This is a genomic window from Gottfriedia acidiceleris (assembly GCF_023115465.1).
In the GTDB taxonomy this organism is placed as follows: domain Bacteria; phylum Bacillota; class Bacilli; order Bacillales; family Bacillaceae_G; genus Gottfriedia; species Gottfriedia acidiceleris_B.
In genome coordinates, this window is the sequence record NZ_CP096034.1 from 4209112 (window position 1) to 4266782 (window position 57671).

34 protein-coding genes, 1 other RNA gene and 1 pseudogene (1 of these 36 running past the window's edge) are annotated in these 57671 nt (G+C 34.4%); 6 read left to right on the forward strand and 30 right to left on the reverse strand.

What is annotated here, in order from left to right; all coding sequences use genetic code 11:
* From MY490_RS19920 to MY490_RS19955, 9 genes are all read right to left on the reverse strand, one after another.
* Positions 1-754: the 5' portion of a flavin monoamine oxidase family protein gene (locus MY490_RS19920; protein ID WP_248267204.1), read on the reverse strand. Its footprint begins 728 nt before the window's first position; the window shows 754 of its 1482 coding nt (coding positions 1-754); its start codon is at positions 752-754; its stop codon lies beyond the left edge, outside the window.
* 299 nt (positions 755-1053) lie between these two features.
* Positions 1054-2031 (reverse strand): ring-cleaving dioxygenase, encoded by a 978-nt coding sequence (locus tag MY490_RS19925; protein ID WP_248267205.1) that lies wholly within the window; start codon positions 2029-2031, stop codon positions 1054-1056.
* 227 nt (positions 2032-2258) lie between these two features.
* The gene (cydC, locus tag MY490_RS19930) at positions 2259-3983 is read right to left on the reverse strand and encodes a thiol reductant ABC exporter subunit CydC (RefSeq protein WP_248267206.1); all 1725 of its coding nucleotides are present in this window, start codon (positions 3981-3983) and stop codon (positions 2259-2261) included.
* An 11-nt stretch (positions 3984-3994) separates the two neighbouring features.
* Positions 3995-5698 (reverse strand): thiol reductant ABC exporter subunit CydD, encoded by a 1704-nt coding sequence (gene cydD, locus MY490_RS19935; protein WP_248267207.1) that lies wholly within the window; start codon positions 5696-5698, stop codon positions 3995-3997.
* Entirely contained in the window at positions 5698-6711 is a 1014-nt protein-coding gene (cydB, locus tag MY490_RS19940) for a cytochrome d ubiquinol oxidase subunit II (RefSeq protein WP_248267208.1), read from the reverse strand. Before cydB ends, cydD begins: the two co-directional genes overlap by 1 nt.
* Positions 6708-8102 (reverse strand): cytochrome ubiquinol oxidase subunit I, encoded by a 1395-nt coding sequence (locus tag MY490_RS19945; RefSeq protein WP_248267209.1) that lies wholly within the window; start codon positions 8100-8102, stop codon positions 6708-6710. Before MY490_RS19945 ends, cydB begins: the two co-directional genes overlap by 4 nt.
* A gap of 526 nt (positions 8103-8628) precedes the next feature.
* Positions 8629-8919 carry a chromate transporter gene (locus MY490_RS22385; RefSeq protein WP_432707023.1) on the reverse strand — a complete coding sequence of 97 codons (291 nt, stop codon included), beginning with the start codon at positions 8917-8919 and terminating at the stop codon, positions 8629-8631.
* A gap of 66 nt (positions 8920-8985) precedes the next feature.
* Positions 8986-11166, reverse strand: a complete 2181-nt coding sequence (locus MY490_RS19950; protein WP_248267210.1) for a YhgE/Pip domain-containing protein — start codon at positions 11164-11166, stop codon at positions 8986-8988.
* A gap of 139 nt (positions 11167-11305) precedes the next feature.
* Positions 11306-11896, reverse strand: coding sequence for a TetR/AcrR family transcriptional regulator (locus tag MY490_RS19955; protein ID WP_248267211.1), 591 nt, complete (start codon positions 11894-11896; stop codon positions 11306-11308).
* A 288-nt stretch (positions 11897-12184) separates the two neighbouring features.
* Between MY490_RS19955 and MY490_RS19960 the strand changes: the two genes are divergently transcribed.
* Entirely contained in the window at positions 12185-13612 is a 1428-nt protein-coding gene (locus MY490_RS19960) for an alanine/glycine:cation symporter family protein (protein ID WP_248267212.1), read from the forward strand.
* Positions 13613-13739: 127 nt separating this feature from the next.
* Here MY490_RS19960 and MY490_RS22390 read toward each other — a convergent pair whose 3' ends face one another.
* The 3 genes and pseudogenes from MY490_RS22390 to MY490_RS19970 form a co-directional block, all read right to left on the reverse strand.
* Positions 13740-14051 (reverse strand): VanZ family protein, encoded by a 312-nt coding sequence (locus MY490_RS22390; RefSeq protein WP_432707096.1) that lies wholly within the window; start codon positions 14049-14051, stop codon positions 13740-13742.
* A gap of 284 nt (positions 14052-14335) precedes the next feature.
* Positions 14336-14482, reverse strand: a pseudogene (locus tag MY490_RS19965) (SDR family oxidoreductase); the annotation flags it as partial.
* A gap of 104 nt (positions 14483-14586) precedes the next feature.
* Positions 14587-16029 (reverse strand): DHA2 family efflux MFS transporter permease subunit, encoded by a 1443-nt coding sequence (locus tag MY490_RS19970; protein ID WP_432707097.1) that lies wholly within the window; start codon positions 16027-16029, stop codon positions 14587-14589.
* A gap of 273 nt (positions 16030-16302) precedes the next feature.
* Between MY490_RS19970 and MY490_RS19975 the strand changes: the two genes are divergently transcribed.
* Together MY490_RS19975 and MY490_RS19980 are read left to right on the forward strand one after the other, a co-directional pair.
* Positions 16303-16893, forward strand: a complete 591-nt coding sequence (locus tag MY490_RS19975) for a TetR/AcrR family transcriptional regulator (protein WP_248267214.1) — start codon at positions 16303-16305, stop codon at positions 16891-16893.
* 334 nt (positions 16894-17227) lie between these two features.
* Positions 17228-18448, forward strand: a complete 1221-nt coding sequence (locus tag MY490_RS19980) for a helix-turn-helix domain-containing protein (protein ID WP_248267215.1) — start codon at positions 17228-17230, stop codon at positions 18446-18448.
* A gap of 184 nt (positions 18449-18632) precedes the next feature.
* Here the strand turns inward: MY490_RS19980 and MY490_RS19985 are convergent, their stop codons facing one another.
* The 6 genes from MY490_RS19985 to MY490_RS20020 all read right to left on the reverse strand — a co-directional run bounded on the left by MY490_RS19985 (position 18633) and on the right by MY490_RS20020 (position 40010).
* Positions 18633-26138, reverse strand: a complete 7506-nt coding sequence (locus tag MY490_RS19985; RefSeq protein WP_248267216.1) for an Ig-like domain-containing protein — start codon at positions 26136-26138, stop codon at positions 18633-18635.
* Positions 26139-26738: 600 nt separating this feature from the next.
* Positions 26739-35003, reverse strand: a complete 8265-nt coding sequence (locus MY490_RS19990) for an InlB B-repeat-containing protein (protein WP_282439821.1) — start codon at positions 35001-35003, stop codon at positions 26739-26741.
* A gap of 627 nt (positions 35004-35630) precedes the next feature.
* Positions 35631-35988: a transfer-messenger RNA gene (gene ssrA, locus MY490_RS20005) on the reverse strand.
* A gap of 214 nt (positions 35989-36202) precedes the next feature.
* A complete protein-coding gene (smpB, locus tag MY490_RS20010) occupies positions 36203-36670 on the reverse strand; it encodes an SsrA-binding protein SmpB (RefSeq protein WP_056469927.1) in 468 nt (155 codons plus the stop codon).
* Positions 36671-36761: 91 nt separating this feature from the next.
* Positions 36762-39203, reverse strand: coding sequence for a ribonuclease R (rnr, locus tag MY490_RS20015; protein WP_248267217.1), 2442 nt, complete (start codon positions 39201-39203; stop codon positions 36762-36764).
* Positions 39204-39269: 66 nt separating this feature from the next.
* Positions 39270-40010, reverse strand: coding sequence for an alpha/beta hydrolase (locus MY490_RS20020; protein WP_248267218.1), 741 nt, complete (start codon positions 40008-40010; stop codon positions 39270-39272).
* Between the two features lie 276 nt (positions 40011-40286).
* Here MY490_RS20020 and MY490_RS20025 point away from each other — a divergent pair, with 276 nt between their 5' ends.
* Entirely contained in the window at positions 40287-40778 is a 492-nt protein-coding gene (locus MY490_RS20025; RefSeq protein ID WP_248267219.1) for a DinB family protein, read from the forward strand.
* 138 nt (positions 40779-40916) lie between these two features.
* On the opposite strand, the gene secG is transcribed toward MY490_RS20025, so the two are convergent.
* The 3 genes from secG to MY490_RS20040 form a co-directional block, all read right to left on the reverse strand.
* The gene (gene secG, locus MY490_RS20030) at positions 40917-41150 is read right to left on the reverse strand and encodes a preprotein translocase subunit SecG (RefSeq protein ID WP_025569105.1); all 234 of its coding nucleotides are present in this window, start codon (positions 41148-41150) and stop codon (positions 40917-40919) included.
* Positions 41151-41233: 83 nt separating this feature from the next.
* Positions 41234-42163 (reverse strand): alpha/beta fold hydrolase, encoded by a 930-nt coding sequence (locus tag MY490_RS20035; RefSeq protein ID WP_248267220.1) that lies wholly within the window; start codon positions 42161-42163, stop codon positions 41234-41236.
* Positions 42156-42377: a hypothetical protein gene (locus MY490_RS20040; protein ID WP_248267221.1), complete on the reverse strand. Its 222-nt coding sequence runs from the start codon at positions 42375-42377 to the stop codon at positions 42156-42158. Before MY490_RS20040 ends, MY490_RS20035 begins: the two co-directional genes overlap by 8 nt.
* 206 nt (positions 42378-42583) lie before the next feature.
* Between MY490_RS20040 and MY490_RS20045 the strand changes: the two genes are divergently transcribed.
* Positions 42584-43147 (forward strand): DUF2238 domain-containing protein, encoded by a 564-nt coding sequence (locus tag MY490_RS20045; RefSeq protein ID WP_248267222.1) that lies wholly within the window; start codon positions 42584-42586, stop codon positions 43145-43147.
* 98 nt (positions 43148-43245) lie between these two features.
* Here the strand turns inward: MY490_RS20045 and MY490_RS20050 are convergent, their stop codons facing one another.
* The 9 genes from MY490_RS20050 to rpoN form a co-directional block, all read right to left on the reverse strand.
* Complete coding sequence (locus MY490_RS20050; protein ID WP_248267223.1) at positions 43246-44496, reverse strand: MFS transporter; 1251 nt, start codon at positions 44494-44496, stop codon at positions 43246-43248.
* 874 nt (positions 44497-45370) lie between these two features.
* Positions 45371-46666, reverse strand: a complete 1296-nt coding sequence (eno, locus tag MY490_RS20055; RefSeq protein WP_248267224.1) for a phosphopyruvate hydratase — start codon at positions 46664-46666, stop codon at positions 45371-45373.
* Positions 46667-46730: 64 nt separating this feature from the next.
* Complete coding sequence (gene gpmI, locus MY490_RS20060; RefSeq protein ID WP_248267225.1) at positions 46731-48263, reverse strand: 2,3-bisphosphoglycerate-independent phosphoglycerate mutase; 1533 nt, start codon at positions 48261-48263, stop codon at positions 46731-46733.
* Positions 48263-49018 (reverse strand): triose-phosphate isomerase, encoded by a 756-nt coding sequence (tpiA, locus tag MY490_RS20065; RefSeq protein ID WP_248267226.1) that lies wholly within the window; start codon positions 49016-49018, stop codon positions 48263-48265. The genes gpmI and tpiA overlap by 1 nt, the downstream gene beginning before the upstream one ends.
* A gap of 77 nt (positions 49019-49095) precedes the next feature.
* Positions 49096-50277: a phosphoglycerate kinase gene (locus MY490_RS20070; protein ID WP_248267227.1), complete on the reverse strand. Its 1182-nt coding sequence runs from the start codon at positions 50275-50277 to the stop codon at positions 49096-49098.
* 240 nt (positions 50278-50517) lie between these two features.
* Positions 50518-51525 (reverse strand): type I glyceraldehyde-3-phosphate dehydrogenase, encoded by a 1008-nt coding sequence (gap, locus tag MY490_RS20075; RefSeq protein ID WP_248267228.1) that lies wholly within the window; start codon positions 51523-51525, stop codon positions 50518-50520.
* A gap of 41 nt (positions 51526-51566) precedes the next feature.
* Entirely contained in the window at positions 51567-52595 is a 1029-nt protein-coding gene (locus MY490_RS20080) for a sugar-binding transcriptional regulator (protein ID WP_248267229.1), read from the reverse strand.
* A 195-nt stretch (positions 52596-52790) separates the two neighbouring features.
* Entirely contained in the window at positions 52791-53024 is a 234-nt protein-coding gene (locus MY490_RS20085; RefSeq protein ID WP_248269440.1) for a glutaredoxin family protein, read from the reverse strand.
* 19 nt (positions 53025-53043) lie between these two features.
* On the reverse strand, positions 53044-54345 hold the full coding sequence (gene rpoN / locus MY490_RS20090) for an RNA polymerase factor sigma-54 (protein WP_248267230.1): 1302 nt from the start codon (positions 54343-54345) through the stop codon (positions 53044-53046).
* A gap of 148 nt (positions 54346-54493) precedes the next feature.
* Between rpoN and MY490_RS20095 the strand changes: the two genes are divergently transcribed.
* A complete protein-coding gene (locus tag MY490_RS20095) occupies positions 54494-57214 on the forward strand; it encodes a sigma-54-dependent transcriptional regulator (RefSeq protein ID WP_248267231.1) in 2721 nt (906 codons plus the stop codon).
* Positions 57215-57671 lie beyond the last annotated feature (457 nt).

The window sequence follows — 57671 nt, forward strand, 5'->3', positions numbered from 1 at the left end:
TTAAAAACTTTCTAGGTAGTTGATCATTTCCACCCGTAATCTCGTAAAACTTAATTTCCTTTGAAAATAATACAATGAACTCTCTTAAAATAGCAGTAAAGGCAAGTTCAGGAAATCCTTCCATCCCTTGAAGTACTTTTACTTTTTCCACAGCACCAAGTGATAAAGGAGTTCCAATTGGGTTATACCTTAAAAATGAATCCATTGAATGATGATCATAATTTTCAATAATGGTTTTCCAATTTTCATCAGGGTTTTGTTTAATAAAATCCATTGCGGACTTTAGCGACCTTTCAATTAACTGGTCAACATTTACCCCTTTTTCATTGGCCGCTACTCGATAACCTAAAATATCTGGATTTTGTTCATATTGCTTCTGCGTTGTTTTTATCCCGTTAACGTAGATAATATCCTCTGACTTCCCATTTACAAATTCATTTACTTTTAAGTTAAATTTATTTATATATTCCAGTACAAGTTTGTGATCAGAAGCAATACGCATTGCACCCAATTCCAAGTATTGATCATTAATAAAAGGTGCTCTTTTCGTAAAAATTCGTCCACCTACTCGACCATTTGCTTCTAAAATCGTCACTTCATGTCCTGCTTCCTTTAATAAGGAACTTGCCACTAATCCTGAAATTCCCGCTCCTACTATAACAATCTTTTTCGGATTATTTGTCTTCTCTAGTCCATTTTGTATATAAGTAACCATTTCATCCTTCGATAAACGCCTACCAGATGTACTATACATATTCCCTCTCCTAAAAAATTATTTTAGTTCATAAGATTTTTATTCAGTGAAATATTTCATTAGAATAACAAATCGGTTTATGCATTAATTTTTTTGGAAATTTTTAACAGCTAGATGATAAGATAGTTAATAAAACTCACTAAGTTAATCAGTATGTGCTATATTTCCCCTCACTCCCAAGAAAATTTTGGAGATTTGCCACACCAGTTTTGATGTATGTCTGTATTCATGCTTCCAGTTAGAGTAGAAATAATAAAACAACACCCACATAAATTGTGAGTGTTGTCTTTTATTAAGTCCTATTCTTTAATAAATTCCTTCGTACTTCTCACCGTATCAATCTGACGAACCATTCGTTCAATTTCATCACGTTTTGGTTCTAAGAATGGAGGTAAAGATAGCTTTTCCCCAAGTGTCTCATAAGGTTCGTCTCCCATAAATCCAGGGCCGTCTGTTGCAAATTCGAATAAGATTTGTGGAGCAACTCTTGCATATAATGATTCAAAGAAGTGACGATCTACATAGCCAGAGTTTGGTAAACGGAACGAGTCAAGACGTTTAATCCACTCTTTTAATACAGATGTATCTTCTACACGGAAAGCTACATGGTGAACAGTACCGAAGCCTTGGAATGCTTGTGGCAAAATTTCATTATGCTCCGCAATAATTTGAGCTCCGTTTCCTCCTTCACCAACTTCGAATAAATGGAATGAACCTTCTTTATCAATCTCTTTAAATAAAAGTACTTTTTCAATTACTTCTTTAAAGAATTCGAAATTAGCTACTCGGATAAAAATTGGTCCTAGTCCTGTAATGGCGTATTCTAATGGAATTGGTCCTTTTTGCCATGGTGTACCTGAAGCAATCCCTTTATTCTGTTCATCTGAAATTAATTGATATTGTTGGTCATCGAAATCAACAAATGATAAAGTTTTCTTTCCAAACTGTGTTTTAATTCCTGAGTGTTTTACTTCTAATCGGTCAAAACGCTTCACCCAATAATCTAATGCTGCATCAGTTGGTACTCGGAAGGATGTTTTTGAAATTTCATTTGTACCATGTACTCCTTTTGGAATTCCGGGGAAATCGAAAAATGTCATGTCCGTTCCAGCACTTCCCTTATCGTCTGCAAAGAATAAATGGTATGTTTGAATATCATCTTGATTGACCGTTTTCTTTACTAAACGCATTCCTAAAACATAAGTAAAAAATTCATAGTTTTTTTCTGCACTGCTAGTTATTGCTGTAACATGATGGATCCCTTTTAAGCCGTTCATACTAATTCCTCCATATAAATTATTTATTTATATAAGCTTTTTTATTTTGTGATTCTATTGCTGAAGAATACTGAAAAAATTAATTAATATTTATTTTGAATTCAAGATATCTCGAATTCGAGATAAATATATCATGTAAATCATTTTCCGTCAAACTGTATTTATTAATCTAAAAAAGACTCTGGTAAATTAGCCAGAGTCTCTTGATTAGCATCTATTCACTTACTCTAAAATGGTCGATCTAGTTCAAAAAGGTTGCGATATCGGTCCTCAGTTTTGAAAAGCTCTTCATGTGAGCCTTTCATAGCAATTTTCCCTTTGTCTAAGAAAAGAATATGATCTGCCATTTCAGCACCGATTAAATGATGTGTGATCCATAATACTGTCTTTCCTTCTAATACTTTAAAAATTGTATGAAGTAGTTTTCGTTCTGTTATTGAATCTAATCCTACAGTTGGCTCATCTAAAATAACAATTGGTGTATTTTGAAGAAGGATTCTGGCCAAGGCAATTCTTTGACGTTCCCCACCAGAGAACCTTACGCCTGTTTCTTGCATAGGTGTATGATAGCCTTCTGGAAGTGATGATATATAATCATGCAGTTCAACCATTTTCGTGACTTCGATTACCTCTTCGTCACTTGCTGCTGGATTTCCTAATCGAATATTATTTATAACTGTAGTATCAAATAAATATGGGTTTTGATTAAGTACAGATACAACTTTCGAAATTTGGTCTCCTAAGGTTATACTTTCAATCTCATTTATTTTAACGCTCCCTACAATAGGACTCTCTACTCCTTCAATTAGTTTAAGGATAGTTGATTTTCCTGAACCACTTGGGCCTAATAAAGCAGTTTTTTTGTTTTCCTCAATTGTAAACGAAACATTATTTAAAATCGTTTCGTTTTCCGAGTAATAAAAAGAAACATTTTTAAACTCGATTTTTCGATAATCTTTAATAACTCCTTCAATAGTAGGTGATTCCTGATCACGACTCACTTCTTTAATCTCTTCTAAACGATTAATTGAATCAGTATATAAAGGGACACTTCCAAGAGAATTTGATAGTGGAATAAAAGCTTCTGTTAAAGGAAATAAAACTAAAACAAATGCGGCGATAAAAGTTCTTGGAATTTCTCCAGTTAAACTTTCATTCCCAGCCCAATATAGCATCATCAAAACTAAAACCGCTACAATACATTGAGCTACTAGATCGCGACGTCTTCTAAATCTTTTTTCTTTGTTTTGGATGTTTCTTAACGATTCATCCATTTCTCTATAATTTTTAATATAGCTATTTTGTTTTCCACTAAAAAGCCAATCACTAATACCCATTACTGCATCAGTTAAATTTTCATATAAATGACTCTTTTCCTTTTTTATTTGGTAAGTTCGCGCTTTTTCAACTAATAATGAAAAATACGGTAGAACACCAACTAAAACAAAGGAAATGACTGCTGTTAATATTGCAAATGGAACTGAAAAGAATCCAAGTGCTACCACAGATATAAAATAGATAAACAATGAAGAAATTCCAGGGAAAATAGTTTTTAAATAAATATCCTGTAAATATTCAATGTCATTTGCTAAAAGACCTAAAATATCTCCTGTTTTAAACTTCGAATTAATCTTAAGTGCATACGGTTCAAGAATACTAAATAATCTTGTTCTCATTCTTGATAAGATTTTTAAAATTGTATTGTGCCCGACTAATCTTTCAACATACTTAGAAGCCGACCTTAAAATACCAAAAGTACGTACAGCAACGATTGGTACATAAATCATTAAAATATTTTCAGGTCTAGTTGCAGCTTTAGAGATTAAATAGCCGGAAGTGTACATAAGAGATGTCGCTGCAAATATAGTCAGTGAACTTAAGAAAATCACAACTATAAATAAACGACGATTTTCTTTTATATATGGTAAAATCCATCCATTTTTATTTAACATATATTTACCTTCTAACTATGAATTAATCGATAATAATGACCTTTTTTCATTAATAGTTCTTCATGGGTACCAACTTCAATGATGTTCCCGTCATTCATCACAATAATTTGATCCATTTCTTTCATCCAATGTAAGCGATGTGTAGCCAAAAACACTAATTTACCAGAGAATAACTGAAGCATTGTTTGTTTTAATTCAAACTCAGTTTCAATATCAAGATGACTAGTAGGTTCGTCTAACAAAAGAATCGGACGATTTTCTAGATAAGCTCTAGCAAGCGCAACGCGTTGGCTTTGCCCACCACTTAAAGCTCTTCCACCTTCACCAATTTTTTCTTCTAAACCCTTTGGTAATTCTTCTATTAAAGAAGTTAACCCAGCTTGAACAGCTGCGCTTTTAATTTCTTCTGTAGTAGCATTAGGTCTATAGAAGCTTATATTATCGTTTAATGATTTTGAGAAAATATATGGACTTTGTGGAATGTAGATTAACTGTTTCTGCCAATCTTCTATTTGCAGATGGGATACCTCTTCACCAGAAATTTGAATAGTCCCATTTGCTGGCTCTAAAAATCCACCTATTAAATCAATAAGCGTTGATTTACCAGAACCACTTTCTCCAACAATCCCAATTTTTTGAAACCCTTTTATATTTAAATTTATATTTGATAAAATCGTTTGACCATCTTTTTCGGGTTTTACTGATATATCTTTTAAATTCATTTCGCTAGCATGATTCCAATCTGATATAGGAGCAAGTTCTTGAACCTTAAATTCTTGCTCATCTAAAATATCTTGCATTGCTTTCCCAGCTTCTTGACCGTTTAAAGTTGCATGATAATCAGCTCCAACTTCACGAACCGGTAAAAAGTATTCAGGAGCTAAAATTAAAATTGTTAATGCTGGGCCTAATAAAATTACTCCGTCAATCAAACGAAGTCCTAAAAAGACTGCAACTGTAGCGATTGACAGCATTGTGAATAAATCTAGTGCAAATGATGATAAAAAAGCTACTTTTAATGTACCCATCGTTGCTTCTCTGTATCTTTCACTTACACTTTCTATCTTTTTAATATGTTTTCTACTTAATCCTAGAAATTTTAATGTTTCCAGACCACGTAAAGAATCAGTAAAATGGTTCGATAAAATACGGTAAACCTTCCATTGTTTATTTGATTTCTTTTTAGCTGCCAAACCGAGTAATATCATAAAAATAATAATGATTGGAAATGTTACGATTAGTATAAGTGCAGAAACTTTATCAACAAAGAAAATATAAATTACGATTACTGGTGAGACAATCGCTAAGTTAATCATTTTCAGTGGAACGATTTCTAGGTAATTTCTTAATTGTGTAGTTCCTTCCATAATAAGCGTTACGATATTACCTGTTCCTGATTTTCTTGCAAATCTAGGTCCAAGTTTAAAAAGCTTTTCTAAAACTTTCATTTTCATTTCGGTTGAAGCGATGTCTGCAAACTGCTCTGAACATTTTTGCTTTATAGTCGAAATAATATATCGACAAACAAATGCGGTGATGAAGAAAATAGTAGCGTATAAAATATCGCTACTATATTTTCCATTAAACAATTTGACAATAGCTTGTGAAAGCATATATGCCTGAATAATAATTGCCGTTACTTGTATAATTGTTAAAAAAGATAGGATTATTAATAAACGATTAATCCCTTTAAATTTAATAAGATCTTTTCCCATTAATAAGTCAAATCCTTCTCATCCACTCTTTTTCTAAACACATAATAACTCCAAATTTGGTAACCTAGTACGAATGGTAATAATGTACATGCAACAATTGTCATTACCTTTAATGAATATGGACCTGATGATGCATTATAAACAGTTAAGTCATACGTATTTTTGATTGAACTAATCATGACTCTTGGGAATAGAGAAGTAAACAGTGTCCCGACTGTTAATACAATACCAAGACCCGACATAGCAAATGACCAACCATCTCGTTTTTTAAAGATGAATATTGTAGCAAGAATATAAGATACTACGATTAATAAAATTAGTGGAACTGTTATATATGCTTTTACTTTAAACATATCCGTTTCAAAATATGCCATACCAGTAAAGGCAACTAAGAATAGGAATACCGGTATGATTACCATACGTGCTAGAGAACGTGCACGGTTTCTTAATTCTCCAACTGTTTTTAATGTTAAAAACATTAATCCGTGTAAGAGGCATAATAATGTCACCGTTACTCCGCCAACTACTGTAAATAAATTTACGTAATCTGTAAAACCAGCAGATATATTCATATTTTGATCGATGGGCATACCTCTAAGGATACTCGAGAATAATACACCGAATAAAAATGGTGGTAATAAACTACCGAAGAAAATGACCCAATCCCAAGCTTTTGCCCATTTAGAACTTTCAACTTTCCCTCTGAATTCAAAAGCAACACCACGTCCGATTAATGCCATTAATACAAATACAAACGGAATATAGTATCCACTAAACATCGTTGCATACCAATTTGGGAATGCTGCAAAAATTGCTCCGCCTGCCGTTAATAACCACACTTCATTTGCGTCCCAAAACGGTCCAATTGTGTTTATTAAAATTCTTCTTTCAGTATCATTTTTAGCTAGTAGCTTTGTAGATATACCTACACCAAAATCGAAGCCTTCTAAGAAGAAGAACCCTATAAATAAAACTGCTACGAGTAAAAACCATAATTCATTTAACTCAATCATATATTGATTGCCTCCCTTTCAAACGGATCGACAGTAGGAACTTTTTCAGTTTCAACATGGTGTGTTCCTTTTTTAATTTCTTTCACAAACAAGTAAACTAAAACAACTGCTAATATGGCATACATCGTTGTAAACGTTGTGATTGAAAAAATGAGTGATCCTTTTGAAACATTCGGTGATACGGATGCAGCAGTAGTCATTAAACCGAATACAGTCCATGGTTGGCGACCTATTTCCGTCATAACCCATCCAGCTGTATTTGCAATAAACGGTAAAGAAATTAGTAAAATTGATGCCTTTAAGAATAGATTTTTTGATTCTAATTTCTTACGATAGCTAAAATATAAACCTAGCATCGCCATTAAAATCATGACCATTCCTGCTCCTGCCATTATTCTAAAGCTCCAGAAAGTTGTATTAACTGGTGGAATATAATTTCCAGGACCATATAATTTCTCGTACTGCTTTTGTAATGTATTCATACCAGGTACTTTACCTTCAAACTTCTCATAAGCCAGATAACTTAATAAATATGGTACTTCTACCTCGTATTTATTTTCTTTCTTTTTCGAATCAATCAGACCAAAGACCATCCAGCTTGCAGGGTCTCCGCTGTCTTTCCATAGACCTTCACTTGCAGCCATTTTCATCGGCTGAGTTTTCATTAAATGCTTCGCTTGAGAATGTCCGCTAAATGCAACACCAATTCCTGCAATTAGCGCGAACACCATTGCAAGATTAAATGCTTTTTTAAATAATTCTATTTCCTGTTTTTTTAAGATTTTATATGCACTTACACCAGCAACAAATAACGCGCCAGTTGCTAATGCTCCAGCGATTGTGTGAGGAAACTCAACTTTAAGTTGTGGATTTGTAATAATCGCTAAAAAGTCGGTCATTTCTGCGCGACCATTTTTAATCGCAAAGCCAACTGGCTCCTGCATAAAAGAATTGGCTGCTAAAATCCAAAATGCAGACATTAACGTTCCGAATGCAACTAACCAAATACACATTAAATGAATTTTTTTATTAAGTCTTTCCCAACCAAATATCCATATGCCTAAAAATGTAGATTCCATAAAAAATGCTAAAAGTGCCTCAATTGCAAGTGGTGCTCCAAATACATCACCTACGAAACGAGAGTATTCAGACCAGTTCATACCAAATTGAAACTCTTGAATAATACCTGTCACAACACCAACCGCAAAATTAATTAAAAATAAGTGCCCAAAGAATTTTGTTAACTTTTTATATTCTTCTTTATTTCGAAGCACATACAATGTTTCCATAATTGCTACCATAAATACTAAACCTATTGAAAGTGGTACAAATAAAAAATGGAAAATTGTTGTAGAACCAAATTGTATTCTTGCAAGCTCTAACACACTCACAGTACATCCCCCTTAGGATCAAAATCATTTCAAAAAAATTTTCATTAAGCTCGAGCGAAATTTTGAACATTTTTTCACAAATAAATCATTAAGTAAATTTTAGAGAACCACTCTATAGTACTCTTGTTACTTCTAGTTTACTTTTCCAAAGGGGTTTTTGCCTTAATCTTTTTTGTCTAAATCGTGTCTATAAATTGTCTATTTTGTGACATAGTTCACATTCACTGATAAAGTTACTTTTTAATTCTAAAGAAAGCTCGTTGATTGGTGAGCCTTTACACGAAGACAGAGGCGTAGTTGCACTCATATTTAATATTTCGTCGAGTTTTCTCCTCCGCTGGCAATTTATACTTAACGTGTAAAATAGTCGTCCCTTTTTTTCCTTAGCTTTGAGCTTATTAACTAAAAAAACATTACTGAAAGCAACCATATAATGGCATTGCTTCAATAATGTTCCGAAAAAGCTAAAAAAAGTTGTTCATTATTTAAGATAGAAATACTGGACCATAAACAAGGGCCCCTCCGATTACGTATAACGTTCAAGTAATAATAAGGAAAGTACACTAATTATAATTGTTTGCGTTAGGCCTACCCCCATTATATGAATCGTTAAAAAAGTCAAAGGCCATAATGCCAAGAAAACGGCGATTAAAGGTCTAACTAGTGACGTCATCTTTTTGACTTTTGGTGAATTCTTATGCTCCATTAATATGCTTAATAAAGCAATCATCAAGATTAGAGAGGGTGTAATTGTTGCAAATAATCCTACAAAGGAACCAAAAAAGCCGCCCTCAACATTTCCAATATATCCGGCCATCTTTGTAGTAACTAAGTAAAAAAGAATTGAAATCTTTTTTTATAAGACTCCAATCCTTTTATTATTTTAAGCCTCGATTTCACTTAATTGTTTTTTCTTGGATAATTTAACTCGAACTGCAAAAGTTACATTTGTTAAGATAATGAATAACGCTGCAAATCCACATAAATAGTAGACTTGATCCCAAACAAACCCTTTGCTAACAGAACTAGAGATTAATTCTCTGAATCCTTTTATTGCATAAGTCATAGGTAAATATGGATGAATGGTTTGGAAAAATGTTGGCGTTAATGAAATTGGGAAAGTACCTGAAGTTCCACCAATTTGTAATAACATCATAACAAACACTAAATATTGACCTATATTTCCTAATGTAACAGTTAAGAATTGTATTAATGAATAGAAGGTCAAGCTAGTGATAATGGTAAACACTACGAATAACCACACGTTTTTAACATCAAGACCCATACCGTAAATTAAAACCATATCTGCTACGATTGATTGCATGATCCCCACGAAAATAAGAACACTATATTTACTAAAGAACCAAGCTAAACCAGTAGTCGGAGCAATAGAGTTCTTTCTCATTGGATAAACTGAAGTGAACATTAACCCACCTGCAAAAAGTCCAATAGATAATATATAAGGTGTTAATCCTACACCATATTCTTTTACATTATTTAATTTATGAGAAACTAGCTCTGTAGGTTCTGCAAAGAATTTATCAGTTGCATCACTAGTTTTAACTTTATTAACTTCATCTCCTCCATCTTTTAGGGATTTATGAAGTTCAGTTGTTCCTTTTGTTAAATCAGTTGCTCCTTTCAATAAGTCTCCAGACCCACTATATAACTTATTCGTTCCATCAGATAGTTGTTTAGAACCATTATTTAATTGATTGATCCCTTGGACTAATTGGTCCCCACCTGTATTTAATTTACCTAGGCCAAATGAAAGTAATGAACTTCCTTCACTTAATTCCTTTGTACCATTGTATAAAGCATTACTTCCTTGAGCTAATTGATTTGCTCCATTAGACGCTTCTTGCAATTTACTATTAAATAAACTTAAATTTGCATTTAATTCTTTTTGTCCAGCAAGTAGATTATTTGAACCTTCATATAATTGACCTTGTGCTGCAGCAATTTGATCAACACCATTTTTAATTTGATTACTTCCTTTTGATAGTTGATCTAAGCTATTTGAAATTGCTTGTAATTTCTGTAATTCTTCTTTACTTAATGAACCCTCTTTCAATCCATTAACGATTGATTTAAGAGCATCATTAGTAGTACTTAGATTCTGATTAAATCCTGCTTCATTTTTTTGCAGTTGGCTTGAGCCAGCATAAGATTGTTTTAGTCCTGCATTCAATTGGTTACTTCCAGCTTCTAGCTTAGAAGAACCAGCTTCGATTTTATTGCCACCATCTACTAGTTGCGATAGTCCATTATTTAAATCACTAGAACCTGCTTTTAATGTACCAGTTCCTTCTAGAAGAGCGTTTAAACCAGTATTTAATTTATTTGCACCATCACTTGATTGTTTAATACCATCCGATAATTGTGTCGCTCCACTTTTCAGTTTCGTACTACCATTTTCAAATGTGATCATGCTGTCATTTAATTTTTTTAAATTTTTATTTAAAACATCTGTTCCATCTGTTATTTTTGCTGCACCATCATTGATTTTACCGGCACCATCAGATGCTTTTGTCATACCTTCACCAATATCCTTGAAATTATCAAATACTGTTTTAGCATATTGTTCTGTAATTTCTTTTGAGATATTAGCATTTACTTCTTTCATTGCATTTGTACCAATTTGTGCGCCTACATAGTTTTTACCCGCATTCGTGTAATAATTTAATTTCATTTTCTGCGGTTTTTCGTCTAATAACGTAGCTGCATTTTTGGAGAAGTTAGAAGGTAATTCGATGACTAAATAATATTTTTCATCGTTTAATCCTTCCATTGCCTGTTTTTTATTTGTAACTTTCCATTTGAATGATTTATTATCTTTCAATCCGTCTACAAAATCTTTCCCTACATTAAGCTTTTTATCATTAAACTCAGTTCCCTTGTCATTGTTAACAATTGCGACAGATAGTTTTTCTGTTTTATTATAAGGATTCCAATAAGCTGATAAGAAAATTAATGAGTAAAGCATTGGTACAAGACCAATTGCAATGATTGTAGCAATCGTCATTGGTTTCTTTAAAATATTTTTCCATTCTTGTTTAAACACATTCTCACTCCCCTTGTTAGACCAATTGACCAAATGTGTATTATGGTCAATCCATTGCATTTAAATAGTTTAATACTCCCTTTTATAAAAAAATAAAAGGTAATACTAAACCATTCTCCCGTTAAACTCATTTTCATGTTTATTCTGGACTTTTATTTCCTATTAATCCAAATAAAATTAATTGCACCATTTTATTTATAGCGTCATCTGTAATATGCATTGGATCATTATCCAGAACACTCTTTTGTAGATTAAGAATTGATATAATCGTCGTAATCATACTTAAACTTAGTATAGGAATTTCTAAATGGAAATTTGTTTCTTTTGCAAGCATTCTTGATTCTATTTCTTCTTCAATTGGTGTTTTACGATAGATCTGTTGGAAGAAAATTTCTGATAACTCAGGGTGTCGTAAAGTTTCACTGATCAAGATTTCAATTTGATTTCGATTCTTTTCTACCCATCTAATCCTTTTCTCAACATATAACCTAAGCAATTCTTCAATTGAAAGCTTACTAAAATCCTCTTCCATCCAAACGTCTTGAATATCTGGTTTTACACATGTAATTAATACATCCAGCTTGCTTTTAAAATACTTATAAATCGTTGCTTCGGAAATTTTACTTTCTTTTGCAATTTGATTAATTGTCGTGCCATCATAACCATTTTTCGCAAATAAATGTTTAGACTTTTCTAGTATTAGATGTTTTGTTCTTTCTCCTTTATTCACTTTTTACCTCCTTAAAAACCTTTGTTAAAAAGGAATTAAATTTTAGGTATTAGCATGCTACAAAAAAAGTAAGTGTTTATTCACTTTTCTAGTATATTCATCGAATTCGTATTCGTCAACAAAAAGTAAGTGAACACTTACTTTTTTAATCTTTTTTTAATATTTCCTTTTTTATACGACAAATATTAAAAAAATGTTGCCTTAATCGGCAGTATAATTTATTATTACACTTTGTAGTCAAAATTATCGAATAATTTTGCGAATATTCTTACAAAGGAGAGGGATTTCATGACAGAATTGATTACAGTACTCAACGACTATCTATGGGCTAAATTAATTGTTATTTTATTAGTTGCAATCGGCCTATTTTTAACAGTCTATTTAGGATTTATTCAGTTTAAATTCTTACCTGAAATGATTCGATTATTAAGTGATGGTCGAAACAGAGACAAAAGCAAAAAGACTGTTTCTTCATTACAAGCGTTTATGATCGGAATGGCTGCTCGAATTGGTACGGGGAATATTGCCGGTGTTGCAACAGCAGTAGCATTAGGTGGACCAGGTGCAGTATTTTGGATGTGGTTAATGGCATTAATTGGTTCAGCATCAGCGTTTGTAGAAAGTACTTTGGCTCAGCTTTATAAAGTGAAAGATGGTTCTTCATGGCGTGGTGGACCTGCTTATTATATGGAAAAAGCTTTAGGTAATCGAAAGCTTGGTATTATTTTTAGTATTTTAATTACTTTATCTTTTGGTCTTATTTTTAACGCCGTACAAGCAAACACGATTGCTGCTTCGATTAATAATGAATTTGGCGTTAATACAAAAACAACTGCAATTGTACTTGCTATTATTACGGCATTAATTATTTTTGGTGGCGTACATTCAGTTGCAAAATTCTCAACTGTTTTAGTACCAATTAAAGCTGGTGTCTACATTATTTTAGCTTTATGGGTAATGTTTTCAAATTTCGATATTTTACCAGATGTATTTGGTGCAATTTTCTCTGAAGGAATTTTTTCGTTTAAACAAATGTTTGGCGGTGTCATGGGTGCTGCAGTTCTTCATGGAATTCGTCGTGGATTATTCTCAAACGAAGCTGGTATGGGTTCAGCTCCAAACGCAGCTGCAACAGCTGACGTTACTCACCCTATAAAACAAGGTTTAATCCAAGCATTAGGTGTAATTGTCGATACATTTATCATCTGTTCATCTACAGCTATGATCGTATTAGTTTCAGGCGTTTATAAAACATCTGAACTATCAGGTATTCCTTTAACACAGGAATCTTTACGTGTAAGTCTAGGTGATTTTGCTGCAACATTCGTTTCAATTTCAGTATTCTTATTTGCATTAAGTACAATTATGGGTAACTATTACTATGGTGAATCAAATATTAGCTTCATGAAGCATTCGAAAAAATCCATTTACCTATACCGTTTTGCTGTAATTGGAATGGTATTATTCGGTGCTTTATATAGCGCTGAATTAATATGGTCTTTAGCAGATATCTTCATGGGATTAATGGTATTAGTTAATCTTTACGCAATTACACGTTTAGCTAAAGTTGTAAAAGCTTTATTAAAAGATTATGTTTCTCAAAAGAAACAAGGCTTGGATCCTGTTTTTTCTGCTGATAAAATCGAAAACATACCAGGTCGTGATCAGTTAGAGGCTTGGGTTGATGAAAAAGACGCTAAGAAACAGATTGGATAATAAACTCTGAGTAACTACCCTTCATCTTTTAAGATGAGGGGTTTTTTTTTATAACTCTTCTCCCCTAAAAAGCCACCAACGAATTATTGGTGGAGTTGGTTCATCACACTTAATTTTATATACTGTCCTAATCTGATTTTTCAAGAAGGTTTTTAGATATTTTGTTACCTCCTCCTTCTAATATTTTTATACCTAAATACATCCCAAGTGAGTTTAATAGTATATCATCAATATCGAAACTTCCTACAACATATTTTTTTTGTAAAAATTCTATAAGTATTACTAATAATATTGAAACTAAAATACAAATAGAAACTTTCATCTTTCTATAAAAGTAATAATAAACTATACATCCTAGAGGAATAAAAATTACAATATTCCCTACGATATTCGAAAAGATATAAATAAAGGCAGTTTTACTGCCTAAATACCCTAATATAGTTTTTTTTGTATATTAATCTAGTATTAGTTTCAATTAAAAAATCCAAACTAATAAAATATTAATATATTTTTAATGTATCATTTCAAGCTTGACCATTACCCGAAATAATCTGAAAACTTTATGTACTTTCTATATTTTTCATAATTATGTCACAATGAAGGAGTATGTCCCTCACTTCTAACTCTCTCCCTACTCAAATTCTAAAAGGTATTTCAAAAAATAAAAAAACCGTCTGAAAAATATCAGACGGTCTTACTTCTTTCATTATAAAATTCCCCATCTTAGAAAGCAGTCCAACCTGCATCCCCAGTAACAACAGTTCCGTTAACAAAGCTCGATTCACAAGAAGCAAGAAATAGTGCAATGGCTGCGATTTCTTCTGGTTTTCCTACACGTGGATTTACTCCTAATCCTACTTGAATACGTTCCATTTTGCATATAAAACAGCAATAGCTTTCCCCATTCCTGAACCAGCTACAGTTACTACTGCTACTTTAGTTTGTAGTCTCATATCAATTAGTCTGTATTGTACTTAGGCTTTTACTGTTACCTTTTTTAAATGAGTTGTCGTCTCTTCAGAAGCTACTTGTTTGCCTTTCTTTATAAAGAAGGAAAGTAGTAAGCCGATGATCCCAATTCCGACAATTACAAGATAAGCATCGTTAATTCCTTGAATTGAAGCCTCTTTAATTAGTTGTGCTTGCGTTAGGCCCTTTGTAGCTGCTGTAGGAATTAAATCCAACATATGAGTTTTAGTACGGTCTGTCATTACTGTAACAAGAAGTGAAGTACCAACAGCTCCGGCAACTTGACGAATTGTATTTGTTATAGCAGTACCATGTGCATTCAATTCTTTTGGCAATTGATTTAAACCAGCTGTCTGGATCGGCATCATCATTAAAGCCATACCGATTCGGCGTCCCGTAGACATAAGAACTAGATAAGTGTAGCTAGTTGAGTCAGTTAAGTTTGTAAAGCCAAGGGTAGTAGCAATCGTAATGATCATTCCAATAATAGCTAACCACTTTGCACCAACACGATCGAATAGCTTTCCGGTAACTGGCATCAGGAAGCCCATTACCAGGGCACCTGGTAGTAGAAGAAGTCCAGACTCTACTGGTGTGTAACCACGAGCATTCTGTAGATAAAGTGGAAGTAGCATCATATCAGCATACATAACCATTGTTACTGCGATATTAATAACTGTCGTTAATGAGAACACATTAAATTTGAATGCACGTAAATCAAGTAAAGGATTATTTGAGATTATTTGTCTCCATGCAAATAGCACTAATGCAACAACCCCAGCAATAACCGTGCTAATTACTTCTGAATCTGACCAACCTAATGTTCCAGCACGGCTGAAACCATAAAGTAATGCCCCAAATCCAATAGTAGATAAAGTAACACTAAGAGTATCAAATTTAGTGATGATTCGATCTGATACGTTACGTAAATAAATGAATCCTAGTACGATTACAATAACCGCAAATGGAATCATTCCGTAAAACATCGTTTCCCATTTGTAATTCTCCATAACGTAGCCTGCAAGTGTAGGACCTATCGCTGGTGCGAAAATAATCGCAAGCCCAACCATCCCCATTGCTCCCCCACGTTTTTCTGGAGGGAAAAGTGTCAAAATAACATTTGTAAGTAGTGGCATAATAATTCCAGCACCCGCTGCCTGAATCAAGCGTCCAGTTAACAAAATTGGAAAATCTGTCGCAATTGCAGAAACAATCGTTCCCGCTAAAAAGATAACCATTGAAGCTTGAAAAAGTTCGCGTGTTGTAAATCGCTGCATTAAATACGCAGTAATCGGTATTAATACACCATTTACAAGCATATATCCTGTCGTTAACCATTGTGCTGTTGCTGCCTTGATATGAAAATCAACCATTAGCTCCGGAATGGCAACACTCATAAGCGTTTGATTTAATGTTGCAAGAAAAGCACCTAAAATCAAAATAAACATAATAGGTCCTTTTTTTAGCGAATTTGTATCTGTTACAGAATTTTTACTCAATCCCCCATCAATCCTTTCTCTCTTTATCATGGACATAATTTACAAAGTGTTTAATAATTAACATGATATAAATTACATTATAATTAGTTAGTTAATTCTTACAACCGACAATATTTCTAGAAATGTATCGTAGTTATCACTCTTTATGGTTCTGTAGTTAATTTCGATCATAATAAACACATCTGAAATAATTGTAAATTTTATTGAGAAAGGTGATTTAAATTGAAAGAAGGTACAAAAAAACGAGTGGATCCTCGAATTACTCGTACACGCCAATTAATTAAGGACGCTTTTATCGATTTGCTTGAGGAAATGGAAATGAGCAAAATAACCGTTAACCGCATAGCTGAACGAGCAACCGTTAATCGAGTAACATTTTATCTGCATTATCGTGACATTCAGGATATGTTGGAAAAAATGGCTCAGGAAATGGGTGAGGAAATCGAGCAAATTTTAAGGAGATCAGAAATCAACCATAAATCAATAGAAGAAATCGATTCGTTAAGTCTCTTAAACTTACTTGAACATATAGCTGAGAATGCTAAGTTCTATAAAGTTGTTCTTGCTTCAACTCAAACACCAATCTTTACTCAGCAATTATTAAATATCATTACTGAAACAATAACAATACGAAGAGAAATCGATTCCTTGCACGTTCAGATGGCTATTCAAAGGGATATTATTATCTGGTACGGTTCTTCCGCTCTAATCGGTACGATTGTATCTTGGTTAAGAAATGACATGCCTTATACACCTCATTTTCTTGCTAAGCAATTATCACTACTCTTCAGAATTGGTAACAGATTGCAGTAGTTCATTTAGTTAATTTTAGATTTGATTGTAATATAAAAAAAATCATTAAAATCTGTCTGTACGTATTGCCTACAGTTTTTAATGATTCATTCAAATTGTCCGATTAGACATACAATTTTATCCAAAAACACTCAGTGCTATTACTGAAAAACGAATGAGCAATTATCCATAATTTCTCAATAATCTTATTCAAATTTTATTTTTCCTTAATAGATCTTTAAGTAATACTTCATAGCCTATACCAGTTTTCTAAATATACTATTTTTGTTGATAAATGTAGAATTTTAGTATTAACTACTATATTTGAAAACCTGAATGGGAGGTGGAATTAGTTATGTATGAAGGAAAAATCATCAAGTTTTATAGAGAAAAGTACAAACTAACGCAAGAACAGCTTGGAAAAGATATTTGCTCCGTTACCCATATAAGTAAAATAGAGTGTGCACAGACAAAGTACGCTCCTGAAATTGTTAATTTATTATCTAAAAGACTAGGCATTAATATGGAATTAGAAGTAGCTAATTTTATGAATATCAAACAGCGTCTACTTCATTGGCACGATGTAATCATCATGCAATTATTTGAAGAGATGGATCAAATAAATTATGAATTTGAAATGGAAGAATTAATTCAAATTTCAGAGTACCACGACATGTATCAGTTACTAAGAGCTAAATATTTTCTAACTCATAATAAGATCAATGAAGCTTATAAAATCATCAAAAAGATTCAAAAAAAAGAAGCCAAGTTAGCACAATATGAAAGCAACTTATTAAAGCATATTTTAGGAATTTATTATTTAGCAAAACAAGAATATGTTAAAGTAATCCAAATTCTAAAGTCCATCGATCATACTAATTATAAAAACCCTGAATATTATTACCATTTAGCAGTTGCTTATCATACATTAAAGGCCCCTGTATTAACCTATTATTATGCTGAAAAATCTCATCAATTTTTTAAACAAATCAATAACTATCTTCGAGTGATTGACGCCGAAATGTTAATGATTATTCAAGTACAAGGTGAGACTTTGGATGAAGAGATTATTATTCGGTTTAAAAATTTGATTAGAAGCTGTGAGTTATGTAATTCACCTGATCGAAAAGCAAAGGCTTTGCATAATTTAGCATATGAATATTACAGAGGTAAAAATTATAAAGAAGCTAGTAATTACTATAAGCAATCTATGCATCTTAAAGATTCAGAATGTTCATCATATTTGTTATCTTTAGAAGGCTATATTCGAAGTTCTTTTGAAGATGCTGCATGTAACTTGGAAGAACTAATTCAACAAGCAGAAACCGGCCTTTCTACAGCAAAAAAGCATAGTTACACTTTATATATCCATTTATTTAAGCTTTTACTTTATTTCTTAAAGTCGAAAGAAAAGGAATACTATCATTATTTAAACAACAGGGCGTTACCTATGTTTATGAAAAGTGGATTTTCATTTTTAGTGGAGCGCTCTAAGAAGGAGTTATTTAACTATTATTCTAAAATGGATTTAAATGAGCAGGCAATGGAAATAGCACAATTAATCGTAAATTCTTAATAACGTTTTTAGGACTTTTTATTATTACACTTATATATAAGATAAAAAAATAAGACAAGAATACAATTTTCGTATTCTTGTCTTTTCTATTTTTAAGGGAAAGTTTAGATGTTGAAAAAAGTTGATCTAATTCATTTTACAAAAGGGTGTTTATACTTTTTTCTAAACACCCTTTTTGTAATTTTTACTTAACAGTTACTTGACGTACTACCTTACCACTCTTATTACCTGCTTTATCAACCGCATGTAATGAAATTGAGATTTTACCTGCCTTTTGTTTAGGTAATTTTCCAGCAAATGTTCCATTACTTGAAACTTTTACATTCGCTTCAACTTTAGATCCGATTGAAATAACAATCTTCGCATTTGCTTCTGCTTTACCATTTATTTGAATACCTGTTTTTGAGCTTACAGATACGCTAGTAATAGCTGGTGCCTTTGGAGCAGTGCGATCTATTGTTACTTTTGGTTTACTTACAGTAATATTTGAAGCAACACTTTCGTTTCCTGCTTGATCTTTAGCTGTTACAGATAGAACTGTACCTGCTTTTTGTTTACTTATTGTAACTTTAAATGCTCCGTTTGAATCTGCTTTTCCTGAACCGATTACGTTACTTCCAATTTTAACAGTAATTGTTGCATTTGCTTCTGTCTTACCTGTTAAAGTTACGTCATTATCATCAATCGGGTTAATAACTGGCGAAGTAGGTGCTGTTTTGTCTAGTACGATTGTATTAGAAGCCCCGCTCTCGTTTCCTGCTTGATCTTTTGCAGTTACAGTTAGAATCGTGCCTGCTATTAGTTTACCTACTTGAATTTGATAATTCCCGTTCGAATCAGCCTTTCCTGAGCCGATTACATTATTTCCAATTTTGACCGTAATAGTCGCATTTGCTTCTGTTTTACCAGTTAATGCTACGTCATTATCTCCAATTGGGTTAATAACCGGAACGCTAGGTGCTGTTTTGTCTAATACAATTGTATCGAAACCATTACTCTCATTTCCTGCTGAATCTTTAGCAAAAACTGAAAGAACTGTACCAGCTTTTTGTTTACCTACTTGAATTTGATATGATCCGTTTGAATCTGCCTTTCCTGTTCCAATTACATTATTCCCAACTTTTACAATGATTGTTGCATTTGCTTCTGTTTTACCAGTTAATGCTACGTCATTATCTCCAATCGGATTAACAACCAAGCTTGGTGCTGTTTTGTCTAATACAGTTGTATTGAAAGCATTACTTTCGTTTCCTGCTAAATCCTTAGCAGTAACTGAAAGAACTGTACCAGCTTTTTGTTTACCTACTTGAATTTGATATGATCCGTTTGAATCTGCCTTTCCTGTTCCAATTTCCTCATTACCAATTTTAACAATGACAGTTGCATTTGCTTCTGTTTTACCAGTTAACACTTCGTCATTGTCTCCAATTGGATCAATTACAATTGATGTAGGAGCTGTATGATCTTCTTGTTTTAATACGTTAATCGTAAATTCTTTTGTTGTTTTGTCGCTACCTTTTGAAATCGTCGCCGTTAAAGTGACTGTCTTGTCTCCAGCTTCGTAAGTAGGACGAGTTACTGTTCCATCCTCTTTAATTACTGGTGGCTCACTTGAAGACCATGTAATCGTTGTATCTTGGCTACCGTTTGTAGGTAAGTTTAGATTTGTTGTAACAGCATTTGAATCTGTATTTTCTTTCTTGATTAGATTCCATACAAGTGAAGCTTTTGCTGCTTGTACAATTGCTGAATTGTCCGAATTCTCACTTCTTACCACGAAACCAAATTGGTTTGCTATAGAAGCGTTACCTAAACGGTAAATCGCAGTTAAAGTAACATCTGTATTCTTTGCTGGTCTAGTCACTTTTCCATCAGGAGCTATTACGCCTGGGTCACTAGATTGCCATGTGATTGTTACTCCATCATTACCATAAGTTGTTGGTAAATTTAAGTCTTTCGTAATATCAGTTACTACCTTATTTTCACCAAGTAAATCTCCAACTTGAACTTCATGATATGCTCTTAATACAATTGTTCTTTCTTTATTATCTGTATCTTTTAAGACTGTTACATTAAACGTTTTATACACTGTAGATGTGTTTCTTGTAATTTTTGCTACTAGTTGTACATGTGCATCATCTTCATCAAATAATGGTTTATAAACGTTTCCTTTATTTGTTACATGCTTTTGATCATCTGATGTCCAAACGATTCTTGATCCATTTGAACCGAATGTTGGAAGTGAAAGTGCATCTGTTAGATTGTTTAAATCCGTGTTATCACCGCGAATAACATCCCAAGTGATATTTGATGCATCTTCATTCGCTGCAATTTCATCATTAACTTCTTTAGCGGCAACTGTTACGTTAAATGTTTTTACAATACTTGCACCACCAACTAATACTGTTGCAGTCAATGTTACATTAGTATCTTCTGTTGGTCTAATAACAGTTCCATCATTTTTGATTACTGCTGGATTACTACTACTCCAGCTAATTACCGCATGATTTGCATCATCATAATTAGGTAATGCTAAATTCGTTAAGATTAATGATTGATCCTTGTTTTCTCCATTGATTTTATCCCATGTTAAGGCATTAGCTGCAATTGTTGCTAATGGTAAATCTGCTCCTTCTGCCGTACCAAGACGATACACTACCACGTTTTTAACAAGTGGATGAGTACCTCCTAAAGTTTTAGCTGGATTGCTTCCAACGATACTGCCACCATCAATTTCAAAATAGTTAGGTCCAGGTTTTAGTTCACCTGTATTAAAGCTAAAAGATTTTACTCCTGGATCATTTTCGTACCCTGGATAGATTTCACCAGCAGAAGTAGTTGGTGATTTACCCCAGTCTGAAGTAGGATCAAATAAATTTTTGTTAGCATTAAACCCATTTCCTACACGCTGCCAATCAGTCCAAGTAGCAAAGAAACGATCTTGAACACCAGTAATTGTTCCTTTTACCGTAAAGTTTGAATCATACGTGAAGAATGTTGCCGTTTGATTGTTATTGTTGTCAATAATCGCATCATTAAGCTTAACCTTTGGAATATATGCATTTTTGTGTAGCTTTACTTTAATAGGTGTTTCATTACCTAAGCAATCGACCATCGTAACTGGGATATCACTATCTCCTTGAGGATATGCTCCAATATCATTGTATCCTGTTGCTAGTCCTGAGAAAGTATAACTATCAGCTGGTATATTCCAACTCGGGATTCCCGTCTTTGTATAAAACACTTGTGCTCTATTTTGCGAATTACCACCTATTAAAATAGGAGCAAGTGCAGTATCGGTACTATTCAGATTACCGTTTGGTGTTTGAATATAGCCCATTAACGATGGGTCATTACCTTCAGTATTGAACACATAATTAGAATCATAAATTTTTGATTTAGAGCTGAAACTATCTACTAATGTAATAGTTGGAGCTATATTTGAACTAGCAATCTTTTGAATCGCGATGTCTTGTGTCTTACTTTGTCCATTTAGCGTGTAATTTACAGTAACTTTAGTCGCTGCAACATTTACTGTTAATGGATATTCGCTTTTATTTCCTAACGTGTCTGTCGCAATAATTTTAATATCATGTTGACCACTTGCATTTGGTAATACAACTGGATATCTAAACGTTTGAGTCGATGTTGTACTATAAGTTGAATACGCTCCCATTGATTTTGGAGCACCGCCATCAACAGAATACTCTACTTTATACCCTCTCGAATTCGAAACTGCATCTTTCACAGAAGCATTTAGCATTAGCGCTACAGGATCACCATCGTTTTTCACAACCGCTCTCATTGAAGTAGTATTCAATGAAGTAATTGTAGGAGCATCAGTATCAACATATGTCTCAATTCCGATCGCTGGTACACCTGGATCATTCCATTTTTCGCCTTCTGCCATTAGTAAAAACTTAACTGCATAAGCTCCTTTAGGTAATGTCGATGGAATTGTAACATTTCCTTTAATTGAATATTCACTATAATTGCTGAAGTATGGCGTTTGTGTAACACTTTGCGCCATGTCAATATCAATTGGGTCCCCAACAATCGTACTATTATCATAATAATTCTTTAAGATGACTGCTTGGATCTTTTTAACACTGTCTGTAGCTCCTACAGCTTTGAAACCTAAACTATAGCTGTCACCCGGTTTAACGTTTGCTTCCCATTTCATACTCGGAATATTGTCATTTAAAGTTGCTGATGTTGTATCAATCCATACATGCTTACTTGTTTTTCTCACAATAATTGTATGAGCGTCACCCATATTACCGATTTTATCCACCGGTGCAACATGAATTACGTTTAATCCTTCTACTAAACCGTTTACTGTTAATTCATATGTTCCATCTGCACTTTGTTTTACATTTTGTTGATAGCCATCTTGCTCTGAACCGTTTAAGGCCATGAATACATTACCATCAACATTTCCTGCATCGCCATCATCCATTTTCCAACGTACAGTATAGCTATTTGAATCCGTTGTTTCCGGATGTGTTTTTTCATCATAATCTGCTGAACGTATTACATTCATTTTTGGAGCAGTTGTATCTTTATACATTGGGATGTAAACTGTTTTTTGCGGTTTTGCATTCAGCGCATCAGCTGTTGCAGTTAGCGCGAAATAATATTGTCCATCTGGAACTTCTACAGCTTCATTCCAAAATGGCCATACTTCCGAAGCCGGTTGTCCAGGATTTCCTCCAGAATATGGATCCGTCTTTTTAACCCAGTCATTATTTGCTAAATGTGTGATAAGATTATGATCTTTATCTACAACATCCACTTTTAAATTACGTGCATTTCGAAGTAAAGCAACGATAGGTATCGGTAGCAGATTATCGTTAACTACATAATATTTATCGCCTAGAGCTAGTTGTCCAGGAGTTCTTGGTGGACCAAATAATGTTTCATATCCAAAAATGCCTGCTGGTGTTTGGAGTGCCAGTTGAGTTCCCGTTGTAGATGCTGTCCAAACATTTGTATCTTTTGTATCGATCACATTTGGTTCATCCCATTTACCATAAAATCCGTTGTATGGAACATTTAATGTCGGAAGAGCTTGATCAGTTGGCGTTAAATAGACATACCCTTCAATAAACGTATTTTTAGTAGTTGTATCCGCAAGTGATACTGTTACGTTAACTCGTTTAACTGTATTTGCTGGTATTGTAATTTCATTTTGATCAAACGTTAATTTTGCATCATCTAAATAACGACTACGAATATTATCCGAATTCGCTTTTTTACTATCTTTTAAGACATCTGTCATGACAGTACCATTCAATTTGTACGTTACTGCTTTATCAGTAAGATTTTGTGCAGTAATCGTAAAAGTAGTCGTGCCGCCAATCTCTCTTAAGCTGACACTTCCTGTACCATCTTTATTTGTTACCACAACCGGTGATTTCAGTGCTAAATCAGGTCGAATCATACCAGCACCTTGTCTTCTTGGTTGGTATTCTGTCATGTAATCTTGACGATCTGCTGGATTGTTATCGTTTATATAGTCTCTTTTTGCTGGAATTGCTGTGTTCATAATTAGATTTTTTGTTAATTGTGCAAATGCTCTTGTTCCTGGTTGGAACCCTTTTGCAATTAACCCTTGCATCACATCTGCAACCGCTCCCGTTACATATGGAGCTGCCATTGACGTACCATCTTCGTTTTCATACGTATCGTGTTTATCTGCTGTTACACGAACAGATGAATAAATTGCATGCCCAGGTGCCATGATTTCTGGTTTTAATAATAAATCACTTGTTGTACCCCAAGACGTAAAGTCAGTTGGCTCACCTGGATTTGACTCACTAAACGCTGAGCCTAATTTTTCATTTGTAATTTTAAGCGTAAGAGGCTTTGGCGCAACAACCGCAAGTCCGCCAACACCAGGTCCAGGTCCAGGTCCAATAACGGTGTTTAGCTTAGAATATGCATCTTCTAGTTTAACTCCAGCATCATTACTAATAAATGTATACGGAATTAATCCAAAACCAACTGGATTATCTAATGGCGCTTTACCTGGTGCATTGTAAATAATGACACCTGCAGCTCCTGCTTTTTGAGCATTGACTACTTTGTCAGTTATGTTAATCGTACCGCGTTGAATTAAAACAATCTTACCTGTTACGTCTAATCCACTAAAATCAGATGGTTGTCCAATTTTAGGCGATCCATCTGTATTTTTACCTAATGAAACTAACTTATATTCCTTACTTGTGTCGTTGTTCCAGTGCCAATCATCAAGACCATCTCCAGTAAATGAGCCTACTGTTCCACCAGAAGTTAGAGCATCATTTGATGTAAATGTATACTTATGATTCGATACGATATTGTTAGCTGCTGCAACTGTAAATGAATCTGGATATACTCCAGGATTCCCGATTTTATTTAAATCAGGTGTTTGACCAATCTTAATCGATTGACCCATTCCACCTACACGATCTGCATATGCATTTGATGCATTTCCTGCTGCTACTACAACAACATGGCCTTCATCAGTAGCATTTCGAATGGCAATTCCCATTGGATCATTAGGGTCCCTTGTGTCAAATGAGGAAGATGAACCAAGGCTCATGTTAATTACATCTGCACCTAATGACGCTGCATGGTCAATACCTTTAATAATATCTTCAGTAAATGCACCTGGTGCGTAATCGGAAAATACTTTTTCTGCGATAATTTGTGCTTCCGGTGCAACTCCTTGAATGACTGGTCCAGAACCTGCTGCAATACCTGCAACGTGCACACCATGTGAGCTTGTATTACTATCCGGTAGCTCTACGTGTGGGATTACATCACTATCTTGATCCGCCCAGTCGTATCCATCAACAACCTTATGTGAAATTGTTCCATCATCACGTTTAAATTTGCCAGTTTTAATTCGAGCTTTACTCATATCTTTTGGATCAGGGAATGCTTCATGGGTATAGTCAACACCTGTGTCAACAATTGCAACGACCATTCCTTCTCCTTTATATCCAGAAGGTTGTCCAACTGCTGAACCGTTCCAAACATTTTTAATGCCTGTTAAATCATGTTGTTGATTAACTGCTGGATAGTATTTATTTTGTAAAGTAACTGCTTTAACATTTGACAATGATTTAATTGTATCGATATCACCGTACTTAATATTATCAATACTAAAACCTTTAAAAACATTTGTATATTCTTGTTTAAAATTAAGACCATTATCACTCTTTACTTTACTAATTGATAATGAGCTCATAATTTCATTCTTTGTTGATTGAATATCTTTTTGTACTAAACTTGTTGCAGTACTTAAAGACATTTGGCTGACACCAATACCACTTGTCATCTCAGAAGCTGTTTGACCTTTTAACTGAACGATTACTGATACTAAATCATCTGGTTTATGTGTATCAACATCCAGTGTTTCCTTATTTTTAAATAAGTCTTTCTGAGCTTTTGCATGTTCAGCGTCAATTGCTTTTTTACCTTTTTCTTTAAGAGCCGTGATCATGTCTTCCGTCAAGTTCAGTGTATTTAGATTGTTCTCACTATTCGTTACTAAAATACCTTGATTGGGATCTTTGTCATCTGTTATTACCGGTAATTGTTGTGCTAGATCTTCGGCTTTTACATATGACATGTTTGACATAATCAGTCCGAAAAGTGATAAAGATGATACGCCTTTAATCCATCTTTTCTTGATATTCATTTGTTTCCCCCCTGATAAGCAAATTGCTTTTCTATTTTTAGTAATTTAAGTATTGAAAATTTTCTAAACACTTAAATATAAATAAATATTACTCGACGATTATCAAATCGTACATTGGGGGAATTGGGCACTTTTGACTATATTTTTTTCGTATATTAACTGCAAAAAACGACATAATTCAACTAAAAAATATAATAATTTTCTTAAATTCAATAAAATTTTATAAGATTTTGTAAAAAAAGCTCTTATTAAGCAAAAAATTGTTAATTTAAAAAAAAGAATTCATTTTGTGCTAATTTGGGGGAATTTGAACAATTTTTTTAAAAAATTGATTTGCGGATTCAAGTTGCCAATGATTGTTATCAAAAATTTTATCGTACTTTAATACTATTAGGTTTTTATTAATATAAAAAAATAAGACAAGAATACTAAAATTGTATTCTTGTCTTTTATTATTTTTAAGGGAAAGTTTGTATATGAAAAAAGTTATACTAATCGTTTTACCTGCTTACTTTTCAAAAAGGGTGTTTATTAATTACCTTATAAACACCCTTTTTAATTTTTACTTGAGAGAATTTATACTGCTTGTTATTACATTTCTTATAGTTTGATCGCTACAACACTTGACCAGTCGCTATAGATTTTTTTCGATCCAACAATTTTAAATGAACGGACTTTGTAATAGTAAGTTTTACCCTTACTTAATCCAGTATTTGTGTATGACGTCGTTTTTACGTCACTTAGGTGCGAATATGAACCTGTTTTTGAAGTTGATTTAACAATTTCATAACCTGCAGCACCTGACACACTTGACCACGTTAATTTAGCTGAAGTTTTTCCGTACTTTGTCACTTTAGCATTTGATGGTTTAGCTGGAATTGCTACCCATTTCGCATAAATTGTCGTGTTTGTTGTAACTCGATCCTTCGCAAAGTTCCAAGCTACTTTACCTGCAGCATCTTTGTACCATCCAAGGAATACATATCCTTTTCTAGTTGGTGATGCTGGTTGACCTACTGTTGAATTGTATTTCACTGTTTTAGCAGCCACAGAACTTCCGCCATTACTGTTAAATTTAACAGAATATTTGTTAATGTTCCATTTTGCATAAAGTGTAATATTACTTGTTAATGTTACATTTGAACCTACTGCTGTTTTTAATGCAGCATCTTTGTACCATCCAACGAATGTATAACCCGTTCTTGTTGGGATTGGTAATTTAATCACGCTATTATAATTTGCAGTTTTGTCAGCCACTTGACTGCCGCCATTGCTAATATAGTGAATCTTGTAAGAGTTAATACTCCATTTCGCATACAAGATCATGTCACCTGATACTTTATCAGTTTCAAAGTTCCATGGTGTTTTACCTTCTGCATCTTTGTACCAACCAAGGAAAGTATAGCCTGTTCTTGTTGGTTTTGATTCATCAAGTAATGAGTTGTAATCAGCTTTCACTGAAACTACAAGTCCAGCATCTTGTGTGTCATAGATTACAGTGTATTTAGCTAGTTTCCATTGTCCATAAAGTGTTTTTGTAGAATAGATCGAGCTTGTGAAATCCCAAGGAATTGTACATTCTGCATCTGCAAACCAAGCTAATTCATAGCCATTAACAGTCGGTGCTGTTATTCTGCGTGACACAATTTGATCTTTTGTTGCATCCTTAACTACTTGAGGAGCATCACTTTGAAGAACGAAATGTACATTATATCCATTCACCACTTTTTGAGTTACAGTTACATCTGCATAATCAGTAGCACTGATATTGATCTTGAAGTCTCCAATTTTAGAGAAGACACTCTTATCAATTGTAATCGTACGTGCAGCCTTATCTAATTTATATTTTGTTTCATCTAAAGTAACTGCACCAACTTTAATTCTAGTGATGGCATTTGCCCACTCAGAATCAACGAATTCAAGTGTAATATCGTTACCTAGCGCGTTATCTGTCGTATCTGTTAAAACTTGAGATCCGACTAAAGCATATTTTGCATAAAGAGTAATTGGTTTTGTTACAATGTTTGCAAAATCATACGGTGTTGTTAAATTTTGATCTGTATACCAGCCGTAGAACTTATAGCCAACCTTTGTAGGCTCTAGTGGCTTTGTTGCAGTTCGATCGACGATTTGAGCTGGAACAGAATCCCCACCATTTGATACAAACGTTACTTGATATCCGATTACTTGATCTGTAACAATTGCATCCGCATAACCTTCAGAAACAATCACTACATTGACCTTTTGTCCTGCTGTAAATAGGTTATGGTTTAATGTAATCGCGTTATTGCTAATTGTATAATCCTTGTTTAAAACTAAATCTTTTGAACCGATTTTTACTGCTTTGATATTATTTTTCCATGTTCCATCATCTGTAAATGGTAACGTAATATCGCTACCTACAGTGTTTCCAACTGTATCCTTCAATACTGTTGGAGGTGTTTTAATCCAACATACATAGTAAGTTGCATTATCCGTTAAATAAATACCGTTAGTTTGTGAAATCGGTGCTACCTTGTCACTTGAGTTTGCACTGTCTAGATATAGCTTATCGCTTATTGAAAGCGTTCCATTTGTGATATGTGATAATGCTGATTGCATACTAGGTACATTCGCTTTACCATTCACAAGGCCATCAGCAAAGTATAAGTCAGTTGCATTCTTTACCGTTCCGCCGTTTAAATCAATATGACGTCTGTAACTAAGTTTAATATTTGGAATCACGATCTTTTCACCAGTCGTTGCAGTAAGCGTTAAATTATATCCACTAATTTGCCCTGCATTTGATAAACTTGGTGCTGCACTAAACGCAAATTTTTGATCTGGATGTTCACTTGCAAATTTTTCCGTCGCAGTCGTAAATGAAAGCGTTCCAATTCGATCATTCGTTGACATGTCATATGTGCTTGGATCTAACGTATAAGTTGTCGGTGTAGCCTCTGTCGTTCCATCACTCTTTAATTTATAGTAAGTGGCTTCGATTTTGGCAATTTGATTTTTACCCGTTAACCAAGGGATATTCGCAGCATAATCTGGAATATTGACTTTCACATCTCCTTCACCAAGTACCCAACCAATACCGCTTGCTCCACTTATTCCGTCAAACTTCAATCCATTTGGTTTCGTAACATCAACAGGTGAATAGTTTTGCGTAAAATTCACTTGCCATTTCGCATAAACGGTTTGATCTGCACTTACATTAGCAGTTGTGTCCCATTGATTTGTGCCTGCTGGTTCGTTAAACCAACCCATAAATTTATACCCAGGTTTTGTTGTACTTGGATTAACACCTCCACCTCCAGGACTATTTGTAATGACATCTCCATTTACACGGGTTCTATTCGGTCTAAATCCAAATGCGATTGGATTAACTGGAGCGCCACCTTGAGTATCAAACGTAATGCCATATCCAACTGCTTGACTATAAAAACCGTTTGAATCAAGTCCGATTGTTTTAACCGGGTAAATGGTATTATCTGCACCCTTTGAACTGATATCAAACTTATACAACTGAGGCAACCAGTTCGTTCCACCTGGATTGATTGGCGAAGCTGAACTAACAGCTGCATCATTCGTCTTGAATAAATCTGCCTTAAACGTAATTTGACCTGGTACACTAATGTCGTAATATTTGTTCCCACTACCGTCTTTCAAATCTGTGATATCTAGAACGGTTGAGTTTTGTGTTTTCACTTTGATATTATTAATTCCATTACGCCAATTCGCATCATCTGTGAATTTAAACGTTAAATCCTTCCCTACATGTGCTTTTGATGGATCAGTCACTTCTGGAATTGTAGGCGTCGGAATTGGTAGAGCTGAAACCGTAAAGGTATTGGTTACATCTTGATAACCAGCAGCCTTGATTGTAACCGTGTAATTCGTATTCGAATTCGGATTTGATGTGAAAAGAGAACCAGGTAACGTAATTTTTGAAGGCATTACCGCTAGCGCTCCAAATTGATCATAATACGTAGTTGCTTCTGAGATTTTCACTAGATTAGTTACGTCTGTTGAACCTACCATCACTTTTGTAATTGCTTTTCGCCATACCACATCATCTTTAAACACATCACTAACTGGGATGAGATTGATTGATGCACCATTTTGTAAGTCTTTTAACGTTGGAATGGTCGTTTCACTTGTTTTTTGTTTTGGACCTGCAAAATTTAGCGCTGCTCTAATTTGATCGATTCCATCACCAGCATGTAAAGTGAATGTATTTGCAAATCGATCGAATCTTGGATCTGTATAATCTCCTCTGTTTGTCCCAATCGTCACATCTTTCGTTAACGTTAGTTGTGGTTCTGGAACCGTTACACCTGCGTCGATCGCACTTTGATTTTTCAACCCAAAGTTTTTGAAAATAAAATAGAAATCATTGTAATCAATTTTACTTGTTGCAATCGGCGAACCTGTATAGTTAATATCATTGTTACGATAGCTTCTTAATAACGATTTAACTGCTGGGTCGTTTCCACCAAGAAGCGTACTTTGGAACGAATAATCGTTATAAGCTTGAATCTCCGAAGTTAAGTCATTGATGTCAATGACATTATCCCCATTCACATCTCCACCTAAAAGAATCGGGAAAAGACCTCTGATATCTTTTATTGTTCCTGATTGGTAGCCAAATTTATTTTCACCAATGACTGGTGTTTTCTCATATCCTTTGAAATGTCCTGGTACACTCGCTTCGACAGAATATGGAGAGTTACTTACATCCATTGTTACAGCATAATACGGGTTAATAAACGTATAAGCAATTGTGTTATTAAACGATGTAGGATTATCCGTTTCAAACGTTTTACCCTTGTCATCTTTAACCGTTACCTTCGCTCCTGAATCCACTGTGAATTGAGGATATTCATTGGATACGTTGTTTCTTGCGAAAGCTTCAGCCGCCAATTGACCTCTCAGCACGGAAATTGACTGTCTGATATAAGGTACATTTGTTGGGAACCACGTAACTTCTGTATCCTCGCCTGATAACGTTAAATTGGATTTTAAAACCACTAATTCATCTGGTCCTGTAATCGGATCAGGGTTTGAATAGGTTACATCTGCTTCGATAATATTCATATCATGATCAAGTGCACCTTTTGCATCAATGCCAGATATCGTAATATCAACGTTTTTACCAACTTGATAAACTGGATGAACATAAGGTTCACTTACAGTTAATACCTTAGTAGGGTCAATCCCTTTACTGATTAAATAGTTTTTATACTCATCTGTTAATCTGATATTGCTATATTTGTAAACTTGATTATCGTTAAGTGTAATTTTAGCGCCTGTCATACCTACGCCGTGCTTTGTCGCGATTGTCGTTTTGAACGGTTTATTCGCATCGACAACCACTTTATCTTCATTACCTGGCCCCGCATCGACACCTCCAGAATTGGTAAGTGTTAAATATGGGGTACCTTTTTTAATGAAATAATATTCTTGTTTTGTGACCGATGGATCACCAGACCCCGCATAATCAAGTGGATAGACCCAGAAATAGCTACCGAATTTTGACGCTACGTCCTCAGGCGTAATACCAAAATGGAAACGACCTTTCTCATCTGTATTGAACCTTACAGTTGGCGAATCACTATCTTGGAAACCTAAAACTGTGTTTAACCCTTGGTCGACAGGTACAGGTGACCCATCTTTTGGACTTGGCACCGTCGTTTCGCCATTATTTTTCATCACATCGACGTTTGAATCGTAGACTGAACCATAAAATCCTTTAATCTCTTGATTAGGTTGGTAGCCTGTCGTGTCGATTTCATAAATTCCTGGCTTTGAATCACTGTCCATTTTAATGGTCGGTGGTGTGTTGTCTACATAAAGTGTATCTTCTTTTGTGTAACGTTTTCCCGCTTCATCCGTCATGATCATTTCAAGAGAATAAGTACCCTCTTTTATCACTACAGGTTTTGTTGCGATACCGGATGGATCATATGAACCATCATATGGCTTCGTAAATGGAAGATATTGCCCAAGATAAAGTGTGATCCGATTGCCGTAACGGACTCCTGGCGTAATCCCACTTGCATCCCCTAAAGAATTTGTCACCCCTAAATAATGTCCGTCCTTATCTTTTAAGACCATATAAGCGTCTTTCATTGCATTATTCACCGATAAGTCGTAAGTCGTTAGGCTATTCGGTGTCATTGCCTTCGTCGTCACTTTAAACGAATCAATTCCTTTTTCAGCGACAGTAATCGTGAACGGAACTCGATAAGACTCCGATGAGTCCGCCGCATTGACAAGGTGAATATACCCCTCATAAGTGCCATCCAAAGCATTTGATGGTACGGTAATTTTTGCTGTTGCTTTTACTGTACTACCACCATCAACTTTAATAGATGTCAGGTTGGACCCACCAGTAGAAAATGCGATTTTGACATCATTTCCTGTGCCAGGACCTACTTTATTCGATTCGGCAAATTTAGTTGAAAGGAACTCTGTACTTACGTTAAATGTTTTACCGCTTGTTCCTTCGTTTGTTACGTTAAAATCTTTCGATGAAATCACGTCATCGGATCCGTTCGTTGATCCTTCTCCTCTACCTTTAAAGCCAAAGAACATGCTTCCTGTAAGGTTATCCACTTGAGTTAGCATCGAATCTGAATTAGTAGCATATGCTTTGTCTAAAACTTGGATTTTTACATTCTCATTAATTGCGCGTGCAGGATCAACACGTCCAGCACCAACTTGGTATACGCTATAAGTTTTTGAATCTGTATTTATATCCTTAGCTGTATTCATTAATGCCGTTTTTACATCAGCAGGAGTATAGTCTGGATGAGCAGCTAAAACCAATGCTGAAATACCTGCCATATGAGGCGTTGCCATTGAAGTACCTGACATTAATTGATAAGAATACTTATAATCCCTTTTATCTGCACTTACATCTGCTTGTGGTTCCCAAACATCATATGGAGCAGTCGACGATATGTCAACACCAGGCGCAACAATATCTGGCTTGATTGTCCAATCTTTTACTGGTCCTGTTGAACTAAAGCTTGCCAAATCGTCACCTTTTTTTGTGATTGGCGCATCAAGCGTACTTGGGAACGTAATTTTTGCTGATTTAGGATCCTTAAAGATCGCATCAGAAAGAGCTTGTCCCGCAGCTTGAGTCAATGAAACAGAATAAACATTATCCATACTGACACCTAAGAAGCTATTAATATATCCTTGGTTATCCTCATCAGCACCATTGTCCCAAATGATCATACCAGCTACGCCAGCTTTGTGCGCATTTGCCATTTTTGTCTGTAAATACTCCCCGCCACGTTTCACAAGGGCAATTTTACCGGTCATGTCTAATCCACTATAATCTGCCGCACTACCTAAGCCGACATCAACAATTGGAAAAGTTTTTCCTTTAAATGCGTCATCAGTTTGTGTGAAGTTTTTACCAAACAAACGAGCTTTATAGTTCGATGTGCCGTTCTTTAAGGTCATTGTTGCAATATCTTCTGGAATCGTACTTGCACCAACCGTTATCGCTAGTCCAGCAGTTCCTGGTGAACCAACAGTCCCTGAACCAGGTCCTGCATTCCCCGCTGCAACATCACAAACAACTCCCGCTAAAGTAGCATTGTTGATGGCAATACTAGTTGGATACATTGGGTCGTTAACATTCGCACCAAGCGAAAGATTGATAACATCCATATGATCCTTAACAGCTTGGTCAATCCCGTTCAATACTGAGTCTGATGTACCATGACCACCTGGTCCTAATACACGGTAACCATAAAGGTCTACATTTGGCGCTACACCATTTGCTGAATAAACATCATTATTATTTGTCGTATTAGCAGCGATTGTCCCTGAAACGTGAGTTCCATGTTCTGTAATATACTGCTTATAATCTCCAGGAGGTGGGCCTGATATTACATCTGGATTCGTCTTCGCAGCTACCCAATCATCATAAGTTGTTTCCATTGGATCATGGTCATCCACGTATTTTACATTTCCATTTTCATCAAGGCCAACATTATTTACAAGGTCATGGCCTCCTTTATAGACAGCCTTTAAATCAGGGTGATTGTAATCAATACCAGTATCGAGTACACCAACCTTAATTTTTTGGCCTTTTCGAGGACCCGATTTAATAATACCTGTATTACCTTCAGCTTGAAGTTTATCTAATCCTAAGTAGGAAAGCGCTGATGTAGGCTTGCCTACAGATCCACTTGCCTCTTGAGCTTGAGGAGCACTTCCTTCAGCTGCCGTGTATTCAACTTGAGACCAAACAGAAGCAACTTCTGGATTTTCTGCAATTTTTTGAACTAATTTTGCTGGTAGGGATAAAGCAACTCCATTAAATGCTTCTGTATATTCTCTCGTTATACTAATACCCGTTTTAACAGTTTTCCCACCAACTATTTGCGTTTTAGGCTGTGCATTGACAAAGCTCTTAAATTTGGCATGAGAATCTTTGACCTTATTTTGTGCGTCGGAATATTCGTTTGCAAAAGCTTGACTATTTACAGTTGCTCCGCCTTTAGCTAACGATTGCTTAATGATTTGAATCTTAGCCGGATCTTCTTTAAATTGAACAAGTACATTAATATGCTTATCAGGACTATTCAAATCTTTCTGATCGACACGTATTTTTTGACCATTGTCTGCTCCAGTGAGCTTATTTATGTTAGCCTTTTGTTCTGGCGTCAACCCAGCCAAAATGCGATTCACTTCATCTGCTGAAAATTTTCCATCAGATGAGCTTTTTGAGCTTTTTTGATCAACATTCGACTCTGCATGTGCAAGAATTGCACTTTGAGGTAATAAGACATTTAGTAACATTGCACTACTTAATGCAACAGCCGAAAATGTTCGTTTCTTTTGTCTCTTTTTCATGGTTTTCCCCCCATTTTAAGTCAACTTTGATTAAGTATTTAAGAATTTACAATATTCAAATACTAATCTTCTACTTAATAATACTCCACTAAAAAGCCGCGATGTATTGGGGGAATTTGCGATATTTTGTCGTCGTTTGACGAAACAATTCATCGAAATTTACTACTAAAAACAAGTTTTTTACTGTTTTTATTCTCAGAATTGTCGTTTTATGCCATTTTTTCGTTCCATCAACCTAACAGATCAGTTAATTTTTTTAAAAAAAATACAAAACATTCGAATTTGGGGGAATTTTAGCATTTTTATAATTAAATTTATTTCATTTTTTTAGAATACCATATTTTCCTAAATGAATTTATTGTCTTTCATACATAAACAACAAAACTAAATACCTTATTAAAACTGTTAGGAATTTCTCATGTGTTTAACTGAAACGCTAGTTCTAACTTTCTTTTCTATAATATTAGTCATTGCAATATCCTCACTTCTAAGAGATAAACAGGACTAGTAAAAACAGATTTAGTTTGGAGGAAAAAAGAAAACCTCTTAAAACTTTTATAAATCAAAGTTTCAAGAGGTTTACGAATTATTATTTTAGTATAAAAAAAACCACCAAACAGTATGTATTGGTGGAGACGGTGGGAGTCGAACCCACGTCCAAGAATATCGGCACTTAAGCTTCTACGAGCGTAGTCACTGTATTAGCATTTCGCATACCATTTGGCCCAATGACAGGCTTCCTGATAGCTAGTCTGGTTAATCTCTTCCATTCCCCTCAGACGGTGAGGTCCGGCGTAGCCCACTAATAAGTGAACCCCTCTAAGCTATGCACATGGGCGATACATAGGAGGAGCCTTTAGTGCAATTAAGCAGCTAAAGAGAAATTGTTGTTTTTGCCAGTTATTGGCTTTTGCGTTTTAACGAGGCCGACCCCTCGACTCGCGACTTAAGCTCGAACTACCCCTGTCGAATCCGTAACGTCCCCATATAAAATGCTCACATAACTTATTCAGTTCTGTTCGCTATGAGTGACTTACGAAGCATAAAGCAAAGGCTTCATAATCTATAAAATCTGCACATCGTGCTTATTTATGTTGCTGATTAACTTACAAACTTATTATAGCATAATGTGTCCAAGTTGCAATTAACAATTGTTTCTAAAACAAAAACAGAATTCCAATGCTTCAACATTTATCCAATTAGATTCGCTGACGATCTCGGAATGCACGCTCCACTTCACGCTTTGCTTCTTTTTTCTTTAAATCATCACGTTTATCATATTGTTTCTTACCTTTACCTAATCCAAGTAAAAGCTTGGCATAGCCATTTTTTAAATAGATTTTTAATGGAACTAAAGTATAACCTGTTTCCTTTGTATAACCAATTAACTTCACGATTTCTCTATTATGTAGCAGTAATTTTCGAGTACGTAATGGTTCGTGATTATAACGATTGCCTTGTTCATATGGACTTATATGCATATTATGAAGCCATACTTCTCCGCCTTGCACACGTGCAAAGGAATCCTTTAGATTAGCTTTTCCAGCACGTAATGATTTTATTTCAGTACCTTGTAATACGATACCTGTTTCATACGTTTCTTCGATAAAGTAATCATGATAAGCTTTTTTATTTTGAGCAATTACTTTCCCTTCACCTTTTGGCATAAATAACACCTCTCTATCTTTACTTATTTTACCATAAAATATGTTTGTATACATAAAGCAGTGGACAATTTTGTCCACTGCTTTTTATTTACTATCGTTTTTTATTACCTTTTGCGACTTTTTCGTAAAAAGGCTTATTCTTTTTGCTCTTGCTTTTGCTTTTCGTTGGATTAAAACGATCATCGCGTTTATTTCTCGATGATTTTCCACCACGTCCGCTTTCTTTCTCTTCATTTCGAGGTGAAGTATCACCGCCACGTCTTCCACGAGAACGGCCACTGCGAGAGCTGTCTCCATTTCGTTCTGAAGAACCTCTGCCGCGTCCTCCTCGTCCTCTGCCGCCACCAGAGCCACCGCCAAGATTAACCGGTCCTCTACCGCCGCTTCTACGAGGTTTGTTCGATTTCATGCCAACAATTTCAAAATCGATTGCTCGTTCTTCTTTATTAACATTAACTACTCGAACTGAAACTTCATCACCGATTCTGAAGATTTTCCCTGTTCTTTCACCAATCATCGCGTACGTACGCTCGTCATAGTTATAATAGTCATCTGATAAATCAGCAACGCGAACTAAACCTTCAATTGTATTTGGCAGTTCAATAAACATACCGAAATTTGTAACAGAGCTGATAATACCGTCATACTCTTCACCAATTTTATCAAGCATGTACTCTGCTTTTTTCAAATCATCAGTTTCTCTTTCTGCTTCAACTGAGCGACGCTCCATATTGGATGCATGTTCAGCAATTGCAGGTAATTTATCATCCCACTCACGTTTTGTCTCATTATCCATTTTTCCTTCGATTAAATATTTACGAATTAATCGATGAACAATTAAATCCGGATATCGACGAATCGGTGATGTGAAATGAGTATAATACTCCGCTGCTAATCCGAAATGGCCAAGATTATCAGCCTCGTATTTCGCTTGTTTCATTGAACGAAGCATTACTGTTGAAATGACTGTCTCTTCTGGTTGCCCATGAACCATATCTAGAACTTGTTGCAACGCTCTCGGGTGAATTTCATTTCCAGCACCTTTTACTGTATAACCAAATGATGCAATAAATTCAAAGAATCGTTGTAACTTTTCTTCTTTAGGATCCTCATGGACACGATACATGAACGGTACATTTAACCAATGAAAATGCTCAGCTACTGTTTCATTCGCTACAAGCATAAATTCTTCAATTAGTTTTTCTGCAGTTGAGCGCTCACGAATGACGACATCAGTTGGATGACCTTCTTCATCAACTAATACTTTTGATTCTTTAAAATCAAAATCGATTGCTCCACGAGTCATTCGTCGATTACGTAAGATTTTGGCTAACTTGGCCATTTCCTCAAACATTGGGACTAACGGTTCGTAACGCTCACGCAATTCAGTATCTTGCTCATCTAATATTTTATTTACATCGCTATACGTCATTCTTTCAGTTGTTTTAATAATACTTTCAAAAATTTCATGCTTAACAACTTCACCTTTTTGGTCAATTTCCATTTCACATGAAAGTGTAAATCGATTTACTTTTGGATTTAATGAACAAATTCCATTTGATAAACGATGCGGAATCATTGGAATAACTCGGTCAACTAAGTAAATACTTGTTCCACGATCATGTGCTTCTTGATCAATTGGTGAGTTATCTGTCACATAGTATGATACGTCTGCAATATGTACACCTAACTTATAATGACCATTTTCAAGCGCTGTTACTGTAACAGCATCATCTAAGTCCTTTGCATCTGCTCCATCTATCGTTACAATTTGTTCATCACGAAGATCGCGACGAGTGCCAATAGCTGATTCATCAATCTCATCCGGTACAGCATTTGCTTGATCCATTACTTCCTTAGGGAATTCTTGAGGTAAATCAAACTTATGAATGACCGATAAAATATCAACACCAGGATCATTTTTATGTCCTAGTACTTGTACTACAATACCCTCTGCATTTTTCCCATTCTCAGGAAACTGAGTAAGTTCTACAACGACTTTGTGACCTTCCACTGCGCCTTGGGAATTACTCTTTGTAATAAAAATATCACTTCCGAATCGTTTATCATCAGGAACAACGAAACCGAAACTTTTCTGAGCCTGGTATGTACCTACCATTTTCGTTTGACCACGTTCAACAATTTTTACAATTGTCCCTTCTCTACGTGCATCACTTTTTTCTTTTGTAATACGAGCTAAAACGATGTCTCCATGTAAAGCACCATTTAAATCTGACGGTGAAATAAATACATCTTCTGCTCCTGCTTCTTCTGGAATGACAAACGCAAAGCCTTTAGCATGGCCAGTTAATTTACCTCTAACTAAATTAGATTGATCAGGTAAACTGTATTTATTATTTCGTGAACGTACAATATACCCCTCATCTTCTAACATAACCAGCGTTTTTACTACTTCTCGAAAGTCACTTGCATCAGTCAACTCCATAGCCTCTTCTATCCCCTGGATATTTAAAGGCTTATAATCTTCACTTTTCATCAATTCCAATAATTTTTCTTTCCATTGTTGATTCATACTTTTCCCTCCTTTTTCTAATTGCTAAAGGGTATTTAATTTAAGTTTGTCCAGAAAGATTTCATTCTACCATTCCAATTCATTAAGAAATGCTAGTACATCTTCATGTAACATATCTTTTTCCTGTCCAAGTGTAATAACATGTGTTGAATTTTCGTACCATTTTAATTTTTTCTGATCAGATTGCACTTCATTAAAAATAATATTTGCGCTGTCAGTATTAATCATCTCGTCTACAGTAGATTGTACGACAAACGTTGGTGCATATACTGTATCAACATTTTCACGCACTTCTTTAATTAAACCTTGAAGAGCTTTTAATGTATTCATCGGATTTTTTTTAAATTCTTCCATTTCTACTTCAATTTGTTCAGGAGATTTCCCTTCACGTTTTTTAAACTCTCTTGTGTAAGCTAAAACGCCTTCATACATAATTTCTTCACTTTTTATGTACATCGGCGAACACATTGTGACAATACCATTCAATGGAACAGTATAACCTAGCTTTAGTGCAAATACTCCACCTAAAGATAGACCTACCGCTGCAATTTTTTGATGTCCTTTATCCTTTAGAAATTGATAAGCTTCCATTACATCCTTCCACCAGTCCTCTGGTCCCGTATGAACAAGCTCATCTGGTGGTACACCATGCCCTTTATAGTGCGGTGCATGACAAGTATAACCTTGTTTTTCTAAAAAACGGCCAAGCATTCGAACATCCGCAGAATGTCCTGTAAATCCATGTAATAATAAAACTGCTCGATCTCCACCTTCAAACGTAAATGGCTTCGGCATTGTTACTCTCATATATACTCACTCCAAAACTTTTCTATCCATTTTTCTTTCGTTAATTTTATGTTATCTATAAATGATTTTGTTTATTTAAATTTATAATCGATTTCTTCAATATAAATCATTAATAATAATATTTAACTAATTTTACGTAAAGAAATTGTTCTTTTATTTTACCTTTAATTTCAATAATTTACCAATAAACAGTTTTTTTAATTAACTTGTTATGATTTAATAAAAGGTGTGGTAATAATAATGTTGGTCATTTAACCAACAAAAGGAGGATACGTTATGTTTAATAATGTTGAAGAATTTATTACTGAATGGAAAATGGAAGAAGCAAACACAATTAAATTACTAAATGCTATGACAGATGAATCACTTGATCAATCAATAGGTGAAGATTTTAGCTCATTAGGGGAACTAGCTTGGCACATAACGACAGCAATTAAAGCGATTATTTCACAGTCAGGATTACAATTCGAAGCATCTATGAGCAAAGAAGAAATGCCTGCAACTGCGAAGGAAATTACCGAAAAATACTCAGAGGCTAGTAAAGCTATGACTGAAGCAGCTCAAAAAGAATGGAAAGAAAAAGATTTAAATCAAATCATTAACGCTTTTGGATTCATTGAAATGCCTATCCACGCATTACTACGCATGGCAATTTCACATCAAACGCATCACCGTGGCCAAATGACTGTATTAATGCGTCAAGCTGGACTAGCTATTCCAGGAATGTACGGTCCAAGTAAAGAAGAATGGGCTGCAATGAAAGGTTAATAGTTAGAAATTGTCTACATTCTAAAATACAGCCAAAAACCTGGCTGTATTTTTTTCCAAATTATTTAGAAAAATATCTTCCTATCCAAGAGAAATTTTTAACAAAATAAAAAGCCACCCTTTTAGGTAGCTTGTTTATTACAGTTTAAAATATGTTACAGCAATCGTTAGAATGAAGAATAAAACTGCTACAACAACTGTTATTCTTTGTAAAACTAGTTCAAAACCACGAGCTTTTTGCTTGCCAAACAGTTGCTCAGCACCACCAGATATCGCACCTGATAGGCCGTTACTTTTACTAGATTGAAGTAAAACTAAAACAATCATAAGTACTGAAACAATAATTAAAAGTACAGATAAAAACGTATGCATTTCTTCACCTCCACAGTAATACACTGTTACTTCCTATTCTACTATGAAGAATACTATACTTCAATATGAGAGTACAACCTTATTTAATGATTTAAGATTGTTTCTTCTATCCAAGTTTTTACATCTTGATGAACTTCATCTTTATTTATTTCATGAAGCATCTCATGACGACCTTCTTCATATAATTTCAACTTTACATTTGTACATCCAATTTCTTTATATAGCCCATAAACTTTCTTTACACCTTCACCATTTTGACCAACAGGATCTTTATCTCCAGAAAAAATATAAATTGGCAATGAAGTTGGTGTCTTCTTTATTTCATCTTTTCGATGTATAATTCCAATTCCTTTCAACAATTCACGATAATAACTTGAAGAACAAATAAAACCACAATATGGATCTTTAATATAGCGATCAATCTCGGCTTCATCTCTTGTTAACCAATCATATTTTGTTTTAGGAAACTTAAAATGATTATTGAAGTTTCCAAAAGTTAAAAAGTCTAAAATTTTACTTCTCTTATTGGCACCAATCAAAAATGCCTCTGCACTTGAAATAAAGACACCTAATTTTCTTAGTATTCCTGGATCGTATCCAGTTCCAGAAATAATTAACCCATCGTATAGTCCTCCATTTAATTGAACTACTCGTCTGCTCAAATAAGACCCCATACTATGTCCAAATAGAATTAAAGGAATATCTTTTATTTCTTTTCTAATCATTTTACTTATAAAAATAATATCTTTAGCAACTTCATCCCAGCCAATTTCTTCACCAAAAAAACCTAAATCATCTTCAATAGATGCCGTTTTCCCGTGACCTCTTTGATCATGAATAAACACTGCAAACTGATTATGAACTAAATATTCAATAAATTTTTCATAAGCCCCACCATGTTCTGCCATTCCATGTACAATTTGAATTACAGCAATTGGTTCAGCAGGAATATATTTTCGCAAATAGATTTTTGTTCGATCCTTCGCCGAAATTAATCCTTCCCAATTATTCATTTTTATGCCCCTTCATCTCATATGTTGTAAAAGATACTACTAAGAAAAAACAAGTGAAATAGATTATTTCTAATCGTATGTATGTAAATGTAAATTCATCACCCAATATTCTCCAAAAAACAATTACTAATGAAACTATAACAATAATAAATGGAAGTAAATAGGTTTTTATAGTATACCAAATATAATCTTTTAAGTATGCGAAAAAGTTCATAATTATCCTCCCAATTATTTGACACTCATATCCATAATTCAATACTAATCCAAATTATTTTATTCTTTAGGTTAATTTTTAACAATTTTTCATCAATTTGATGAACTTTTTATGTCAAAGTTAAACTAATTTTTTGGATTTTAACTAAACATGTTTTGTATTGATGTTTGAATTGAGATCAAAACAGAATGAATGGGGGATTCGAAATGAAAAGAGGTATACAAACAATTTTAAGCATCGTCTTTGCAATTGTCATGCTTGTCTTGTTCGTTATTTTCTTCGTAAAAGACGATTCTTATCGGTATCCAATCGCATTAGGTGGCTTCGCTTGTGCACTCGTACCGCTCATATTAGATAAGCTTTTCAAGATTCGATTTGCATTTCCGTTTATTCTCTCTTATTTTGCTTTTTTAATAGGGTCCTTATGTCTTGGTTCAATGCTTAGATTTTATAGTTTAGGCTGGTGGGATACGTTTTTACATTTTTTAAGTGGCACACTAGTCGCGTTTTTAGCAATTGATTTAATGGGAAAATTGACTACCAAACAGTCTCGGAGTGAAATGTCTGCTGGATTCATTTTTCTCTTTGTTTTTTCATTTGGAGTATTTTGTGGAGCAATATGGGAGATTTGGGAATTCAGTAGCGACCAATTTTTTGGAACTAATACGCAAGGCGGAGGTAATTTTGATACAATGACAGATATAATCGCAGACTCAATTGGAGCACTCATTATCGCATTTTGGTTTGCTAGATCGAAAAAAAATAAGTAAAAGTATTTATTAATGGATAATATGAAACTATTAAATCTAATTTAGTAGTCACAATAAAAAAACCTGATTAATCTAAATGAATAATCAGGTTTCATATTTTATGACTTCACTTCAACTACGATATTCTTCATAATCTTGAACATTGGCACCATGATGATGATTCCAATAACGAATAATAATGCTGAAACTTGATAAATAGAGATTAAAGAAAAATGCTCCTTTAAAATACCTGCCAAGCTCATAGTAATGACCATAGCTCCCATAAATAAAGGTGTTAATATACCGTTTACCCTGCCTACAAACTTTTCATCAGTATTTTTTAAGATGATTGTATTAATACCGATATGCAACGCAGGCATAAATAGTCCGATAAAGAATTCAGCAACAAGCGTTAGCCAGAACATCTCAGACCAACCTATAACAAATATTCCAATCGCATTGACCGCCATACCGATTAATAATAATACATGCGGTGCCAACTTATTCGATATGACCATTATTAGGCCACCACCTATAATCATAGCGGCTCCATTTGCCGCGAATATCCATTGTAAATATTCCTTATCTAATCCTAGTCGTTCAGTTACTAAAAAAATTGCTAGAGGATGGATAAGACCTATACCTAATCCTGCCGCTGCAAATACTCCACCTAAATAGACGAGAATTTTTCGAGACCAAACGTATTGGAATCCTGACTTCATCTCTTCCAATAATGATGTTGTATGTTCAGACTTTTCTTCTTCTTGATCCTTAGGTAATCTTGTTAATACTAAAGCTGACATAAGAAAAGCAATCCCTACAATTCCCATCGAAACATGTATTCCAGCTTGTTGAAATACGAATGTACCTAATACTGGACCTAAAATCATAAACACTGCCATCATCGTTTGAAAGATAGACATACCTGCTTGCATTTGCTCACCAGGTACATGAACTTTAAATAATTTCATATTGGAAGGCTGAGAAAACTGGGACAAGATTGCTGAAACTAATGTAGCAAAAAACACAAACTTCCATGTTCCATATAATAGTGCTAACAAAATAACAAATATAGATACAGCACTTAACAGATCGCACCATATCATTGTACGCTTTGGTTTCCAACGATCGGCAAAAGTTCCACCGATAAAAGAAAAAATAAAAATTGGCGCAAATTCAGCAACTGATATCAATGATACGGCTGTTGCATCACCATTGGTCTTTTCCACTACAAATAATAAGATTGCAAAATTACGAATCCAAATACCAACTTGAATAAACAAACCTGCTGAAAGAATCGTCTGAATAAAAGGATTTTTTAACAAAGAAGCCATTGAAGGATTTGAAGCTGTTGGAGTAGTTTTAGACATTTTTTCCCCTCTCTTATTTCAATTACATTTTAACCACGCAAGAACTAACGTTCCTTAGAACATACATTCTTATTTTAACATTAAATTTCTTTAATAATCAATCCCAATTCTTGTCAATTGGAAAATTTAAAGTCACCATGGAAAGGAGAAAAATTAAGTTCGTTTATACCATTCAATAAAGTAATTTACTTTAAAAGTTACAAAAAAATGTCACTGAGTTAATCAATGACATTTTTTCATGCTGTTGAAAAACTACCTTGTCAATTAAATATCAAATTTTCGTGAAAGGAGTAGAGTGATGTTGATTTCCATTACAGGATGCTCGCTTTCCATGGGGCGAGATTCTTTAGCCTCCTCGGCAAGCCTGTGGGGTCTCAGCCTTCCCGCTTATCCCATAGGAGTCGAGCATCCCTCCATTCCAATCAACTTATTCATCTAAAAATGTCTGAGATAAACCCTAATCAAATAGCCTTTCCTTAGAGTAATCTAACTTTAATCAGATAGTAGATCAATTAATATTGAACATTTATTAAACTAAACAATCGAATTTGTTTTCTAAAAAAAGCTTATAATATTTTTAACGTCTAAAAAATCATTTCTATTGTTATTGAAATAATGAAATTGCTCAAACATATTAACATTTATAACCATTAAAAGATCATTCAAAAAATGCTAATTTTATAATTATGAAATGTTCACTTAAAGTCCCTTTTCCCTATTTGACGATTTTATATTTCAACACTCTGAAAAAATGTCACCTTAATCAATGACATTTTTTACAGCAATAAAAAAAAGAGAAGGTGACGATCCTTCTCTTTTTAACGTGTCTATAATGGATTATGTTTTTTTGTTAATACACTTAGTTTTGATTAAATTATTTTCTTAAGTTGTAGAAAGATTTTAATCCTTGGTATACTGCGCTTTCGCCTAACTCGTCTTGAATACGTAATAATTGGTTGTATTTAGCAATACGGTCTGTACGAGAAGCAGAACCTGTTTTAATTTGACCAGCATTTGTAGCAACTGCGATATCAGCGATTGTGCTATCTTCAGTTTCACCAGAACGGTGAGAAACTACTGCTGTGTAACCTGCACGTTTAGCCATTTCGATTGCATCGAAAGTTTCTGTTAATGTACCGATTTGGTTAACTTTGATAAGGATTGAGTTTGCGATACCTTTTTCAATACCTTCAGCTAATTTTTTAGTGTTCGTAACGAATAAATCGTCACCTACTAATTGTACTCGGCCACCTAAGCGTTCTGTTAATAATTTGTGACCATCCCAGTCATTTTCATCTAAACCATCTTCAATTGAAAGGATTGGGAAATCATTGCAAAGTTGCTCGTAGAAATCAACCATTTCAGCTGAAGATACACCAGTGCGTCCTTCACCTGCAAGATCGTATTTACCAGTTTCTTTGTTAAAGAATTCAGAAGAAGCAACGTCCATTCCTAAGAATACTTGCTCTCCAGCTTTATAACCAGCTTTATCAATTGCTTCCATGATTACTTCTAAAGCTTCACGGTTTGAACCAAGGTTTGGAGCGAATCCACCTTCGTCACCTACAGCTGTGTTTAAACCTTTGTCATGTAATACCGCTTTAAGATTGTGGAAAATTTCAGTACCCATACGAATTGCTTCTTTAAAGCTATCAGCACCTACAGGTAAGATCATGAATTCTTGGAAGTCTACGTTATTATCAGCATGAGAACCACCGTTGATGATGTTCATCATCGGAACTGGTAATTGTTTTGCATTAAATCCACCAAGGTATTGGTATAATGGTAGACCTAATTCATCAGCTGCTGCACGAGCTACTGCCATAGATACACCTAGAATTGCGTTAGCACCTAATTTACCTTTGTTTTCAGTACCATCTAGCTCAATCATACGACGGTCGATTGAAACTTGATCAGTTACTTCGTATCCAACGATTTCTTCAGCTAAAATATCATTAACATTAGCTACAGCTTTCTCAACACCTTTACCAAGGTAACGAGATTTGTCTCCATCACGTAATTCAACAGCTTCATATTCACCAGTTGAAGCACCACTTGGTACTAGTGCACGGCCAAAGCCACCATCTTCTGTATAGACTTCTACTTCAACAGTAGGGTTACCACGAGAATCTAATACTTCGCGAGCATAAACATCAATAATCATTGACATAATAAAATCTCTCCTTTGATTGCGTTAATACGCATTATTAAAAACTTTTTATATTAACTGTCACTTATTTAATAAGTGATTTACCAGTCATTTCTTTTGGTTGTTCTACTTTTAATAAATCAAGAACAGTTGGAGCTAAATCACCTAAAATACCATCTTCACGTAATGTAATACCTTCTTCAGTAACAATAACTGGTACAGGATTAGTCGTGTGAGCTGTCATAGGTTCACCCTCTGGTGTAATTTCTTCATCAGCATTTCCATGGTCAGCAGTAATGATTGCTTTTCCGCCTTTAGCAAGAATTGCATCAACTACTTCTCCTAAACATTCATCAACCGCTTCAATTGCTTTAATTGTCGGCTCAAGTTTTCCTGAATGTCCTACCATATCTGGATTTGCAAAGTTTAAGATGATGACATCATGCTTGTCTGCTGCAATCTCTTTCAGTAATGCATCTTTTACTTCATAAGCACTCATTTCAGGTTTCAAATCGTAAGTCGCAACTTTTGGCGAGTTAATTAAAATACGTTCTTCACCTGGGAACTCTGCTTCACGGCCTCCACTAAAGAAAAATGTAACGTGTGGATACTTTTCCGTTTCAGCAATTCGTAATTGTTTTAAGTTATTTTGTGACAGAACTTCACCTAAAGTGTTATCTAGGTTTGTTGGTTTAAATGCTACATAACCTTGTACTGTTTCGCTAAAATGTGTTAAGCAAACGAAATGAACATTTTTCGGGAACTTACTTCCACGATCAAAGTCACGGAAATCATCGTTTGTAAATACATTTGAAATTTGAATTGCACGGTCAGGTCGGAAGTTGTAGAAAATAATGGAGTCATCATCACTTATTGTTGCAACTGGTGTTCCATCTTCTTTTACCATTACAGAAGGTAAAACGAATTCATCATGGATACCGTTCGCATACGAATCTTCAATTAATTCATACGGACTTGTATAAGTTGGCCCTTCTCCATATACCATTGCGCAATAGCACTTTTCTACACGATCCCAACGTTTGTCACGGTCCATGGAATAATAACGGCCAGAAATTGTTGCAAATTCTCCGACACCATATTCTTTAAACTTTGCTTCTGTTCGATCGATATATTTTTTAGCTGTAGTTGGACCAACATCTCGTCCATCAAGGAAAGCATGTAAATATACCTTTTTCATGCCTTCTTCAGCAGCTAATTTTAATAAAGCAAACATGTGATTAATATGACTGTGAATACCACCATCAGACAGTAGACCGAAAATATGTAATGCTTTATCTTTTTCTTTTGCACTTTTAATTGCATCGATGAACGTGTCATTTTTTTCGAATTCGCCTTCACGAATTGCCTTGTTTACACGCGTTAAGCTTTGATAAACAATTCGTCCAGCTCCGATATTTAAATGACCAACTTCAGAATTACCCATTTGTCCTTCAGGTAAACCTACTGCTTCACCGCTAGCCGTTAATTGTGCGTGAGGATATTTATTCCAATATCTATCATAATTTGGTTTCTTCGCTTGTGCAACAGCATTTCCAAATGTTTCGTCGCGCAAACCAAATCCATCTAGGATAATTAACGCTACTGGTTGTTTACTCATTACTTAACAGCCTCCAATAATGCAAGGAAAGAAGCTGGTTCTAAACTTGCTCCACCTACTAAAGCACCGTCAATATCAGGTTGAGCCATATATTCTTTAATGTTTTCAGGTTTAACACTGCCGCCATATTGTACACGTACAGATTCTGCAACAGTTTCATCATAAAGACTTGCTACAACATCACGAACAAATTTACATGAATCTTGTGCATCTTTTTCTGTAGCAGATTTCCCTGTTCCAATTGCCCAAATTGGTTCATATGCAATAACTAAATTCTTTACTTGCTCGTCTGTAAGGCCTGCAAGATCAGCTGTTAATTGAGTACGAATTACTTCCTCAAATTTACCGCCTTCACGTTCTTCAAGCGTTTCGCCACAGCAAAGAATTGGTGTAAGACCATGTTCAAAAGCTTTTTTTGTTTTACTATTAATAAACTCATCTGTTTCGCCATAATATTCACGACGCTCTGAATGTCCGATAATCGCATAAGTTACGCCTAAATCTTTAAGTGCTACTGGGCTAATTTCTCCAGTATAAGCTCCACTATCTTGATTACTTACATTTTGAGAACCAATTTTCAATTCAGTTCCTTTTACACCGTATAACATAGGTGCAATAAATAATGCAGGCGCACAAACTGCTGAATCTACTTTATCAGATGATGGAATGCTATTTTTTACTTCCTCAACGAATGTCATTGCTTCGTTAAGCGTCTTATTCATTTTCCAGTTACCTGCGATAATTGGTTTACGCATGAGAAACACCTTCCTAACATGGTAAGACATAAAATCTTACTCTATTTCAATTACTAAATATTGTAAAGCTATAAGACCTATTTATCGTTTAATAATGCAACTCCAGGAAGTTCTTTACCCTCCATAAATTCTAATGAAGCACCGCCACCAGTTGAAATATGGCTCATTTTATCTGCTAGGCCGAATTTTTCAGCAGCAGCAGCTGAATCTCCACCACCGATTATTGAGTATGCATCAGAATCTGCTAATGCTTGTGCTACACCTTTAGTACCTTGAGCAAATTTATCGATTTCAAACACACCCATAGGTCCATTCCAAATGACTAATTTAGAGCTTTTAATAACATCTGCATAAAGAGCAGTTGTTTTTGGACCAATATCTAGAGCTTGCCAATCTGCAGGAATGCTATCAATATCAACTTCCTGAGTATTAGCATCTTCACCGAATTTGTCAGCAATAATTGCATCAATTGGCATATAGAATTTAACACCTTTAGCTTCTGCTTTTTGTATAAATTCATTTGCTAAATCAATTTTATCCTCTTCTAAAAGAGATTGACCGATTTCATAGCCTTTAGCTTTTAAGAAAGTATAAGCTAGTCCGCCACCAATAATTAAGTTATCTACTTTTTCTAATAAGTTTTCAATTACGCCAATTTTATCTCGAACTTTCGCTCCACCGATAATAGCTGTAAATGGGCGCTCTGGATTAGAAAGTGCTTTACCTAAAACATTAATTTCTTTTTCCATTAAGAAACCTGCTACAGCTGGGATATGTTTAGCAATACCAGCAGTTGTAGCGTGTGCACGGTGAGCAGCACCAAATGCATCGTTTACATATACATCAGCTAATGAAGCAAATTCTTTTGCTAGAGCTTCATCATTTTTCTCTTCGCCTGGGTAGAAACGAACGTTTTCTAATAATAAAACATCGCCTTCGTTCATTTTGCTGATTTCTTCTTGAACTTTAGGTCCGTATGCTTCATCAGCTTTAATAACGTTTTTACCTAATTTTTCACTTAAACGTTTTGCAACAGCATTTAAACGCATGTCTTCATTTACTTGACCTTTTGGACGTCCTAAGTGAGATGCTAAAATAACTTTTGCTCCGTTTTCTATTAAATACTGAATCGTAGGAAGAGCAGCACGAATACGAGTATCATCTGTTACTTCACCATTTGCCATTGGTACGTTAAAATCTACACGGCAAAATACGCGTTTCCCTTTTACATCAATGTCATGTAATGACTTTTTGTTCATAGTAGGTGCCTCCAGTACTGTTTTTATTCATCCATGTTCAATTCCACTGGTCGATCCGTCTCATATAAAGTCGTATCTATTGTGATATTGTCACCGCAATTTTAACAGATTATGTACATCAATTGGAATTTATTTCTAGAGTAATTTTTAATATTGTGTTGGATTAGTGACAAAAGAGGATTTTTTCAAACAAAAGAGGGGAGGAAAATCCCCTCACCCTCATATTAATTTTTATAAAAATTATAGACCTTTTGAAGCGATGTGAGCTACTAAGTCAACTACACGAGTTGAGTAACCAGTTTCATTATCGTACCAAGAAAGGATTTTAACCATGTTGCCTTCCATAGTCATTGTAGATAATGCATCGATTGTAGAAGAGTTTGTGCAACCGTTATAGTCGATTGATACTAATGGCTCTTCAGAGTATCCTAAGATACCTTTTAATTCACCTTCAGAAGCAGCTTTAAATGCAGCATTTACTTCTTCAGCAGTAACTTCAGCATTTAATTCTACTACTAAGTCAACTAAAGATACGTTAGCAGTTGGTACACGTACAGCACCACCGTTTAATTTACCTTTTAATTGAGGTAATACTAATGAAACAGCTTTAGCAGCACCAGTAGTTGTTGGGATCATGCTCATTGCAGCAGCACGTGCACGACGTAAATCTTTGTGTGGTAAATCTAGAATTTGTTGGTCATTTGTGTAAGAGTGAACAGTTGTCATCATACCACGTTTGATACCAAATTTTTCGTCTAATACTTTAGCAAATGGAGCTAAACAGTTAGTTGTACACGAAGCATTAGAAATTACATTGTGGCTAGCTGCATCGTATTTGTCATCATTTACACCCATTACGATCGTGATATCTTCATTAGAAGCTGGTGCAGAGATGATTACTTTTTTAACTGATCCACCTAAGTGTTTTTCAGCATCTTTTTTATCAGTGAAACGACCAGTAGATTCTACTACAACTTCTACTCCGTAATCGCTCCAAGGTAAAGCTGCTGGGTCACGCTCAGCAATTACTTTAATTTCGCTTCCGTTTACAACGATAGAATCGCCATTAACTGCTACATCAGCGTTTACTGAACCGTGAACTGAATCATATTTTAATAAGTGAGCTAAAGTTTTAGCATCTGTTAAGTCATTAATTGCTACAACCTCTACGTTTGGGTTGTTTAAAGCTGCGCGGAAAACCATACGTCCGATACGTCCAAATCCATTAATACCAATTTTAGTTGCCATTTTTAATTTCCTCCTTTTAATAGGTAGAAGCTTTTTTTATTTTAAAGGGTACATCCTTTAATTAACTCTTTTGCTGCTCCTTCGTCTGTGACAAGGATGTTTACATGGCCTTTCTTTAAGAAAGAAGCCATTGCTTTTGCTTTAGAAGATCCTCCAGCTACTCCCAGGACATAAGGTATTTTCTCCAATTCATTCAGTTGTAAACCGATTGTTCTTACTCTGTAAACAACTTCACCATTTTCATTAAAGTAATAGCCAAATGCCTCTCCTACAGCTTCAGATTCAGTTAAAATTTCTAACTGTTCTGATGAAGATTGTCTTCGTTTTGCCATCGTAAATGCATCTCCAATGCCGTGTACGACAATTGAAGAAGATCGAATTAAATTTAGAACCTCTTTTACTCTTGGTTCTTCCATCATAGTAAGGTAGGCTTCTTCACTAAGTTCATCTGGCAAGTGAAGTAATCGATAATTACCTTTTGCCATTTCAGCCATTTTTGCACAAATTGTATTTGCTTGATTTCTTACTTCTTCACCTAAACCGCCTCGCGCTGGTACAAATAAGGTATTTAGATCTTTCGAGTCATCATTCATCATTTCAGCTACAGCAGCTAAAGTGGAACCACCAGTAACAGCAACAATATTATTTGTTTCTAGCCTTTGGTTTATACAACCAACAGCCGCTCGACCCATCTCCTTTTTTACCCAGTCCAGCTCGTCACTATCGCCTGAAACCACGATTACTTCTTTAAGGTTAAATGTTTCCTTAAGCAAGTCTTCGATATTTTTCAAACCGAATAGTTCACGCATTGGTTCTTCTAGGTCTAGAAGTAAGCTTAGTCCTTCATCCGTTAATGTCATACCAGAAGATGCGACATTAATCAGTCTTTGCTCTTTTAATAAAGCAACTTCTGATCTAAGTACTCTTTCTGTTAATCCTACGCTAGCAGACAAATTCCTTCGACCGATCGGCTGCATAATTCGTATATATTGTAGGATTTGAAATCTCTTTTGGATAACTGGAATTAGATCAGGTAATAATTTTTGTTGTAGCTTTAAAATATGGTTCATTTTCATCTCCTCTTTCACAGAGTATTCACTTGGGTCTATTTATGTCCCACTATGACATATTATGTCCCACTTGTTTTAAAAAAATTACAGCGTTTTGCAACGTTGTTTTTTTTTTGAACAAGACTTACTCCAGAAGTGAAATAACCCTGCTACATTTATATTGTAACAGGGTCATTCATTTCTTTCAACTGATAACTAACCATTTATGGCATTTAATATGTCAATCTTATGAATTTTTCCGTATGCAACGGTTTCCCCATCAATTTGAATAACAGGGATCATTAGTTGATATTCCTCTAATAATGCGTCATCAGAATAAATATCAACTTCATTTACTTCGATTTCATATTCCGATTGAACCAAACGAATTGCATCTTTTGCTTCTTCGCATAATCCACAATTCTCTTTTGTAAATAAAGTTAACTTTATCGACATACCATTCTCCTTTTTAACTAAAGCGCTTTCGTTTTGATGAACCAGGAATTCTAAGTATATCTCTATATTTTGCTACAGTTCTTCTAGAGATTTCCACTCCATGTTTTTCAGCTAATAATTCAACTAGTTTTTGATCTGATAATGGTTTTTCTTTGTTTTCTTCATCTACTAGCTGCTTGATGAATACCTGTACACTCGTTGATGCAAGCTCCTCGCCGTCCACACTTACACCTTGATGAAAGAATTTCTTCATTTCATATAAGCCAAACGGTGTCTGTACATATTTGTTTTTACAAGTACGGCTAATGGTCGATTCATGTAATGAAAGTTCTTCCGCTATCTCTTTTAAAGTAAGAGTTTTTAAATTTGCAGGACCTTTTTCAAAAAAAGCAATTTGCTTTCGAAGGATACAATTCATTACTGCTAACATCGTTGATTTTCGTTCTTCCAAGCTTTTCATTAACCAGTTAACTTGCGTATTTTTATCCTTTAAATAAGTTGAAACTTCCTTCTCATGTTGACCATTTAAAATTGAAGAATATTCATTAAGTACTTTTAAACGGGGCATAATTTTATCATTAATTAGTACAACAAATTCCCCACCTATTTTTTCAACTGTTAAATCAGGAGCCACATAATTTACTTGGTCTTGGAAATAATTTAAACCTGGCCTTGGCTGAAGGGTTAAAATTAAGTCAATTTCTTTTTGTAAATCAGGTAAGCTAATCTTAAGTTTCTTCGCTATTTCTTTCCAATTTTTATTAACAAATAGATCAAAATAATCTTTAATGACCTGTTTTGCAATTGTTGTATCAACTTCTAGACCATTTAGTTGAATCAATAAGCACTCTTTAACTGATCTTGCTCCAACTCCTGAGGGTTCGAAACGTTGAAGGGTATCAATGCAGATTTGTAACTGGACGTAAGAAATATTTAATTCATGAATAAGCTCTTCATCTGATTCCATCAAAAATCCATTTTTATCTAAGTTATAAATTAAATATTTAATAATTTTATATTCCTCATTATCTATTTTCAACTCATTTAACTGACTAACAAGTTCTTCTTGTAATGTTTCTGTTCTTCGAGTATATAACTCCATTCCTTGTCCGCTGGAAGTAGTTTGTTGTTTGACTTTTGAAGAAGTGTAATCGTTATAAGGAGTTTCGACCTCAATTAAGGGATTTTCTAATGATTGCTCAAATAAAAAATCAGTTAACTCTTGGGCATTAAATTGAAGCATTGTAATGGCTTGTCGTAGTTCCTGAGTCATTGCAAGTTTCAATGATTGTTTTTGCATTAAATTCATTTCCATACTACTTCACTCCCTTATTACTATTTTACTCGATATTTAACTTTTTCATAGTACTTGACGAATTGTTACACTAATTTAAATATAGTGAAAACGTTTACTTTTTCCTGTATAGTAAAAGTATACAACTCTTTATGATGGGTGGGCCATTATGAACAGAAAAAATCAGATTTATGAAGTTTTTCTTCAAAATAAGGAACAAGGTTTTACTGCTAATGAGATTGCTCAAAAGCTCAGTTTAGATAGAGCAAACGTTAGCAGTGATTTAAATAAATTAGTTAAAGAAGAATTATTAATTAAAACGAATTCTAGACCGGTCATATTTAAACTTCTATCTCAAACTTTACAACGAACGGATAAATCTCAAATTAAGATAGCAAGTTCAGACTATAAATATGAATATTTTTATGAGGAAAATATTAGTTTAAGACCTGCCATCGAAAAAGCTAGATCAGCTATACTCTATCCACCAAGTGGTATGCATACATTAATACTCGGTGAGACTGGGGTTGGTAAATCTGCTTTTGCTAAAAGAATGCATGATTACGCAATTCTTACGAATGTTTTAGAAAAGGATTCTCCATTCATTATTTTTAATTGCGCAGACTATGCAAATAATCCACAACTATTATTAGGTCAGCTTTTCGGTGTAAGAAAAGGTGCTTATACAGGTGCAACAGAACAAAAAGGTCTACTTGAGAAAGCAAATAATGGAATTTTATTTTTAGATGAGGTTCATCGTCTTACTCCCGAAGGTCAAGAAATGTTATTTACGTTCATTGATTATAAGTTGTATAGAAGACTAGGAGAGACAGAAAACGAGCGAACATCAAATGTTTTAATCATTTCAGCAACAACAGAGGATCCCGGGTCCACTTTATTATCTACATTTACGCGCCGGATTCCTATGGTCATTACATTGCCAGCTCTTCGTGATCGAACTTATGAAGAGAGATTGACACTCATTAAACGATTTTTCACTGAAGAAAGTGTTCGTCTAGGAAAAGAGATCGTTGTAAGTGCAAATACTATTCGCTCTTTTCTATTTTATCCGTGTCAAAACAATATCGGACAACTTAAAGCCGACATCCAATTAGCTTGCGCGAAAGCTTATGCAGATTTTATTACTCATAAACATGACAAAATACGTATTTATAGCACTGATTTGAACTGGTATGTGAAGGAAGGCTTATTCATTGAAAAAAAAGTAAAGCATGCAGTCACACTGTTAAATGAGCATTTTGAATTTTCACCAACAAAGGGTATAACTAGTAACCAACAATTGGATCATTCTGCAGATACAATTTATGACCGAATTGATACGAAATATGAAGAACTTAAACAACGTGGCGTTGCTCAGGACGAGTTATCCTTACTAATGGAAAACGATATTGAAAGTTATTTTACGCATTATTTAACTTCTATTAATCGCAAACTATCTAGTAAAGAAAATGTCCAAAAAATAATCAAGCCTGAAATTGTTACACTAAGTGAAAAGGTACTAAAACTAGCAGAAGAAAAATTAAGTAAGAGATTTAATGAAAAAATACTTGTTGCACTTAGCCTTCACATACAAACCCTATTACAACGTATACAGTCAAACAAGAAAATTTATCATCCAAATATAACGCAAATCCGAGATCAATATAAGAAAGAGTTTTCCGTTTCAATTGAATGTGTAAAAATGATTGAAGATTTTTCAAATGTTTCAATCCCATTTGATGAAGTAGCATTTATAACGATGTTTTTTGTATATGGAAACGAAGATTATAAAGTGACTAGTTCCAATGTAAAAGTAATTGTATTAGCTCACGGTAATGGAATTGCTAGAGAAATGGCAAATGTAACAAATGAACTGCTAGAAAACGAGGAAGTTATTGGAATCGATATGCCATTAAGTGAACCACCACAAGATTTTTTAATTCGAGTAAAAGATTATATTAAATCCTTAGGTAAATTAAATGGAATTCTACTTTGTATCGATATGGGGTCACTATCTTATATTGGTGACATAATTGAAGCCGAATATTCAATTCCTGTACGCGTGATTCAATTGGTAAGTACTGCACATGTAATCGAAGCCTCTAGAAAAGCAACACTAGGTTATAATTTAGACGAGCTTTATCAGGACGTGCGAAACTTAACTACTTTCTTCATCAATTCTCATTCGAATAAAACGAAACAACCTGAATTTAATCGTTCTGTCATTTTAACTGCATGTCTGACTGGTCAGGGAAGTGCAATCGCCATTAAAAATATACTAGCGAATAACTTGGTCTATGATAAAGAGATGCTAGAAATCGTACCAATTAGCCTTTTAAATAAAGACGAATTACAAAAAATGTTAAATGATATATCTAAAGAACGTAGTATCGTATGTATTGTTTCGAATTTTGATATAAATGTTCCATTTAATACGTTTCATTTACAGGATGTATTAAACATGAAGGCTACAAAGACAATACAAGAATTGATAACTTATGAAGAAACGTATTTAAAAATGGCTGAAACATTACAAGAGACTATTTCTTTAAAGGATGCTAAAAAAGTAATTAGTGTGATTAGACGTGCCTTAAATGATATACAAGTCCAAACAGATAAATTTTTCAAAAACGAGGATCTAATGGGAATTGTTATTCATATGAGTTGTATGATTGAGCGAATTCAAAACTCACAGCCTCTCATCCCATTTAAAGATAAAGAAGATAAAATAAATAGTGACTATATGCTATATTTAAAAATTAAAAAAATAATGCAGCAAATTGAGGATGCTTGTGACATTATCATACCTGATGATGAAATATGTTACTTAATGGAATTTTATTCTAGAAATGATATAAGCAGATTAGATGAAGAATTTTATATAAAATAAGAAAAAAGCCAGTTACTTTAATGAGGTAACTGGCTTCAGAGTGTTGAAATATAAAATCCTCGATAGGGAAAATGGTTATTAAATGAATATTTATTAATGATGAATTTATCCTTTTTTGGATGATCTATCTATTAATGTAATATATTTTGAGCAATTTTATGATTCTAATAACTCTAGTAATGGTTTTTTCAAAATTTAAAAATATAATGAGCTAATTTTTTAGAAAAACAAATTCAATTGATTAGTTTATTAATTAATGTTCGAAATTTGTTGACCTACAAATTGATTTATAAACTAATGTTAGAATACTCTAAGAAAAAGGCTATTTGATTAGGGTTTATCGCAGGCATTTTTTGATGAATAAGTTGATTGGAATGGAGGGATGCTCGACTCCTATGGGATTAGCGGGAAGGCTGAGACCCCGCAGGCTTGCCGAGGCCACTGAAAAAGTCCTTGT

Excerpts from the sequence above, each read along its gene's own strand:
- MY490_RS22385 (WP_432707023.1), bottom strand. The coding sequence starts at position 8,919 with ATGGCCGGATATATTGGAAATGTTGAGGGCGGCTTTTTTGGTTCCTTT.
- MY490_RS19925 (WP_248267205.1), bottom strand. The coding sequence starts at position 2,031 with ATGAACGGCTTAAAAGGGATCCATCATGTTACAGCAATAACTAGCAGT.
- rpoN (WP_248267230.1), bottom strand. The coding sequence starts at position 54,345 with ATGGAAATGAATTTAATGCAAAAACAATCATTGAAACTTGCAATGACT.
- MY490_RS20035 (WP_248267220.1), bottom strand. The coding sequence starts at position 42,163 with ATGAATAATTGGGAAGGATTAATTTCGGCGAAGGATCGAACAAAAATC.
- MY490_RS20095 (WP_248267231.1), top strand. The coding sequence starts at position 54,494 with ATGAACAGAAAAAATCAGATTTATGAAGTTTTTCTTCAAAATAAGGAA.
- smpB (WP_056469927.1), bottom strand. The coding sequence starts at position 36,670 with ATGCCAAAAGGTGAAGGGAAAGTAATTGCTCAAAATAAAAAAGCTTAT.
- MY490_RS19970 (WP_432707097.1), bottom strand. The coding sequence starts at position 16,029 with ATGTTTATTTTGATTTTAGGTGCTTTTCTTGCAACATTAAATCAAACG.
- MY490_RS20050 (WP_248267223.1), bottom strand. The coding sequence starts at position 44,496 with ATGTCTAAAACTACTCCAACAGCTTCAAATCCTTCAATGGCTTCTTTG.
- MY490_RS19980 (WP_248267215.1), top strand. The coding sequence starts at position 17,228 with ATGTATGAAGGAAAAATCATCAAGTTTTATAGAGAAAAGTACAAACTA.
- MY490_RS20020 (WP_248267218.1), bottom strand. The coding sequence starts at position 40,010 with ATGAGAGTAACAATGCCGAAGCCATTTACGTTTGAAGGTGGAGATCGA.
- MY490_RS20070 (WP_248267227.1), bottom strand. The coding sequence starts at position 50,277 with ATGAACAAAAAGTCATTACATGACATTGATGTAAAAGGGAAACGCGTA.
- MY490_RS19960 (WP_248267212.1), top strand. The coding sequence starts at position 12,185 with ATGACAGAATTGATTACAGTACTCAACGACTATCTATGGGCTAAATTA.
- secG (WP_025569105.1), bottom strand. The coding sequence starts at position 41,150 with ATGCATACGTTTTTATCTGTACTTTTAATTATTGTTTCAGTACTTATG.
- cydC (WP_248267206.1), bottom strand. The coding sequence starts at position 3,983 with ATGTTAAATAAAAATGGATGGATTTTACCATATATAAAAGAAAATCGT.
- MY490_RS19990 (WP_282439821.1), bottom strand. The coding sequence starts at position 35,003 with ATGAAAAAGAGACAAAAGAAACGAACATTTTCGGCTGTTGCATTAAGT.
- gap (WP_248267228.1), bottom strand. The coding sequence starts at position 51,525 with ATGGCAACTAAAATTGGTATTAATGGATTTGGACGTATCGGACGTATG.
- MY490_RS20025 (WP_248267219.1), top strand. The coding sequence starts at position 40,287 with ATGTTTAATAATGTTGAAGAATTTATTACTGAATGGAAAATGGAAGAA.
- MY490_RS19985 (WP_248267216.1), bottom strand. The coding sequence starts at position 26,138 with ATGAATATCAAGAAAAGATGGATTAAAGGCGTATCATCTTTATCACTT.
- tpiA (WP_248267226.1), bottom strand. The coding sequence starts at position 49,018 with ATGCGTAAACCAATTATCGCAGGTAACTGGAAAATGAATAAGACGCTT.
- eno (WP_248267224.1), bottom strand. The coding sequence starts at position 46,666 with ATGTCAATGATTATTGATGTTTATGCTCGCGAAGTATTAGATTCTCGT.
- rnr (WP_248267217.1), bottom strand. The coding sequence starts at position 39,203 with ATGAATCAACAATGGAAAGAAAAATTATTGGAATTGATGAAAAGTGAA.
- gpmI (WP_248267225.1), bottom strand. The coding sequence starts at position 48,263 with ATGAGTAAACAACCAGTAGCGTTAATTATCCTAGATGGATTTGGTTTG.
- cydD (WP_248267207.1), bottom strand. The coding sequence starts at position 5,698 with ATGGGAAAAGATCTTATTAAATTTAAAGGGATTAATCGTTTATTAATA.
- MY490_RS20080 (WP_248267229.1), bottom strand. The coding sequence starts at position 52,595 with ATGAACCATATTTTAAAGCTACAACAAAAATTATTACCTGATCTAATT.
- MY490_RS20045 (WP_248267222.1), top strand. The coding sequence starts at position 42,584 with ATGAAAAGAGGTATACAAACAATTTTAAGCATCGTCTTTGCAATTGTC.
- cydB (WP_248267208.1), bottom strand. The coding sequence starts at position 6,711 with ATGATTGAGTTAAATGAATTATGGTTTTTACTCGTAGCAGTTTTATTT.
- MY490_RS20040 (WP_248267221.1), bottom strand. The coding sequence starts at position 42,377 with ATGAACTTTTTCGCATACTTAAAAGATTATATTTGGTATACTATAAAA.